Origin of the sequence: Puia sp. P3, from assembly GCF_050632245.1 — a bacterium.
In the GTDB taxonomy this organism is placed as follows: Bacteria; Bacteroidota; Bacteroidia; order Chitinophagales; family Chitinophagaceae; genus Puia.
In genome coordinates, this window is sequence record NZ_CP192583.1 from 2,181,110 (window position 1) to 2,238,780 (window position 57,671).

The window sequence follows — 57,671 nt, forward strand, 5'->3', positions numbered from 1 at the left end:
CGAGCCGCCGGCTGCCCGACGGAACGGAGGTAATGATGGACGCCAACAGCAGGATCCACTACAAGGGAGACTGGTCGGAAGGAAGGGACCGCGAGGTATGGATGGACGGCGAGGCGTTCTTCCACGTAAGCAAAACGCCCGAACACAGCCGGTTTATCGTACACCTCGCGCATATGGACGTGATCGTCACCGGCACGCAGTTCAATGTCATCAACCGTCACGGCGCAGAATCGGTTCTGTTACAGGAAGGACGTGTCATTCTCCGCAATGAAAAGGGAGAACAGCTGCCGCTGACCCCCGGAGAGTTCGTCACCTTCCGTGATGACCTGTGGCAGAAGAAGACGGTAGAGCCTGACAGCCTCATGGCGTGGAAAGACCAGAAGCTGGTCTTCAACGGTACGCCGATGCGCGACCTTGTAAACATCGTCAATGACCATTATGGCGTGCATTTGCAGCTGGCCGACAGCAGCATTGCCGACTCAACAGTAAACGGAATGCTCCCCAATAATAATCTGGACGTACTCTTACAATCGCTGGAAGCCACGGCTGATTATAAGATTTCCAGAAATGGCGATCAGATTATGATCAGCGCCAGCCGGGGAAAGCGCTGACCGGATGAATGCATACCAAAACTGCTGTAAGATGAGAAAAACAAGCCTTTTCGGACGATTGCTTGTCTTTTTTCTGCCCGTGTTGCTGCCCTTGTCTGCTCATCTGCAGACGCCTCCGCCGGCCGCCACCCAGCGGCCCCTCATCGAAGTGCTCGTCGAGCTCAACAAGGTCAGGGGCGTGTATTTTCTTTTCTCCCGCCAGCCCCTCGGTCAAACACTGGTAACCCTGCCGGCACCTTCGCTGCCCCTGGCTACCGAAAAATTACTCACGCAACTCCTGAAGAATACCGGTCTGTATTATAAAAAGGTGGATGACCGGACCTTTGTCATCCTCGAAAGACGTCCTGCCGCGCCCGGCCCCCTTCCCGACAGCACGACTACGACACAGATAAACGACCCGCTGGCGGTGGCGCCGGTCATCGCTCCCCCCAACCGCGTATCGGGCAGGGTATTTACAGGTGAGGGGAAGAACCTGCAGGGGGTCAGCGTAACGCTGCTGCATAAACGAAACGGAACGACTACCGACTATTCCGGGACCTTCCAGCTGGAGGCGCAGAAAGAAGACACGCTCGTGTTCTCCTTCGTCGGCTATCAGCTGAAAAAGCTGCCCGTCGGCCGGCTTAGCGGCTACGGCGTTCGGCTCGATCCTTCCGATGAGCCGCTGACAGAGGTGCTGGTCACCGCACTGGGGATCCAGAAACAACGCAAATCGCTGGGCTTTTCCGCCGAGGAGCTGGATGGATCGGTATTCACGCAGTCGAGGGAGACCAATCTCGGCAACGCCCTTGTCGGTCAGGTGGCCGGCGTCAGCGTCGCCCAGAATGCCACGGGCCCTTATGGCAGCAGCAGGGTCATCATCCGTGGTAACGCCTCGCTCACCGGAAATAATCAGCCGCTGTACGTAGTGGACGGAATTCCCTATGACAATACGACGACCGATAATGCAGGCCAGTTCGGAGGCCTCGATCTCGGGGACGGTCTTTCCAACATCAACCCCGATAATATCGAGTCGATCCTCATCCTGAAAAGTGTGGCGGCTTCGGCGCTATATGGCTACAGAGGGGGCAATGGAGCCATCCTTATCCGGACAAAATCCGGTTCGAAGACGCGGGGCTTCGGCGTTCAGGTCAACAATAATCTCACCCTCAATTCGGTCGTCGACCAGCGCGACTATCAGTATGTCTATGGTCAGGGGCTTTCGGGAAAAAAGCCTTTCAATAAGAATATGGCGCTTGCCGCCCCCTATTACAGCTGGGGGGCAAGGCTCGACGGCGGCGATGCGATCAACTATCTCGGCGACCACTACTCCTATAGCCCCGTAAAGGACAACTACCAGCGGTTCTTCCGCACCGGCGTCACCAATCAGAGCGCCGTTGCGCTGACGGGCGCCAACAGCAGGGGCCATTTCCGGCTGGGCCTCTCCGACCTGCACCTGGGGACCATCGTGCCCAACTCTTCGATGAAACAACAGGGCTTCAACCTTAACTCCACCTATTATGTGACGAACCGGCTGCAGATGGAACTGACGGCGGACTATGTCTTCGAACAGGTCGACAACAGGGCCAGCCTTTCAGACGACCCGGGAAATGTGTTCGCGCCGCCGCTGTACCTCGCCAATAGCATGGACATCCGCTGGATGAAGAACCGAACGGTAAAGCCGGACGGTACCGAATGGCTGCCCGGTACGGATCCCTATTTCGAGAACCCCTATTATATTGCCTGGAACTATAGCAATACCACCGACCGCAACCGTATCACCGGCGGGCTTACGCTCAAATACAATCTGCTCGACTGGCTGTATCTGCAGGGACAGATCAGCCGTGACGGGTATCAGCTGGACGTGACGAATATCGTTCCGTCCGGCGTGGTCTACACCCGATTTGACGGCGTACACGGAGGCAATCTTACGCAGTACGAGGTCAACTACCACGAGCTGAACGCCAATTTTATGGTCGGCGTGCATCGGCGGCTGGGAAGGGACATCAGCGTGGACGCCAATATCGGTACCAACCGTCAGGACAACAGCAGGGGGACACAGGGCATCGGAGCGGTGCCTGGATCCTTCAACCGCGCCGCGGGTCCTTTTCTCGCCGCGGACAACTACAATGCCAGCAATATCATCAACAAACCCTACAGCTCATTCCTCCAGCGGTATCGGGTCAACTCGATCTACGGCAACGCGGACGTCGCCTATAGGGACTGGCTCTTTCTAAACCTGACGGCCCGGGACGACTGGTTTTCGACGCTCAATATCAACACCGATCGTTATCTCTATCCTTCAGTCTCGGCAAGCTTCGTCTTCTCCGGGGCGTGGCGGCTGCCTTCCTGGGTCAGCCTGGGCAAACTGCGGGCGTCCTATGCCGGCTCTTCCAATGGTACGGAACCCTATCAGAACGTGCTGAACTACGGGATACGCAACTATTCGATCAACGGACAGCCGCTGGGCTTTATCGCTTCCGGCGACCTGCCGCTGATCCCCAATGCCAGCCTGAGACCCATCAGCATCGCCGAGAAGGAGATAGGTCTTGTCGGACAGTTCCTGAAGGACAGGATCGGTTTCGATATCACGTACTACAACAAGGAGACGACCAATGATATCGTCAAGGTGACGATCAGTCCGACCTCGGGCTATTACCAGTATATCGCCAATATTGGTAAGATCCGCAACCGGGGCGTGGAGCTGCTGCTCACCGGTACGCCTGTGAGGACTAAGAATTTCAACTGGAAGTCGACCTTTAACCTCGCCGTCAACGACAACGAGGTCATGTCCATCGGAGGACTGCCCAGCATTGCTATCAGCAACGCCTATCCGCGATGGGGCAGCGAGGTAAGCATCAGTAATATGGTAGGATTGCCCTATGGCCAGATAATGGGCTACGCCTATCGCCGCGACCCGAAGGGGCGTATCATCTACAGCGACGGAATTTCGAATCCGGCTCCCGCCGGCGAGCCGGAACCGAGCAAAGGAGTGGTGCCGCTGGGATCGACCGTCTATAAGCAGACGGGCGGGCTGACCAACGAACTGCGCTACCGGGACTGGACCTTCACCACGCTGATCGATTTCAAGTTCGGGGCGAAGATCTACTCGGGCACCAACCTGCTGCTTTACTATTATGGTCTTCACAAGAATACACTGCAGGGCAGGGAAGGGGGATATATAGGAAAGGGGTGCTCGACAACGGTCATCCCAATACGCTGGTGGTCCCGGCCCAGCAGTACTTTCAGGACATCTCGGCGGGCGGCAGCGACCATATCGCCGAAGAATTCGTCTACGACGCGAGTTTTATCAAATGGCGTTCGGCCTCGCTAACGTATACGGTACCTGCATCAATGCTGAAAAAGAAATTCATCACGGGTCTCAGCCTGTCGCTGGTTGGGCGTAATCTGGCGACCCTGATGAAACGGACTCCCAATATAGATCCCGAGTCGAGTATCAACAATACCAACGGGCAGGGACTGGAGCTGTCAGGATATCCCCTCGTCAGGAAGCTGGGGACTTAATGTGAACTTCAAATTTTAACGATCGACATGAGAGCAAGCCATATCCTCCTGCTAATCGTCCTGCTATCGGCCGGCGCCGCCTGCCGGAAGGGCTTTGTCGGGATCAATACCGACCCCAATCTGATAACGGGCTCGCAGATCAATTTCAACTATCTTTTTACCAATGCCGAGCTGATCACGTCGGGCAATTCGGAAGGTAACGGCTATGAAGACTGGAGGAACAACCTGATCTATTCCTCCTGTATGATCCAGCACCTCTCTTCGACAGTGTCATACTGGGACGGGGACAAATACCTGTTCAACGGCACCTATAACTCGGCCTACTGGGACGAGAACTATCCCAACAGCGTCGCCTATATTACGGAGGTCATGCACCACGCGCAGGGAGATAGCACGCTGTCGAATCTTTATCAGGAGTGCCGCATATTCAGGGCCTTCATGTTCCAGCGGATGACGGATATGTACGGAGACTGTCCCTACAGTCAGGCCGGGCTGGGTTATATCTCGGGGATCAAGGCGCCGCGCTATGACCGGCAGCAGGACATCTATATGGATATCCTGCACGAGCTGGAAGGGGCGGCCGAAGCGCTCGACCCTGCAAAGGCCAACACCATTGGCGCGGCCGATCTGTTATACAACGGAACACCACAGGCCTGGCGGAAATTTGCCTATTCGGAGATGCTGCGTATAGCAATGAGGATGAGCAAGGTGGACCCAACGGCCGCGGCGCAGTGGACGCAGACGGCGGTCAGCGGCGGCGTATTCCTGGACAACAGCGACAACGCCGTGCTCGGGCACCAGAACCTGGCCACTACGCCGGTGGTCAATGGCTCGGGGCTTATCCTGCTGGGCAACGACCCCAACGGCTACCGCCTCAATATGACCTTTGTCAACTATCTGCGCAGTACGCAAGACCCGCGGTTGCCCTATCTGGCTACGGTATGCGCAAATCCGGCGCTTGCCGCGGACAAGGGCGACACCGTCGCCGTGCACCAGCTGGGACAGCCCGGAGGCTATGACCCTCCGGACAATGGCGGCGCCTATGACCTTACGTTTGCGCCGAACTGGCCCGGCGACCAGAACAAATATTCTGTCGTCAACCGGTATACCTATGCCCGTCTGGACGCGCCCACATTTTTTCTGACGGCGGGAGAGACGGGACTTCTATTGGCCGAGGCGGCGCAGCGCGGGTGGATCAGCGGTGATCCGGCGGCGTACTACAGGGCGGCGGTACAGCAGGCTATGTCGCAGCTGTCGGAGCAGACAGGAGCCGGCCCCACGGACGCCGTCATCAACGCCTGGCTGGCAGACCATCCCTATGACCCGGCCAAAGGCCTGCAGCAAATCAATGAACAATACTGGATAGCCGCGTTCATGGATGAGAACGAGTGTTTCGCCAACTGGAGGCGTAGCGGCTATCCCACACTGATACCCGTCAACTACCCCGGCAATGTGACGGGTGGGACGATCCCCCGCCGGTTCACCTATCCCCAGAGCGAGGCTTCCTCGAACCCCGCCAATTATAATGAAGCCGTCGGCCGCCTCCCGGGAGGCGACAAAATGACCTCGAGGGTCTGGTGGGACGTCCGCTGACCCGCGGCCCGCTTTTGCCGCTGAATTCCCCCGCTGCTAAAAAAAAATTAACCAAAAGACATTACACGGAAATTCTCCCGGGCACTTATAATCCGGAGAGATTTCGCTTATGTCAAAAACTACGTAGGAGTAGAAGACCTTTTAACGGATGAAAGTTTCCTGGCCTGGTATTTCCGGACTGACACGCGGTGTATCAGGCAGTGGGAAGAATGGATAGCGGCAGACCCTGCCATCCGCGCCCGTGCCGACCAGGCCGTAGATTTTTTGAGGACCCTGCCCCTGGAACAGGGACTGCTGGACGAAGGCCGGATCTCCATCGCGGAAAGCCGGCTCCTGCAGACAATCCGCGATGCGGAGACGAAGAAAGTCAGATCGATCGGCGGCTATCGCCGGTGGATAGTTGCTGCGGCGGTGATGGCGGTCCTGGCGGGCATCTATCTTCTGAGGCCGATGCTGATCCATTCAACTCCCGAACTGCATACGGCCTATGGCGAGGTGAGGGAGAGCCGTCTTCCGGATGGCTCCAGCGTAGTCGTCAATGCCGACAGCAAGCTGGTCTTTTCACAGGGCTGGGAAGACGGGAAAGACCGGGAGGTCTGGCTCACGGGCGAGGCATTCTTTCATGTGGCTAAGACCCCCTGAAAAGCCGTTTCATCGTTCACGTCAACCATTTCGATATCATCGTCACCGGCACTCAGTTCAACGTCGTCAATCGGCAGGACAAGGCGAACGTAATGCTGAAAGAAGGCAGCGTCGTCCTGCATACAGAAGAAGGAAGGGAATTGAAAATGGTTCCGGGCGATTTTGTGGAGTACAGGAGCAGTCTTGAAAAGAAGGTCGTCCGCAACGACAGCGTGCTCGCCTGGAAGGAACACAAGCTCGTACTGGACGGCACCCCGCTGCGGGACCTGATTACGATCATACGGGAAAATTATGGCGTCGCCGTCACCACTTCCGGTGAAGGGCTGGAAGATAAAAAGCTCTATGGGATCATGCCCAATGACAATTTGGACGTGCTCTTGCTGGCATTGCAAAGCACGGGCGATTTCGAGATCATACACGAAGGAAAACAGATTCTGATTAAGGCACATCCGTAAGAATTATTATTATTTACTGTCGTCTTTTCATTCATCAAACGCTGCAAAAAAAATGAGAAATTTGAATTGCAATTGGCGTATGGTCAGCTGCGTGCTGGGCATACAGCTCCTCTGTGTTCTCGCGGTACATTCTCAGAGCACCTACGCCTGGTCGGGCAAGGGTGTCCGGGCCGTACAGCAATCAGGCGGAGAGAACAAGTCAGAAGAAAGTACTCAGAAAGAGGCCCTCTTCAAAGTGTTGAAAGAACTCAACCGGACAAGAGGGGTCTATTTCCTGTTTTCCGAGCAGTCTCTCGGTAGCAGGCAGGTCAACAATCTGCCGAACAGCCAGGACAGCATCGAAAAGATCCTTGGCGAAGTGCTGAAGAACACCGGTCTCAAATTCAAGAAGGTGAACGAGCGCACCTTTGTGATCCTCACCGCCGGCGGCAGCGGTACATCCGCAGACGTTCGCCCGGTGGATTTCACGCAGGCATTTTCGCTTGCTCCGATGACGGACAACGTCATCGCCGTCAATCCGCAGGAAGCCATCACGGGTAAGGTAACCGCCGCAGACGGCTCTCCAATTGCCGGCGTCAGCGTGACGGTGAAAGGTTCCAAACGAGGGACGTCTACCAATGCCGGCGGCGTATTTACCATCGAAGCAAAGAGGGGAGACGTACTGATCCTGTCGTATATCGGCTACCAGACGAGGGAAGTCACCGTCGCTGACGACAACCTCCAGATAACACTTCAGGCAGGCAACCAGCAGCTGAATGAAGTAGTCGTCACGGCGCTGGGTATCCAGCACAAGACAAAAGACCTGACGTATTCCACGCAACGGCTGACGAACGCGGACCTCACGACCGTAAAGGACGCGAACTTCGTAAACAGCCTCTCGGGTAAGGTCGCAGGGGTGACCATCAACAGAAGCGCTTCGGGCCTCGGCGGCTCCGCCCGCGTCATTCTTCGCGGTAACAAGTCTACCCGCGAGAACCAGCCTTTATACGTTATTGACGGTATTCCTTTACCCAACTTCAGCCCGGCTCAACCCAATGACGTCTGGGGCCGGCCGCCAGCACCGCCAACCCCGCGGCTCAGTCATCCGGTTCGGGCGGCCGTGACGGCGGTGACGGTATTTCCAATCTCAACCCCGACGATATCGAAAGTATCACCATCCTTAAGGGCGCCTCTGGCGCTGCTCTCTACGGTAGCGCGGCGGCCAACGGCGCAATTGTTATCACCACAAAAAGCGGAAAGGCCGGCAGGACCCGCATTGCGGTCAGCAGCGACCTGACCTTCGAATCGGCGATGTCCCGACCGGAACTGCAGTTCAAATACGGGCAGACGGGTAAAGGGACCGCTACTTATGACTCTACGGCAGAAAGTTCCTGGGGGCCTGTCGTCAACGCGCCCGACAATACGAAAGATTTCTACAAGACGGGAGTCACGTCCGTCAGCTCGGTAAGCATGGCGGGTGGCACGGAGAAGGCGCAAACCTATTTCTCCTACGGCTATACGAATAACAAGGGCATTCTGGAACTCTCTTCCTTCAAGAAACACAATTTCAATTTCCGGGAAACGGCAAAGTTCCTTAATGACCGCCTGACTGCCGACGCGAATCTGTCCTTCCTTACCCAGGAAGCTTTCGACAGACCAAACTCGGGTCTCTATGCGAACCCGCTGACGGGGCTCTATATTTTCCCCAGAGGGCTGAACTTCGACTACTACCGGAACAACTACCAATACCTTTCTCCCACAAGGAATACCTATTTGCAAAACTGGTTCGACCTCAACCCCGACAAAGGACTGGCGGGTCAGGACCACGAGCAGAACCCATACTGGCTGCTTCATATGGCGCCACGCACTGACAAGAGGGACCGCGGCTATGGCAGCCTGACGCTGAAGTACAAATTCACAGACTGGCTTACACTGCAGGCGAGGGGTAATTTCGACAAGAGTATAGATACCTATGACTCCCGTATGTATGCAGGCACCCAGTCGGTACAGGCGGCAGCCAACGGCAGGTATACCTATGACCGGGCAATCAATACACAGCTCTATGGCGACGTGATCCTTTCGGCCAACAAGCAGCTGAACACGGATCTCCATCTGCAGGCTAACGTTGGCTCGAGCATTACGGATACTAAGCTGAACGACCAGTTCTTCGACACCGATCCCAACGACGCCAACGGGGGGCTTTCCTACGCCAACAAATTCGGTCTTTCCTATATTAACGCCAGCGCCCTGCAGGTCGTGCCGACCGACTGGCACAAGCAGCAGCAGGCGGTATTCGGCAGCGCGGAACTCGGATACAAGGACTTCCTCTTCGTCGACCTGACGGGCCGTAACGACTGGTCATCCAACTTTGCCTTTACTCCGACGGCAGGAAAGGGTTATTTCTACTATTCCGCCGGTCTTAACCTCGTATTGTCCGATGCGCTGGCCATGCCCGCACCGGTGAGCTTTGCAAAGGTTCGCGTTTCCTACGCACGGGTTGGTAACGACGTTCCGCCTTACAGCACCAACGCCCCGCAGTTCAACTATGACAACCGCCAGGGCGCCCAGTACAATACGAAGGTTCCCTACCCCGGTACTTATCTCCGGCCTGAAGACAACCGTTCGCTGGAGGCTGGTACGGAATGGCGCTTCTTCAACGATCGCGCGGGTTTCGACGTGACCTACTATAAGAACAACAACTACAGGCAATATATGGAGATCAACGTTCCGGAAGGAACGGGCTTCTCTACCTACTACCTCAACTTAGGGAACATTCAGAACACCGGCATTGAAGCCACGGCGTTCGTGGTCCCTGTCTCGATGAAGGGATTCAAGTGGACAACGACCATCAATCTTGCAGCCAACAAGAACAGGGTAATCAAACTCTCCGACGCCAATATTCCCGGAGCCGTCCCCGGCAATTTCCTCGTGATCACCGGAGCCGGTGTGAATATGTACCAGTCCGAGATCAAGGAAGGCGGGCAGTGGGGTGATATCTACGGATATACCTTCCAGCGCAGCACCAAGGATGGCTCGATCCTGGTCGACGCAACGGGGGCGCCGCAGAAGAGCTCGACGCTTTCTCTTGTCGGCAATCCCAATCCCAAATTCAGCCTTGGCTGGAACAACAGCTTTGAAATCGCCAACTGGACGGTCAACTTCCTTTTCGACGGCCGGTTTGGAGGCAAGGTGATGAGCGTCACTCAGGCTGTTCTTGACGGTTTCGGAGACAGCAAGGTCACGGCGGATGCGCGTGATGCGGGCGGTGTCAATATCAAAGCGACCGATGTCACTTCCGGGCAGGCCTTTAGCGGCAAACTTCCGGCTCAGACCTTCTTTGCGGGTGTAGGCGGACGCGCCGGGATCAGCGAGTACTACATGTATGACGCAACGGCTGTAAGACTGCGCGAGCTGGCTATCGGCTATAAAATACCCGTCAAGGTGAAAGGGATCACCGACATGCGTTTCTCTCTTATCGGCAGAAACCTGTTCTTTATCAGCAAAAAGGCGCCCTTCGACCCCGAGCTGTCCATGGCTACCAACAATGGTCTGCAGGGTATCGAAACTTTTGCCATCCCGACGACCCGCAGCATCGGCGCAAGTCTGAAATTAGGTTTCTAATCATCAAAAATTATCAATATGAACTATATCGCACGTAAAAGAAAATGGCTGCCCCTGTTCGCAGTAGTAGCGTCTCTTTTATTGGGCAGTTGTACAAAGAAGTTCGAACAGTACAATACCAATCCGAATGCTTTATATACCAAGGACCTGATCCCGGATTTCCATTTCCTCGGTGACCCGTTGAAACAGGCGCAGCTCAATATCTATGTCGCTACGCCCGCCTGGAATACGCAGCTGCAGCAAAATCTGATGGGCGACGTCTATTCCGGTTATATGAGTTCCCCGACGCCGTTCGCCAATAATATCAACAACCTGACCTATTCCCTGGTAGACGGCTGGAACACCTATCCCTGGGACGACGGCTACAATTCGGTGATGTCGCCGCTGAACTATCTGTTCAAGAACGCGTCGGCTACGGCCTACCCCGGATTCTTTGCCGTTGCGAAGATCGTCCGGGTAGAAGCGATGCACCGCGTCAGCGATATCTATGGTCCTATCATTTACAAGAAATACGGCATCATCAATGCGGACGGCACGGTTTCCTATGACTCGCAGAAAGACGACTACTATGCTTTCTTCGACGACCTGGACTCCGCGATCCGCATACTTACGCCGTTTGCGCAGGCGCATCTTACTAGCGACACGCTGAAGACCTTCGACCTCGCCTATGGCGGGTCGTATACTGCATGGCTCAAAATGGCCAATACCCTGAAGCTGCGTCTGGCGCTGCGCATAGTCAACGTTGACCCCACCAAGGCACAGGCGGAGGGAGAGGCAGCGCTGGCCAATCCCGTCGGGCTGATGACGGCCAACACCGACAACTTCAATATCAATATTGGTACGACGACACACCCGCTGAACGTCATGAACAACTCCCCGGGGCGACTGCCGGTCGGGCGCTCCGCTGGGTTCCTATCTCACGGGGTATAGTGACCCGAGGGCTCCCAAATATATGGTTCCCGCCATCGATCCCGCGGTGGCCGGCCAGTATGAGGGCATCCGTTCGGGGATCAATATCGACGCCAAGGCCCGCTATGGCAACTACGCCCAGCCGGTTACCTTCCCGAATTCGCTGCAGCTGATGGTGGCTGCCGAAGCCTGGTTCCTAAAGGCCGAAGCGGCACTCCGCGGCTGGGCCGGGGCAGGGACTGCACAGACAGATTATGAGACCGGGATCAGCACCTCTTTTGCCCAGTATGGTCTCAGCGCAAGTTCGTATATTACGAATACGGCGAATACGGCGGCCCCCTATGTCGATCCAAAGGCGATAACACCGGGTCAGAATGATATTCCGGCCGGCTCGCCCTGCTCAGCACGATAAAGATCGCGTGGAGCACGTCCTCGACTATGGCGGGACACCTGGAGCAGATCATCACCCAGAAATGGCTGGCCCTGTATCCGGACGGTCAGGAGGCCTGGACGGAATTCCGCCGCACCGGTTATCCGAAACTGTTCCCCGTGGTCGTCAATAACAGCGGGGGAACGATCTCTACAACCGGCTTTATCCGTCGTATCAATTTCGCCCAAACCGAGAAGAATACCAACAGCGGAGCCGTCGATGCCGCAGTACAACTGCTTGGCGGACCCGATAACGGAGGTACCCGTCTCTGGTGGGATCATCCATAAGCAATGTTCCTCGACCATTCTATACTAACAAGGGGCAGGATGTATATCCTGCCCTTCCTTGCACTCGTCCTTCTCGCCTGCGGCGAGGACAGGTCGCGGTTGTTTACGCGGCTGTCTGCGTCCCACACGGGCATCGACTTCCGCAATATGCTGAAAGAGACAGACCCGGACTTCAACATCATGCAGTATCCCTATTTCTACAACGGGGGCGGGGTGGCGGTTGGGGATATCAACAACGACGGCCTTCCCGATATCTGCTTTACCGGAAATATGGTCCGTAACAGGCTATTCCTCAACAAGGGCAATTTTCAGTTTGAAGACATTACGGACCGGGCCGGCATAGCGCTGAAACAGGGCTGGTGTACGGGTATCACCATGGCCGACGTCAACGGCGACGGGCTGCTGGATATCTATATCTGCCGGTCGGGCCTGCCGTCCGTCGACTATCGCCGCAATCTGCTATTTATCAACAAAGGCAACCTGACCTTTTCGGAAGAGGCGGCTGCCTACGGCCTCGACGATCCGGGCTATTCCACACAGGCCTCCTTCTTCGACTACGACAGGGACGGCGACCTGGATATGGTCCTCATCAACCAGTCCGAACCCAAATACTCGATGGGGCTGCAGGAGCAGTCGCGTTTGCGGGGACAGCCCGCCGACCCCATGTATGGCAACAAGCTCTACCGCAACGACGGCGGCCATTTTACCGACGCGACCACCTCTTCCGGGATCCGGTCCAACGTCCTCACCTATAGTCTCGGGCTCAGTACCGCCGACATCGATATGGACGGCTGGCCCGATATCTATATCGCCAACGACTTCAACGAACAGGACTACTGTTATATCAATAATCACGACGGCAGTTTTTCCGAGCGGCTTCGGGACAAGTTCGATCACGTATCACAGTATTCTATGGGCTGTGACGTAGCGGACTATAACAACGACGGTCTGCCCGATGTCTGTGTGCTCGATATGCTGCCGGAAAACAACCACGACCAGAAGATGCATATCGGCGCGGACAACTTCGACAAGTATCAGCTGTTGTTCCGGCAGGGGCTCTACTATCAGTATATGAAGAACAGCCTGCAGAAGAACAACGGCGACGGTACGTTCAGCGAGATAGGCCAGCTGGCGGGTGTTGCGGCCACAGACTGGAGCTGGTCGCCGCTGTTTGCAGACCTTGACAACGACGGGCGCCGCGACCTTTTTATCTCCAATGGTTACAAACGCGATAATACCAACCTGCAGTTCATCAAATACTCGATGGACGAGGCCCGCAGGATGAGCCAGTGGCGGGCCTGCCGTTACGGTTGAGGACTATGTCTCCCGAATGTCGGGTATAACGATCGCCCCATATCTGTACCGGAATATGGGGAATGACCGCTTTGAGAAGAAAAATGCCGACTGGGGGATCGACGATCCGGGCTTTGCGAATGGGGCCGTCTATGCGGACCTCGACAACGACGGCGACCTCGATCTGGTTACGAACATGCTGGATGAAGAAGCGGGGGTCTATCGTAACAATGGGGAAACTTTGTTAAAGAATCATTTTTTGCGGGTGCAGCTGATCGGGGAGGGGTTCAATCGTTTTGGCTATGGCGCGAAAGTTTTTGCGTATGGCGGCGGTCAGGTCTGGTATACCGAGCAGAATCCTGTACGTGGCTATCAGTCGAGCGTAGACCCTGTGTTGCATATCGGCCTGGGGACGATTGCCCGCATCGATTCGCTGCGGATCGTCTGGCCGGATGCCAGGTCGCAGGTAATTATGAGGGTGGCGGTTGACCGGTTGGTTCAGCTGACGCAGGCCGCGGCCTCCTTTCTGCCCGCGCCGACGCCACAGGCAGTGGCCCCACTATTGTCTCCCGCTGCTGACGTAATTTCCTATACCCACCGGCAGGCGCCCGTCAACGACTTCAACCAGCAGCATATGCTGACGCATTTCTATTCGCATACCGGTCCCTGCATGGCGAAGGGGGACGTCAACGGCGACGGGCTGGAGGATATTTTTGCGGGAGATGCACTGTTTGTCCAGACCCGCGATCTCCGCTGGGTTCGCACACCGCTGGATCTCGACAGTTCGCGCGAAGCGGCCGATGCCCTGTTCTTCGACGCTGACAAAGACGGGGACCTGGATCTATATATCACCTACGGCAACTACTCGGCTTCGGAGAGCCCCGACCGCCTTTATCTCAACGATGGCAGGGGGCATTTCAAACTACAGCCGAAAGCTCTTCCGGCCAGCGCAGCCGGCAGCATGCTGCGTCCGCGCGGTCGATATCGACGGGGACGGCGACCCTGATCTGTTTGTAGGAGGTCGCGAGATTCCCGGGAAATATCCGCTGTATAGTCCCAGCCATATCTATATCAACGATGGTTCGGGTCATTTTACCGACGCGACGGCTGCCTGGTCGGGGGAGCTCGCGCACCTCGGCATCGTCACCGATGCCGCGTGGGTGGACGTAAATGGAGATGGGACGCCCGACCTCGTCGTAGCGGGGGAATGGATGCCGGTAAAGGTCTTTCTCAACGATCGCCATCGGTTGACAGACGCCAGTTCGTCATGGGTTGGCTTTCCTTCTTCCGGTTGGTGGAACCGAATGCTGGTCTCCGACCTCAACGGCGACGGTCGTCCCGACCTCGTCCTGGGCAACTATGGATGGAATTCACCGCTGAAAACCTCTGCTGCCGAGCCCATTCGGTTGTATGCCGCCGACTTCGACGGCAACGGGATCATCGACCCTATCCTTACCTGTTATAATAATCATGTCGACTATCCTTTTATGCCGATGGACGATATGCTCCGGCAGGTGCCGTCGCTGAAGAAGAAGTTTTATGCGTATGAGACTTACGCGGGCGCGAAGGTTTCCGACGTCATCGCCGCGGACAAGCCTGTTACGCCCCTCTCGGCTACCACCTTTTCCACCTGCTGGCTGGAGAACACCGGCAAGGGCTTTGTCTATCACGAACTGCCGGTAGAGGCGCAGTATGCTCCGGTCTATGCACTGGCTGCCGCCGATCTCAACGGGGACGGGCACACCGATCTGGTGCTGTGCGGGAATCAGGAGAACAATTTGATCCGTCTCGGCCGGGATGATGCCAATCATGGAGTGGTATTGCTGGGGGATGGAAAAGGTGGATTCCGGTATGCGCCGCCGGCGGTGACGGGTCTGTCACTCAGGGGAGAAGTTCGCGGCCTGGTGACAGTTGGGGATTTTTTGTTTGTAGGGATTAATGGACAATCGATTAGGGCCTATCGGCGGGAACCGTCCAGATAGCTGGATATACCGTGACCTGTCAACAGCAGGCGGCGGACTAGCCGATCTTGAACGCTACTGCGTGCTCGCCGACAGTCTTGCCCTGCAGCGCCTTCGGCACAAGTATCACCATCTTCTTTCCGTCCATTTTCCATTTGAACTTTTGGTTGGAACCCAGCATTGTCAGCTTGCTGCCGGCTGCCGGAGTGAACCGGTCGATCGTGATCTCGGCGGGGAGCACAACCTCGCGGCCGGAAGAAAGGAAGAAAGCATATACAGCCGAACTATCCTTTGACTGGGTCAGATAAACGCTCTCCGACGAATACGGACGGATGGGGTGGCTGCCGTAGATGCCTTCGCCGTTGGTCTTTATCCAGGCGCCGATCTCCTTCAGGCGCAGATAGGCCGTGTCGGAGAAATCACCTTCGGGGAGGGCCCGATATTGAGCAGGAAGTTTCCGCCGCGGGATACGATCTTCACCGAGCAGCTGCACCAGCTGGGTCGTGGATTTGTAGTGGTCGTTAGGAACGTAGGACCAGGAATTGCCCATCGTCATACAGGTCTCCCAGGGATCGTCCATGGGATGCTCGGGGACCTGCTGTTCGGGCGTAGTATAGTTCTCGTATTCACCGGGGACGCTGCGGTCGACGACGATCAGGCCCGGCTGTTTGCTGCGGGCCATGGCGGCGATCTTCGGCATGTCGACGTCCTGGTCATAGCGGATGCCGCGCTGCCAGTCGATGGAGGGGTTGACGGTCGACAGCGGCCGGACCCATCCTCCGTCAAGCCAGAGCACGTCCATACGGCCGTAACCTGTCATCAGCTCTTCTATCTGCTTGTAGGTGTAGTCCTTGAAGGCCTGCCAGCGTTGCGGATAACGGGCGGGGTCATAGTCGACGTTGCGGTCTTTCGGAGGGAAATAGGACCACCAGTAGTCGTTGCTATGCCAGTCGGGCTTGGAAAAATAGGCGCCGATCATAAAGCCCTGCTGACGGAAGGTATCAAAAACTTGCTTCGCCACATTGCTTCGCGGGTTGGAAGAGAACGGACAGGCCGCAGACGTGATCTTGTAGTCCGTCTGTTTCGTATCGAACATACAGAAGCCGTCGTGGTGCTTCGTCGTGAATACCACATACTTCATCCCCGCGTCTTTTGCCGCCGCCGCCCACTTGGAGGGGTCGAAGCGGACGGGGTTGAAGGTCTTTTGCAGGTCGGTATAGTGCTGCACATAGTTGTTATAGCTGTCCGCATAGGGACCGCGGCGCTGTGTCCAGCCTTCGTCTTCGGGGCAGATGCTCCAGCTTTCCACTACCCCCACTGGCTGTAGGTACCCCAGTGCATCATGAGCCCGAACTTGTAGTCCTGCCACTGACCCAGCTTCTGCTGAACGGCCGCGTCGGCGGGCTGGAACCAGATCTGGTAAGAATTGGCGTGCCACAGCGCATAGCGCTTATACTGCGTCGCCATGCGGTGCTGGAAGCCCTTCCAGTCGCGCGCTCCCTTCGGGCTCCACAACACTTCGGACAGCGCGCTGAGACGGGGGAACAGCATGTATTCTACCTTTGCGGGGTTGCTCATATACTCCGACCACAGATTGGCCTGCGCTCCGAGGATGTATTTCGCTTCTTCGTCGTTGAGCCCCGCGGGGATGGGCTCATATTTGTACACCTTGTCCAGCGGCAGATAGCCGCCGATGGTCAGCGAGTCGTCGTTGCGGGTCTGCGAATGATCGAAGTAGACGTATTCACCGGGAGTCATGATCACATTGTGATGCTGTTTGGCCGCTTCGACGCCGCCTTTTTCGCCGCGCCAGCTCATGATCGTGGCGTTGGGCGCGACACCACCTTCGAGGATCTCGTCCCAGCCGATGATCTGTTTGCCCTTTGAGTTGATGTATTTTTCGATGCGGGCGATAAAATAACTTTGAAGTTCCTCCTCATTCCTTAATCCAAGGGTCTTCATCCGGGCCTGACATTTGGGGCAGGCCTTCCAGCTATCCTTCGGACATTCGTCACCGCCGATATGAATATATTTCGAAGGGAAGAGTGGCATCACTTCGTCGAGCACATCCTGCAGGAAACTGAAAACACTGTCATTGCCCGCACAGAACACCTCCTTATGGACGCCGAAATTGTGTGGCACCGAATATGGACCGCCCGTGCAGCCGAGACTGGGATAGGAAGCCAGGGCAGCGATAGCATGCCCGGGCATCTCGATCTCGGGTATGATGGTGATATATCGGTCGGCCGCATATTGCACTACTTCTCTTATCTGATCCTGAGTATAATAGCCGCCATGCCGGGTGCTGTCATCGCCGGTGCCGGGGTGATGGCCGATAATGGTGCCGCTTCGCCACGCGCCGATCTCGGTGAGACGCGGGTATTTCTTTATCTCGACGCGCCAGCCCTGGTCTTCCGTCAGATGCCAGTGGAAATAGTTGAGCTTGTGCAGGGCCATGTAGTCGATATATCTTTTCACAAAGTCGACCGGGAAGAAATGCCTGCCTACGTCGAGGTGGAGGCCGCGGTATTTAAAACGGGGGAAGTCATATATAGTGACCGCGGGAATCGTCATTCCGCCAGCATCCGGATGGATGACCAGGCCGTTGGTCGATGCCGTAAAAGGGGCCACTGGCAACAGCTGTATCAGGGTTTGCATGCCGTAGAAGTTGCCTTCGTGGCTGCCCGCAGTGATCGTAATATTGTCGTCGGAAACGTGCAGGCTGTATTCGCCGGGTTCGCCGTCACTGGCCGAGATCGTTGAAAAGTGGATGGCCCGGGCGGACGACGCAGACTGCACCCGCAGGTGGAATCCGTAGAAACGTTGCAGGTAGGAATTGAAGAAGTCGACGGACGGCCTGTCAGCGGTGTCGGCGACGATGACCGTATTGGCGGTGATGACAAAGCTGCCGTTACCCCATTTGGTATTCAGCGGCATGGGAATGATTGCGGGATGTTCCTGTGCAAAGACGCCTGCCGTGACCAAAACCAGCAAGGCGAAAAGACGTAGGTATTTGCTCATGCCCCGAATATACGACTATTGTAGCACCGGCAGCACGATGCCCGAAGGATGCGCCGCGTCATGGTAGATGCGGATCGTCGCCTTCTTAAAGTCCGATGCGTCACAGGTCGGGATGTTTACAAATGTCTGCGGATTCCTGTCGACAAGCGGGAACCAGCTGCTCTGCACCTGGACCATGATCCGGTGTCCTTTCTTAAACGTATGCGCGATCTCGTTGATGTCATAAGCGATCTCGGCCACCTTCCCCGGCACTAGCGGCTCGGGCTTTTCGAAGCTATTTCTGAATTTACACCGGAAAACTTCGGCCCTCACCAGTTGCTGTAAGGAGTCCGGAAATACGTCGATGAGTTTTACAACAAGGTCGGCGTCGGTGCCCGTGGATGCTAAAAGATATCGGCTTTTAGCCGGCCGGTAACGGTAAGGGGAGCGTCCAATACGGGTGTCTGCCAGCTCAGGACGTCCGGACGCCGTGAAGCAAATCGCTGGTCGTTGACGATGTACTGGTTGTCGCGTCCGCCGTGGACGCCGTCGACATAGGGTACCGGATTCGCCGGGTCGCTGACGTATTCGTCAAAGCCGGCTCCGCCACCAGCCGTGCCCATACCGCCGGACGCTGCAAGTCCGCCGTTCGGCTGTAGCAGCCATTTCACAGGCCTTGCTTCCGCCGGCGGCCAGCTCGTATATTCCTTCCACTGATTGGTGCCAGTCTCGAATACCGTGGCTTCTGCCAGTGGCGCAGCGGCGGAGTCTTTTAAATAGTGATTGAAGAAGCCCGATTCAATTTCGTGATAGCGTTCGTTGACATTGACGCCGAAGTCCAGCGGGCCAAATCGGTTCCAGGTCCTCCCTCTCCAGGCCCCATGCGTCCAGGGGCCCATGATCAGATGGTTGTCGTTGCCGGACGTCTGCTTCTCGATAGCCTCGTAGGTACGAAGGGCGCCAAACATATCCTCCGCGTCGAACCAGCCGCCGACGACCAGCACCGCCGGCCGGATGTTCCTCAGGTGCGTCCGGATATTCCGCGCCTGCCAGTAGCTGTCGTAGGTGGAATGGCCGACGTATTCGTCCCAGATCTTTCCCTTGTGGTTGAAGTATTCCGGGTTATTTGTATTCTTAACCGGACCCAGGTCCAGAAAGAACTTATAGGCGTCGGAGATATCGGCCCGGAAAAGATTGTGGTCGTATTGCTTAACGGGCTTAGGCCGCGGCACGTCGAAGAAATTGTCGAAATCAAAATTGTCCAGCAGGAAAAATGCGCCGTTGTGGTTGACGTCGTCGCCGACGAACTCGTCGGTCACGGGCGCCTGCGGAGAAACGGCTTTTATCGCGGGATGCGCATCGGGCAGAGAAGCCGAGGCATAAAATCCGGGGTAGGAAATTCCGTAGATGCCTACCCGCCCGTTGTTGCCCTGCACGTTCTTCAGCAACCAGTCGATAGTATCCCATGTATCCGAGCTTTCGTCGGTCTGCGCGCCTTTTTCTTATTGATTGCCGGCGTCATCTCCTGAAAATCGCCTTCGCTCATGAACCGGCCGCGTACGTCCTGGTAGACGAATATGAACCTGCCCTCCATCAGCCTGCGGCTCGGGCCGAGCGATCCGGGATAGAGCGTATCGCCGTAAGGCCCCGAGGAGTAAGGCGTCCTTTCCATCAGAAAAGGCCAGCGCTGGCTGTGGTCCTTTGGGATATAGATCGCGGTATAGAGGCGTTTCCCGTCGCGCATGGGAATATAGGCCTCCCGCTTCTCATAGTTGTCCTTTACGTAATTGGACGTCTGGCCGCAGGACCATAGTGGCATCAGCGCGGCAAACAAGAACAGGATTTTCATGACCGATTTATTTTAATACCGGCAGGACGATCTTCGAAGGGTGCTCACTGTCGTGGTAGACGCGGATCGTCTCCTTCTGAAAATCGTCGTCATTGGCCGTATAGATGTCTACGAATTTCTGAGGGTTGCGGTCGACCAGCGGGAACCAGGAGCTCTGGATCTGGATCATCAGCCGGTGTCCTTTTTTGAAGGTATGCGCCAGGTCTGCAACTCTAAAGCTGACCGTCTCGACCTTTCCGGGTTTGAATGGCGTCGGTTTTTCAAAACTTTCCCTGAAACGGCCGCGCATGACCTCGCCGTGTACCAGCATCTGATAACCTCCCATCGGATAGGTCTGGGGCAGGTCGTGGCCCCGGACGGGACCGGGCGTGACGGCGTCATAGCTGAAATCGTCGGGAAATACGTCGATGACCTTGACGACAAAATCGGCGTCTGTGCTGCTAAGACTGACCTGCAGGTCGGCCGTGACAACGCCGGCAAGGGTGAGGTCTTCTGTTAGCGCGGGTGTCTGGAAAGATAACACGTCGGGTCTCCGGGATGCAAACCGCTGGTCGTCGGTCATGTATTCGCGCGTGCGGTAGAAGTGAACGTCTTCGGTGTAGGGGACGGGATGCGCCGGATCGCTGATGTATTCGGTATAGTCGCCTTTTTTACCGGTGCATTCCAGTCCAGCCCGCCGCCTGATTTGAGATAAATAGCCTGATCGTGGGCGTCAGCAGGCGGCCACTGCTGGAATTGCCGCCATTCATCAGCACCGCTGAAGAAGACGGTCGCCGTCGGCAGCCGGGGTTCGGCACCCTTGCCTTTCAAATAGTAGTTGAAGAAGGGGATCTCGATATTGCTCTGATACCAGAAGGAGGTATTGGAGCCCCAACGGACATTGCCCAGGTGCGTGCCGTCGTTGCTGGCCCACTGGCCGTGGTACCGGGGACCCATCACGAGATGGCTGTTGGTCGAGGGGCTCTGCGAACGGATGGCCTTGAACAGATTCCAGGCGCCGTAGTTGTCTTCGGCGTCGAAATTACCGCCTACGACCAGGATGGCCGGTTTGATGTCATACATGGCGACGCGGGCGTTGCGGGCCTTCCACCAGGCGTCGAGGTTGGGATGCTCGTACAGGTCCTTCCAGAAGGCAATGGAGTCGCCGGTCAGCTTCATGATGTTTTTTAGTGCGCCGGTTTCCAGATACCATTTGTAGTTGTCCTTAGTATTGTAGTCGAAGCCGGAAGGGCCGATGGTCGTGGGTTTGGGGCGGGGTTTGCCGAAGGATGCATAGAAGGCCCAGCCGTCCATCTGGAAGAAGGCCCCGTTGTGGTGGAAATCGTCGCCCATGAACCAGTCCGTCACCGGCGCCTGCGGGCTCACGGCCTTGAGGGCAGGGTGGGCGCTCGCCGCCGCCATCGTGGAATAAAATCCGGGATAGGATATGCCGAACACGCCAACCTTGCCGTTGTTGTGCGGGATTTGCTTGACCATCCAGTCGATGGCGTCATAGGTATCGCTGGCTTCGTCGACGTCGGCCGATGTCTTTTTGTCTTTTATAAAGGGGCGGATGTCGACGAACTGGCCCTCGCTCATCCAGCGGCCGCGGACGTCCTGGGTGACGATAATATAGCCTTCTCTCATATAATAACGGAGATACCCAGCCGAGAAGTTTTTCCACTTATCCGTACCGTAGGGCGCACAGGAATACGGTGTACGGGTCATCAGGATGGGATGCTGTTCTGTCGTATCTTTAGGAATATAGATGGAGGTAAACAGCCGGATACCGTCCCGCATGGGGACGTACTGTTCGATCTTATAATAGTTATCTCTGATCCATGCGCTGTCCTGGGGGGTGCCCTGGCTAAAGCAGGCCAGGCTGCTGGCTGAAAAAAGCAGCGAAAAAAGAAGTTTTCTCATATTATCCGTTAATTTTATTATTCTGCTGTCCAATTTAAACCAAAACTTGTATTCGACATGTCCACTCGTAGAAAATTCCTGCATTCTGCCACCCTTGGATCGTTTGGGTTGGTTCTGGCTAAAAAATTAGCTGCGGCGCCGGCGCAAGTAGCCGTTACCGGTCGTCCGGTCGTCATTTCTACCTGGGATACCGGGCTGGCGGCCAATAAAGGCGCCTGGGAAGTGCTCAGCCGCAATGGCAGCGCACTGGATGCGGTAGAGGCGGGGTGCGCGTCACCGAGTCTACTATCAACTGCTGCGTAGGTCTGGGCGCAAACCCCGACCGGGATGGGCACGTAACCCTCGACGCCAGTATCATGGATCATCAGTGGAACTGTGGCAGTGTGGCCTTTCTCGAGCGGATCAAGCATCCGATATCGGTCGCACGCCGGGTGATGGAGAAAACGCCGCACGTGATGCTGGTAGGAGAGGGAGCGCAACAATTTGCTGTAGCTGAAGGCTTCCCGCTGGAACCGGCGGGGCTTTCCGACGACGCGAAGAAGTCCTACGAAGAGTGGCTGAAGAAATCGGAATATAAACCGGTTATCAATATAGAGAATACGAAAAGCAGCAACCAGGGGCACGGACCGTCGGCGCCGCAAAGGCTCCCCAACGGCGAATGGAATCACGATACGATCGGGATGGTGGCGATGGATGCCTCCGGCAACCTCAGCGGCAGCTGTACGACCAGCGGCATGGGTTTCAAGATGCGGGGCCGGCTGGGCGACTCTCCCATCATCGGGGCGGGGCTGTTCGTAGACAACGAGGTCGGAGCCGTCACGGCCACGGGTCAGGGCGAGGACGTCATCCGTATCTGCGGCTCGCACAGCGTGGTGGAGTATATGCGGCAGGGGCTTTCTCCCGAAGCAGCCTGCAAGGCGGCGGTAGAAAAGATCGCCCGTATCAAAAAAGAGAAGGCGAAAGAAATACAGGTGGCGTTCATTGCGATCAATAAGAAAGGTGAAGTAGGCGCATATGCCCTGCAGAAAGGATTTAGTTATGCGATCCGGAACAATTCCGAAGAGAAAATGGTTGATGTAAAAGCTATCTCCCATGACCAACTACACGCTTGAAATATGTGCTTTCAATCTGAGTTCGGCCCTGATCGCCCAGCAGTCCGGCGCCGATCGGATCGAGCTCTGCGCCAGCCCTGAAGAAGGCGGCACCACCCCCTCGCCCGGACTGGTAACAACGGCCCGGGAGATGCTGCGTATTCAGTTGTATCCCATTATCCGGCCCAGAGGAGGAGACTTTCTGTATTCCGATGAAGAGTATCGCACGATGCTGCGCGACGTCGAGTACTGCAAACAGGCGGGTTGTAACGGAGTTGTCATCGGTATGCTGCTGCGGGATGGCGCGGTAGACAAACAGCGCTGCGCGCGACTGGTAGAAGCGGCCTATCCGATGGGCGTTACTTTTCACAGGGCCTTTGACTGGGCGGCCAACCCTTCGAGGCGATGGAAGATATCATCAATATCGGGTGCGAGCGAATTCTTACTTCCGGACAGCGGCCTACCGCCATGGAAGGGGCTGAACTGATCGATCAGCTGATCAGGGAGGCCGACGAGCGGATCATCATCATGCCCGGCTCGGGGGTGAGGGCTTCCAATATCACCGCCCTGGCGGAGGCTACGGGCGCCTCGGAGTTTCACACTTCCGCGCGTCTGAAACAGGCCAGCGCCATGGACTATGTCAACGCCGGCATGAAAGAAGAGCAGTCCTTTACGGAAGCAAGTGAAGAAGAGATCAAAAAATAAAAGAGGCACTCACCGGGTTTACCAGCTGATGCCTCTTTCCGTCAGCTGGCGCCAGCGGCGCCGGCCGAAATCATTTATTGAAGCTTGGTGATCTTCAGCATATTCGTGGGCAGGTGCTCCTCGATGGGCAGGCTGCCTGTATTCACCACAACGTCACCTTGTTTGATAAATCCTCTTTCCTTTAAGATAGCGTGCTGGTCGTGGATGATGCCGTCTACGCTCTCTTCTTCCGCGTAGTAGAAGGCGCGAACCCCCAGCTAAGGCTCAGTTGGTTGATCAGGCTTTTCTCCTTGGAGAAGATATACAAAGGCGATTTGGGACGATAGCTGGAGAGGATGAAGGCCGTATATCCGCTCTGCGTCATCCTGACCAGTGCGTCCGCGTTGGCGTCTTTGGCCAGTTTGCACGCGTTATAGCAGATGGCGTCGCTAAGATACGACGGGGAGTGCGGCTGGGGGACCAGATCTTCCTCCCTGTTGTAGCGATATTCGGTGCGTTCTACTTCCAGAATGATCTTCCGCATGGTCTCGACGACGAGGGCGGGGTGCTGACCGGTAGCTGTTTCGGCGCTGAGCATCACTGCGTCGGCTCCTTCCAGCACGGCGTTGGCCACGTCGGTGATCTCGCTGCGGTTCGGCTTGACCCGGTCGATCATGCTTTCCATCATTTGGGTAGCGACGATGACGGGCTTGGCGCGGTGGATACACTTGCGGATGATATCGCGCTGAGCCATCGGGACTTTCTCCACCGGCAGTTCGACGCCGAGATCACCTCGGGCAACCATTACGCCGTCGGATTCGAGTACGATATTGCGCAGGTCGTCCAGTGCGGACGGCATTTCGATCTTGGCGATCACCTTGGACAGGCTTTTCTTTTCCGCCAGCCGGCGCTTGAGGTCGATGATATCTTCCACTTTGCGAACAAAGGAAAGGGCGACCCAGTCGCACTGCTGTTCGATGATGAACTCGAGGTCCACGAGGTCCTTTTCGGTCAGCGCGGGCAGGGAGATCTTCGTATCGGGGAGGTTGACGCCTTTTTTGGGAAGCAGCACGCCGCCATAAGTAACAGCAACCTTTACGTCGCCGTCGGGAGAGACGTTGACGACGACCACTTCCAGTTTGCCATCGTCGATCAGGATCTTATTGCCTACTACCACGTCGTGGTGCAGGTTGGGATAGGAGACATAGATCTTTTCCTTTGTACCGACCACTTTCTCTTTAGAGGTGAAGGTCAGGATGTCGCCAGGGGCGATGGGCAGACCGCCGTCCTTGATATCGCCGACGCGCAGCTTCGGTCCCTGAAGGTCGGCGAGAATGGAGATATTATAGGGTTCGGTAACGTTGATGTTCCGGATATGCTGGATGATCTTTGCTTTTCCCTCGTGGTCCCCGTGGGAGAAATTCAGCCGAAAGACGTTGACACCGGCCTTTACCAGCTCGAGTAATTTATCGTACGTGTCGCAGGCGGGTCCTACAGTAGCGACGATCTTGGTCTTGTGAAACGTGTGCTGGATACCTGCTTCCTTGTCCATATTCTGATACAGGTATTTCGATAAATTCTTTGACATGTGTCGGTGGATTTTTTAGGATGTTATTTTTTGACGATCGACTCTTAGGATGCAAGTATTTTTACGATCTTCAGCCAGTCTTCACTGATCCGCTGTTTGGCTTTTACGGCTTTTTCCAGCGGAGTATAGTGCATCTTGTTGTTGACGATGCCGATCATCACGTTGTGACGTCCTTCGATGAGGCACTCTACGGCAGAATACCCCATGCGGCTGGCAATGAGCCTGTCCATACAGGTCGGCGCACCTCCGCGCTGGATATGTCCAAGTACACAGACCCTGGTATCGGCGGTAGGCACCCGCTCCTTGATGACCTTTGCCACGTCTTCCGCACCCCTGTCGCCTTCCGCTACGACGATGATATTGACCAGTTTCTTACGTCTTTTCCTTTTCGAGAAGTCCGTTGACGAGTTCTTCGATATCCGTCTTGCGTTCAGGGATGAGGATATTTTCCGCACCGGTGGCGATACCGCTGTGAAGTGCGATATATCCTGCATCCCGGCCCATGACCTCGATGATGAACAGACGGTCGTGGGCGTCAGCTGTATCCCTGATCTTGTCGATCGCTTCCACGGCCGTATTGACGGCGGTGTCAAATCCGATGGTGAAGTCGGTACCGGCGATATCCTTGTCGATGGTGCCGGGGAGACCGATACACGGGATATCGAACTCTCCGCTGAGTTTGTGGGCTCCGCGGAAGCTTCCGTCTCCGCCGATGATCACCAGTCCGTTGATACCGAGTTTCTTCAGATTGTTGTATGCTTTTTTGCGTCCCTCGTGCTCGAAGAACTCCTTGCAGCGCGCCGTCTTGAGGATAGTTCCACCCCGCTGAATAATGTTTGCTACGCTCCTCGAATGCATGGGGACAATATCGTTCTCGATCATTCCACTATAGCCGCGCATGATACCGAATACCTCCATTCCATTATAAATACCGGTACGGACCACTGCACGTATGGCGGCATTCATTCCCGGAGCATCGCCGCCGGAAGTGAGTACGCCAATTTTAGTGACTTTATTTTCCATCTGGGGTTCTGTTCTAAAGATTTGAAGTTTAAAAAGCTTTAACTTTTAGCAAGTTTCTTTGGAAATTTTCTAAGTTAAACCAATCGAAGTCCCAAAAGTAAGGAATTTGCGTGTAAACTATACGCAAATTGCATAAGCTTGTTGTTTTAATCATAAAAGGCAGGTTCGAAACGATATATTATGGAATTTGGTAAACTAGCGGACATTGAAGCCGTCGATTTTTCGCTGCCCGCGGACGATCCCGCAAATGAATTGCTATGGCAACGACTGCAGGCTCAGCAGGAGCCAGGCCGCCTCTTCGTAGGCTGTACGCAATGGGGACGTGCGGACTGGGTAGGCAAGCTATACCCAAAGGGGACAAAACAAAAGGATTTTTTGGCTTCTTACGTCAGTCAGTTCAACTGCATCGAGCTTAATACGCTTTTTTATAGTCTGCAGCCCAGGCCGGTCATCGAGCGCTGGGCTTTGCATGCCGGAGAAGGTTTCCGGTTTTGTCCCAAAATGTCGGAGTCGATCAGTCATGCAGTGCAGCGATTTAATGAAGTGTGCGGGTTGGCGCTGAAACCTCCGAAGCGCATTGCAGAGCCGCCGGCGCCGCTGACCTTGTTCTAGGCGCGCGGCCCGAGATGGATCTCCGCCATCATGCATCTGGCGCTGCCGCCGCCATTGGTCTCGATAATCGTCAGCGGCGAATGAAGGATGCGATTGAAGCCGGCAAGACGGCTGACCTGTTCAGGGTCCAGCGAGGCAAAAGCCTGTGATGACATCACGAGCAGCCGTTCTCCTTTGTTATTGTGTACCTGGAGCATATTGCCGGCGAACTGATTCATCTGGGCGAGGCTGATCGTCACCAGTTCCTTCCCGCTATGGCTGATGGTGCAAACAAAATTCTTTTGCTCCACCGGGTCGGGTATGGCGTCCGTGCAGGCCACGACATAACGGTCGGCGACGCACATCATGACGTTGGTATGATAGATAGCCTGACCTTTACCGTCCACGGCCGTGAATATCTCCGGAGTATATCCCATCTTTTCGCAGAAGTCTACGAGGACGGCCCTGTTCGTTCTTGGGGAGAGACACGCATAGGCTATCTTCTCGTCCCGGTCTAGCACCATGCTGCCGGTGCCTTCCAGAAACAGCCCCCGTTCTTCGTATCCGCTGAAGTCGAAGGTAGCGCGGATGTCGAAATTCCGGGACAGCTGCTCCAGTACTTCCGGTTTTCGTTCGAGCCGGCGGTTGGGGGCATACATGGGGTAGAGGCATACCGTCCCCTCTTCGTGAAAGGAGATCCAGTTATTGGGAAAAATGGAATCGGGTGTATACGGAGAGTGCGTGTCATCGATAACGGTGACGTCTACGCCATTTTCCCGCAGAAGGGCTACGAACGCCTCAAATTCCTGCAGCGCCTGCTGCTGTGCGTTGTCCGTGGCGGCTGCCTGAAAGGCGTTGCTCCCGGCCGTCTCTGCATTAAAGCTGAAGTTGACGGGCCGGATCATCAGGAGATGCGAAGTCGTTTGCATGATTTTGGCGGTTTATAGCTCGTCCCTGTGCAGCGGCATGCTCATGCAGTGAAATCCGCCCCTTGCGCGGGACAGTTCCGCGGAGGGCATCAGGACAAGTGTATATTCAAGTGTGCCCGGATCGACGCGTCCTTCTTCCATTTCGCGGATCAGGTCTTCGGCGTGTACGACGGCAAATCCGTTCTCTTTGAATGCTTCGACGGTCTTGTCGTTGCGGTCATAGCTGAGTACGACGCCTTCTTTCAGGGCCAGCAGATTGCAGGAGTCCGTCCACTGTTCTCTTGCGTCGAAGGGGAATTCGTTATTCCCGGAATAGATGAATTTCACTTTCTCGGTGCACTCGAGGTCGTTCTTACTGATATCGGAGAGCAGGTCTTCGAGGTTGTCGAAATATTCCGGATTGCCGGGGTCTTTTTCCGGAACTGGATGATCTTGAGTTTGTCTTCCTTCTTGCTGTCCCCGAGGATCCGCTGTACCTCGTCGTCGTCTTCGTGTTTCATGGCCTTTTTGGAAAAAGTCCCCAGCAGGATCCAGACGTTGCGGCGTATCTGTGTGAAGATGGTATCGATGTGCATATAATCCCTCTTCTTCGGAATACGGATGATCGTGATCTTCTTGACCACATTCCTGTCGAAGAGGACCTTGATGGCACTGGTAGGCCGCCTCGGTAGACGTCCTTTCGCTGACGCCGATAAGCAGGTGGTCTTTGCTGACGACCATCACGTCCCCGCCTTCCAGTGTCACTTTTCGGTCGTCGCCTTCCCTGGGCAAAAGGAAATGGTGGTGGGTATCCGCGAGCTCGATGATCCTGTCCTGGTATTCGGCGAACAGCGGGTGGTTGAAAAAGATATATTTTGCCAGCAGGGCCTCCCTCGTACGCGCCTTCTTGGCGGGCTTGTTCAGCAGGACATGGTTGTTGATGACGATTCCAATGTCCCTGGTAAAAATGAAGTTCGGGATCGGGGCGAAGAGCATCTGGTCTTCGGTCAGAGAGCCGCTGATAAAGGTTTTGGCGAGCTGGACGGAGTCCAGCTGCTGCAGCTGCTGCTGGGTTTCGTAGGAGCAGGCTTCGATAGCACAGACCGACGCCACCAGTTTCATCTTGATGGATTCGTCGGTTAGGATATCGCTGAGCAGCCACTGCAGCTCGACGACCTTTTCGGACCGGAAAAACTTTCGTCTCCCGGCTTGTAAAATGCCCTCTTGTTCTTTTCGTCGTCGATCTCGGCGAGACGGCCTTTTATGATCTCCGGGTCAAGAAAATACAGGAGTATCTTGGTATAGAAATCATACTCTTTCCTCCGGATAGTATCCAGATGAACAATGTCTTCGAAGAGCCAGTCCTGCGCCTTGGACGGGACCAGCTTTGCCCAGCCCACTGTCGGGACTGTGCACCGGGACCCGCCGGAGACGGCCTACTTCGGAGGATACGGAAATGGAATTCTTCGTCCTGTTCGAGTAAGTTCTTGACATATAATTGCAAGTTATGTTGTTTTGCCCACATGCACATTTTAATGTAGGTTTGAAAGAAAATTGCGGATGATACAAATTACCGATCAGGTGATCGACCTCATAAACGACCGGATCCAGCGCATGGACGAAGGACAGATCAGCAAGGTCTGGGATGCTTTCGCCAAAGACCAGCCGGCCGTGGTCGGGTATGTGCTGGGTGAGAGCCGCGAGCTGCAGGAACCCGACGCAAGAGAGGACGTTGCCTATGTCCTGACCATTATCCTGCTTAGCTTCAGAGAGCTGAGCCCTGGCATCCCCGCCATCACGGAACCAGAATTCGAAAAGGCGTTCAACGAGGAATTCGACGAAATGGAAGAAGTCTTCAACGACGGCTTCGACGAATCCGACGCCATGGCCATCATGGACGCTTTCTGCCAGCCCGATCTCCTGCAGTTCGCTGCCGCTACTATCTACAGCGAAGACGGTGACGACGGCGAGGGCAGCAATTTCACCGAAGAGGAAGCCGGGCTTTTTATCGTTATTTTCAAAACGGTAATCGGACTCCTCCATAATAAAGCAAGCGCCCTTCCGATATAAACCTCTGCGCCCGGACGGAGGCCGGGTCATTTCACCTATAAGCACCACTTCCCTCTACGCACCTCCGCAAAAAGACACTCCAGGTACGGGCTTGCACAAAAATACTAACAAATGTTAGTTTGTAATATGACTTTCTATTATTTTTGGGCAACAATAAAATAGATTGTCCATATGCATTTCCAGTTGTCCGAAGAACACCTGATGATCCAGAAGGCCGCCCGGGATTTTGCCCGCAGCGAATGCCTGCCGGGAGTAATAGAAAGAGATGAGCACCAGAAGTTTCCAAAGGAGCAGGTACTCAGGCTGGCCGAGCTCGGTTTTTTGGGCATGATGGTCGACCCGGCTTACGGCGGATCGGGGATGGATACGGTCAGCTACGTGCTCGCCATGGAAGAGATCAGCAAGATCGACGCCAGTGTCAGCGTCTGTATGAGTGTCAACAACAGCCTGGTGTGCTGGGGACTGGAGGCTTTTGGCAACGAAGAGCAAAAACAAAAATACCTCACCCCGCTGGCCCGGGGACGCAAGGACGGGGAACTGTACATCGGGGCCTTCCTCCTCAGCGAACCCGAAGCCGGGAGCGACGCCACATCGCAGCGAACAACAGCAGAGGACAAGGGTGATCACTATTTGCTGAACGGCACCAAGAACTGGATCACCAACGGCAACTCTGCCTCGGTCTATCTGGTCATCGCCCAGACCGATATAGCCAAAGGGCACAAAGGCATCAACGTCTTTATCGTAGAGAAGAATTCTCCGGGTGTCGCCGTCGGCGCCAAGGAGAATAAACTTGGCATCCGGGGCAGCGATACCCACAGCATCCTGTTCAACGACGTGAAGGTTCCCAAAGAGAACCGCATCGGCGACGACGGATTTGGATTTACTTTCGCGATGAAGGTGCTTTCCGGCGGCCGTATAGGCATCGCTTCCCAGGCGCTGGGCATCGCCAGCGGCGCGTATGAGCTCTCGCTCAACTATTCCAAAGAGCGCAAGGCGTTCGGAAAAGAGATCATGAACCACCAGGCCATACAGTTCAAGTTAGCGGATATGGCTACCCGAATCGAGGCCGCCAGGCTGCTTTGTTTCCGCGCCGCCTGGGAAAAGGACCAGCATAAGGACTATGCCCTCAGCTCTTCGATGGCCAAGGTCTTCTCGTCCGAGACGGCGATGTGGACCGCAACGGAGGCCGTACAGATACACGGCGGCTATGGCTATGTTAAAGAATACCACGTAGAAAGGCTGATGCGCGACGCCAAGATCACCCAGATCTATGAGGGCACCAGCGAGGTGCAGCGCATCGTGATCAGCCGGTCCATACTGAAAGGGTAGGGCTGCATTCGCTAGCCGTTGTTCTCGGTATTCGCCTTGTGCCGCTGACCGTCGAGCTCCTTTCCAAAGCTATACGTGAAATTGATCTTGAACACCCGGGTCTCCGGTTTTGTAATGGACTCCTGAAAGAACAAACCCTGCGAATACGTATCGACACGGGTCTGCTGCGTATTGAAGACGTCCGAGAGACTCAGCACCAGCGTCGCCGCATTGTTCTTCATCAGGTCGCGTTTGATCGCAATATCAAGACCGCCCGAAGCCAGGACCTTGCCCTGCGCCACTATATTCGCCGCATTATAATTGCCGGTGACCTGCAACGTATACAGCTTCAGCAGCCGCATGTCGGAATTCAGCTTGGCAAACCCGCTGAATCCGGAATTGGACAGTCCCTGCGGGAGATTGTTGGCGTTGATGTCCGTCCCGAACACGTTGAGATTGCTCGTAGCATTCCACCATTTCGTGACGGGCAACCGGAAGATCAGCTCGGCGCCATACGTGTTGATGCTGTTGCCGTTCTCGAATGTGCTCAGCAGAGTGTCCCTCGACAGGGGTTTATTATAAGCCATGATGGGATTCAGCGTATTTTTCACGTAGATCGTGCTGTTGAACGTCAGGACGCCAAACTTGTCATTGTACGCGAGCTCGAACAGGTTCGTGTTCTCCGGCCGGATATCGGGATTGCCGGACTGGGGGTTCTGCGGATTGGAATAGTTGGTCTCCGGGGTGATCTGCCACCACTGCGGCCGGTTGACCCGCCGTGAATAGTTGAGGTGTACGTCTCCCTGCTCTCCGACCTTTTCGGTCAGATACAGGCTCGGGTAAAGCCCGGTTTGATGGAATCCAAACCCGCTGTTGACGTCCAGCAACTTCCCCGTATAATCGTATTTTTCCAGCCTCAACCCTGCCATATAGCTGAACTTTTTCCCGACCTGGTCGCTGTAGCTGGCATAAGCAGCATAAGTGTTATCGTTGTACCGGTAGTTATAGCTGGCTGCCGGATCCTTTATCCAGTTGGGACCGGCCGCATTCTGGAAATCGTTATAGCTGTGATTGCCGTGAAGGATCGCCTTGAGCCCGGTCTCGAACCGCGCCCTGCCGTCTATCAGCGGATCGGTATAGTCGGTCTGAAAGGTCAGGTTGCGCGCGTCTCCGAGGCCGTCAAACAATTGCTGGTGCGGCGTACCCGTGAGCGTCCCGCCTTTGTCGGTGTATTGCATGTTATACCGCCCGCCATCGGTGCCGTGGTAGGTCTCTGCGGCGGCGCTGACAGTCAACTTCTCTCCAGATTTGTCAAACGAGTGCGCATAGTCGAAGTTGGAGTGCGTGAAAACGAAGCGATCGCTGTTCGACGAGGTCCGCAACCCGGTGGAATCCGTGAGGTCCGATGCATTGCGATAGTCCGTGGTCTGCGTGCCGGTGGTCGGATGGTGGCCAAAGCCGATATTTCCGGATATACTGAAGGTATTGTGCGGGTCCATGAAATAGTCGGCTCCCGCCTTGAACATATTGAATGGTCCTGTCGTTTCGGAATAGCCGCGCTGGATCGTCGTCGTGCGGGTCGCAACGTCGCTGAGGGCAGTGGTGGTATTGGCGACGCTCCGGTGGCGATGCCCCATATAATTGAACGTCACGTTCCACTTCTTCTTATAGGCGTTGAGATTCAGGAACTCGTAGGTCTCGCGCAGCGTGCTTACTACGCCCGTAACAGAACCGTTGAAGCCGGGCTGCCTGTTCTTTTTCAGTACGATATTGACGATGCCGTGATTTCCCTGGGCGTCGAATTTCGCCGACGGATTGGGCATGACCTCGATGCTCTGGATCTGGTCCGAAGGTATCTGGTCGAGGGTCAGTTGGGTACGCTTGCCATCCAGCAGAATGATCGGTGAGCCGTTGCGAAGGCTGACGTTTCCGGAGGCGTCGACGCTGAGAGCAGGCACCTGACGCAGCGCGTCCGACGCCGTTCCGCCTTTGCTGGCGAGGCTGCCCGATACGTTGAACACCCGCCGGTCGATCTCGGTACGCAGCGGATTTCTCGAAGCAACTACGGTAACCGTTTGCATTTGCGCCTGGGCCGTCTTCAGCCGGATCGTACCGATATTGAAGGTGGCTCCTGCCGCGCGCTGCCCCGCCGGAATAGCCTGCACGAAGGACTGATATCCCACCATGCTCACCCGTACCGACACGGCCGACGCCGGAGCGCTGCCAAGGGTGAACGTTCCGTCGGGACGGCTGATCACCTGCCCCGCAGCGGTAGAATCCCTCTGCAACAGCGTTACTGTAGCGGCGTGAATGGGTTGTCGGGTCTGCGCGTCGACGATCTTTCCGGTGAGCGCGCCGCTACTCTGTGCGAGACCGAACAGCGGGAAAAAAGGATGAGAACAAGCGTCTTCTTCATGTATGAAAGGTCCGTGGGTGAAAAGTCCGCAAAATTAACCCAATTTGCTCTGCTAAACCTGCTCAACGATACCGCTGGTGTAGGTATCTTCGCACTAAACCCATTTAATATGCCGATAAACAGGGAAGCTTATCTCGGTGTAAAGCAGGAGATCGGTGAAAAAGCAGTACTGGTGGCCGTTTCGAAGACTAAACCAGCTGAAGATATTTTAGCACTTTATAGCGAAGGGCAGCGCGACTTTGGCGAGAACTATGTCCAGGAGCTGACCGAAAAGCAGGCGCAGCTGCCGGCAGACATCCGCTGGCATTTTATCGGTCATCTCCAATCCAACAAGGTCAAGTATATTATTCCATTTGTTTATTTGATCCACGGCGTGGACAGTCTCCGTCTGCTCAGGGAGATCGACAGGCAGGCCGCGAAAGCGGGCCGGATAGCCGACGTTCTTTTACAGGTGCATATAGCGGAGGAAGAGACAAAGTTCGGTCTGGACGCGGCCGAGCTGGACGATCTGCTGATGACCGTGCGGTCCAACCCCGCGGAATGGACGAATGTCCGCATCAAAGGGCTGATGGGTATGGCCTCGTTTTCGGACGACACAGCCGCCGTACGGGCGGAATTCCATACGCTGAAGCAGTTGTTCGACGTCCATTTTACTGCCCTGACGGGGCCGGGTTCCGGCATTCTGTCGATGGGGATGAGCGGAGACTATCAACTGGCTGTGGCAGAAGGGAGTACGATGGTACGTATCGGCAGCCTGCTGTTTGGGAAAAGGGGGTGACGGGCTTTGGCCGTCATCCGGGGATTCATTAAATTCGCAGGTTCAAGAAGTACTTATGACGGAGATCAAAAAAGAAGAAGAAAAGTCCCTGAATTTTCTGGAAGAGATCGTAGAGGAGGATATGTCTGCGGGCAGGTACAAATCGATCCTGACCCGTTTCCCCCGGAGCCGAATGGATATCTCCATATCGGTCACTCCAAGTCTATCGTCCTCAACTTCGGGCTGGCACAGAAATACGGCGGTAAGACCAACCTTCGGTTTGACGACACCAATCCCGTAACGGAAGACACCGAATACGTGGAAAGCATCAAGGAGGATATCCGCTGGCTCGGTTTTGAGTGGGCGAACGAGCTCTATGCTTCCGACTATTTCGAACAGCTATATCAGTTTGCCGAAGACCTTATCGGCAAGGGGCTCGCCTATGTGGATGACAGCACGTCCGAAGAGATCGCGCGGCTCAAGGGTACGCCTACCAGTGTCGGTCAGGACAGTCCCTATCGAAGCCGCAGCGTAGAGGAAAATCTGCAGCTGTTCAGAGATATGCGCGCCGGAAAATACAAGGACGGAGATAAGGTATTGCGGGCGAAGGTCGACATGAGCTCGCCCAATATGCTGCTGCGCGACCCCATTATGTACCGGATCAAGCACGCCCATCACCACCGCACCGGCGACAAATGGTGTATCTATCCGCTATACGATTTTGCCCATGGCCAGAGCGATTCCATCGAGAAGATCACGCATTCGATCTGTACTTTGGAGTTTGTTCCGCATCGTCCCCTGTACGAGTGGTTTATTGACAAGCTGGAGATCTTCCCTTCGCACCAGTATGAGTTTGCACGTCTCAATATGACCTACACGGTGATGAGCAAGCGCAAGCTCCTGCAATTGGTCAACGAGGGCTTTGTCACCGGCTGGGACGACCCCCGCATGCCGACGATCTCCGGTCTTCGCCGCCGCGGCTACACGCCCGAGAGCATCCGCCATTTTGCCGAGAGGATCGGCGTGGCCAAACGGGACAACCTGATCGACGTCTCCCTTCTCGAATTCTGCGTGAGAGACCATCTCAACAAGATCGCCCACCGGCGGATGGTGGTTTTTGATCCGCTCAAGGTCGTGATCACCAACTACGGGCAGGAAGAAGAATGGCTGAGCAGCGAGAACAACCCGGAAGACCCGGAGACGACCCATCGTCAGCTGCCTTTCAGCCGCGAGCTCTATATCGAAAATGAGGATTTCATGGAGAATCCGCCGAAGAAATTCTTCCGGTTGTCGCCGGGCCAGAAGGTGAGGCTGAAAAGCGCTTATATCATCCAGTGTGACGAAGTCGTAAAGGACGCTTCGGGGAAGATCACCGAGCTGCGCTGTTCGTATATCCCCGAGACGAAGACCGGCGAGGCTCAGGCTAATATGAAGGTGCAGGCGACGATCCACTGGGTCAGCGTCAGGCATGCGATCACGGCGGAAGTGCGGCTCTATGACCGGCTGTTCCGTGTGGAAGACCCGGCAAATGAAGAAGGAGACTTTAAGGAGTATATCAACCCGGATTCGCTGCAGGTACTTCCCGCAGCTTATGCGGAGACCTGGATTGAAGGATGCGAAGTTCAGCGATCACTACCAGTTCCTGAGAAAGGGATATTTCTACCTTGACAAGGACAGTTCTGAGGAAAAGCTGGTCTTCAACAGGACGACCACGCTGAGAGACAACTGGGCGAAAGAACAGAAGAAATCATGATAAAAAAAGGAGGCCGTCGGCCTCCTTTTTCTTTTATTAGTTGCCCCCACCGCCACGCTGTGGCCGGTTAGCTTGTTGCCAATCCTGGTATTTTTTGAACAGATCGGCCCCGAGAACGGCTTCCACCCTTTTGTCGGAGGCTTCGCGCATCGGCTGGATCTTGGCCATCTTGTCTTCGCGACTCATGGACTGGTCCATGAAGATATCCCGCATCTTACCCTGCATATCCGTCTGGATGACTCTCATGGAATCTACCTGCACGGGTGTAAGTTTCAGGTCGTCTTTCATTTTTTGAAGCCGGGCTTCCATGCGCTGACGCATAGCAGCTGTATCCATCATACGACCGCCCTGGGCGAAAGTAGATGTGGCGGAAAAGAGCGCGATCAGGAGCGCGGCGCAAGCGATAAAATTTTTTCTGGCATTCATGGTTGAAAAGTTTTATAATGATTGTCCTTCGGCCCTTGCGGGCCTTCATGATGGAGCACCAAATTTGTGCTAAAATCCCGTGCCAGATACCGGATTTACGTAGGCGGCAAGCAGCCATTCGGGTCGTCGGTCAATCCTGGCTTTTTTGGCGTGAATATTGTATTTTCTCAACCGCTTTCACCCTGCCGCAGAACCAGCCGGAAATATATTTCATTACACAATTATCTGTCTTTCAATATCGAGAGCATTTCTACCTAAAACGCTCATCATGCATTTGCTCCTGGTTAACCTATATGAGTTCGGGCTATTCCTTCGCATACTTTTATGGATATCCGTACCACTGATCGTCGTGGCCCTGCTGCTCACTACATGGCTGCACTATCGCAGTCGTCGCAGGGGTGTGGACGAGATAAGGCTTTCCATGGAGGGGATGGAGCTTTCGGCCAGTGCCGGAAGAATTGCTTGCGGCTATTCAGGGGAGGCGTATGACGGCCGGGATTGATGAAGGCATGGCCGGGGTTGATAAAGGCTCGGCTGGGGTCGAGGGGGTGAAGGTGTTGCAGGGGTGGAGGGTGCCGCCGGGACCGAACGTTCTGCCGGGGTGGAGGGCCATGTTACGACGGCTGATGCTGCAGATGGGGTGCCCCGGGGGCTGGAGCCCGGCCGGCGGCGAGGAAAGCCTCAGCGAGCGGGAGCGGAACAGGATGTATAAGGGTATATTGTGGATGAAGGAGAAATATGAACAGTACCGGGACCTCGCCGACAGGCGGATCGAACAGCTAAAGGACGAATTGGTCAGGTCGGAGCAACGGTACCGGGACCTGTTGGACCAGCGGGTGGAAGGACGGGCGCCAGGCGTGCCGCCACCGCCCGGGTCGGTTAGCGGGGAAGAGGCCGCGCCAGCTGATGCGCAAGCAGGGACGCCATTGGCCGTGGAGGCGCTCGCTCCGTCGCCGGTGGACCCAATTTCGCCCGGCCCTGGCGGAAGAACTGGGGAGACAGTTAGAGGAAAAGGGGCGGCAAATAGCCGAAAAAGACCGGGAACTTCAGGGCAAAGATCAGCTCCTTAGAGATAAAGACCATCGCCTCGGAAAGCCAGGATCGCCAGATCGAAGAACTCCAGGGCCAGCTGCAAACACAGTGGCAAAAAACCGATGAACTGGTCACCAAGCTCCAGAACAGCAGTCAACTGCTGCTCAAAATATCCCGGGAGATCGACGGATCACTGCCGCCGGCAAACCAGTATCAAGCTCAGCCTGATACACCGAGCGAGGTCGGTATTCAGCCATCCTAATTATCTGATTTCAAAGACTTGGCCCGTTTTTAATCCACTTTAGGCGAAATACAATAGGTTGCACTTTGTGGGCTCCTGCGCAATTCCATATTTCCTGAATTGGAAAACTTTCCGCCGATGGGAAAAAAGTTCAGGGCCAACGGCAGCTAATAGGTTGATTCCAACAATGTTGTGAAAGAGGCAAACCAATTGCAACTGTTACGGCACAACCTGTATGTATGAAATCGACCGTTACCCTTGCAGTTCTCCTGATAACCACCGGCGCCAACGCTCAGACGGCCGCTTCCTGGGGTTTCAATAGTACGCTGTCCGGTTCACCCGGCTCCAACATATCGGCAACGGCCGCCTCGCTGGGCTCGTCGATCGTCAGCAATGCCTTCAACGGCTCCACCGAATTCTATGGTCAGGACGGCTGGCCTACCGGTGCGGTCGACCTCAATGCTTACCTGCAGTTCTCGGTCAGCCCGTCTTCCGGGTATACACTGGTCCTCAACAACGTGGCCATGACGATCCGCAGAAGCAATACGGGCAGTCCTTCGGGGGCCGGTCCCAACAACTGGACGCTGCGTTCGAGCCTCGACGGCTATACCGCCGACCTCGCCACGAACAGCATGACATTCAACTACGCCACTTTTACGGTGAGCCTCCCCGCGGCATTTCAGAACCTGACGGGCGCCGTTAGTTTCCGGCTGTATGGCTTCAATACGACCATCAATTCAGGCGGCAACAGCCGTCTTGTCTTCGACAATATCAGCATCACAGGACAGGCGGTCTCCGGCGTTCTCGCGGAGCAGTCCATCACCCTGACTGCGAGACCAACAACGGGCGCGGTGAATCTCAGGTGGCAGTCGCTGGGAATTTCCGCCGGTGCTGACTATACGCTCCAACGCTCATTCGACGGAACGAATTTTTCGGCTATCGATCGCCAGCCCGCCACAGACGCTTCGAACTATCAGTACAGCGATATTTCTCTGCCGGCTTCGGGGAAGGTCTTTTACCGGGTGCTGGCCGAACAGCAGGCTGGGGTCAGCGTGATCTCTTCGACTTCGGTAGTGAATATCGGCCAACAGGCAGCGGCGACGGCCATACGCAGTGTGGCGGCTTCGGCCGGCGCGATACGAACCCTTCTCCATCTGGCCGAAGGCGGTACTTATCGAGCTGAGCGTCTGGTCTACCGATGGCAGGCCCGTCTACCGTCAGACGATCAGCGCGCAGGCCGGTGACCAGGTCACGGACCTCGCCGCCGGCGGGTACCCGCATGGGATGTATGTGCTGAGTCTGTCGAAGGATGGGGTGGCAAGCAGCAAACAGTTCATTTATTAAATATATCTAGTGGCTATATTTCAACAAAATAATTTGAGAGGGCATCGACAACTTACCACAGGCCCATCCATGTTTTTCGTCTACGAAATTCAGACTTTCCATCGAGAGGGACGCCGATCCGTATACTGGGGTGAAGCTGGCACCACCATTCGTCGTCTTCAGTACCTTCGCCGACGCCATAAGATAGCCGGTCTGGCTGTTGATCATCTTTAGGTCCACAAAATATTGAAGGGACGAATCCTGTGCGGAGATGACGCTTTTCCAACTATTTCCCGCGTCGCTGCTTGCATACAGATTGTATCCGTCCATCAGCCAATAGTGCTGGGCATCTGTCGCCTGGAGCGTTGCATACACGAGATCGCTGAACCTGTGTGGCTTCAGCGGCGCCGAAAGAGGCGTCCAATGCTGCCCCCCGTCTGTAGTCCGATAGAGGCTATCCGGGTCCGCGTAGATCATCCCGTTAAGCACATCAGTAAAATAAATTGCAAGAGACGGCTTGCTGTTCACCTGTTTCCAGCTCGTGCCGGTGTCAGTCGTCAGATAAGTGCCCGAGATTGGAAACTAAATACCCTGTAGAAGGGCTGAAGAACTGAGCCGTCATCCAGCCGCCAGAAGTCAAATTGAGGTTGTTGGGTTTTACCTTCCAGGTATGACCACCGTCCATCGTAACCGCCACATCCGTGCGTCCTATCGAATAACCCTGCTGGCTGTTCAAAAAGAAAAAGCTGGAAAATTCGCGATAACTCTGCACACCCGGCACCTGGTTCCAGGTAAGGCCCCCGTCGCTGGTACTATAAATTCCTTGGCCTGCATTCGCATATCCATGCAGCGTATCGACAAAATGAATATCCGTAAAGAAAGGTAATGCGTTGAATCCGATCAAATGCCAGCCTGTGCTGTCAGTCGGCACAACATAAGGCGGTGAACTAGCCGGTCTCCCAGAAGTATCTGCCGGACGGGGTGGGGGATCGGGCGCCGGAGTATCGGGTTTGCTGCAAGCGGCGAAAATCAGGAGGCCGGAGAACACAAGGTAAAGCTTACGCATTCGGTCGGTCATTGGGGTTATGCCGGCAAGTTAGGATTTATTTATATTCCCCAAACACTTCGCGGAGCGTATCGGCGATCTCGCCGAGCGTACAGCGGTTCTCCACGGCCTCGACCACCACGGGCATGATATTTTCGCCGGAGGAAGCCTTGTCGTTGAGGTCCTGCAGGATCCTGTCGACTCTGGCCGGGTCTCTTCTTTTTTCAGGGAATCGAGTTTTGCCGTCTGCACCTGCCGGATGCTGTCGTCGATGCGGAATACGGGGATAGATCCGGCCTCCGCGGTCTGATAGCTGTTGACGCCGACGATGATCTGCTCTTTTTCTCGACCCGCTGCTGGTACTGGTAGGCGCTGCGGGCGATCTCTTCCTGGATAAAGCCCTGCTCGATGGCGCTGACGCTGCCGCCCATATCGTCGATATGACGGATCAACTGCCAGGCGGCTTCCTCCACTTCCTGCGTGAGCGCTTCCACATAGTAACTGCCGGCGAGGGGGTCGACCGTATCCGCGGCACCGCTTTCGAAGGCGACGATCTGCTGTGTGCGCAGTGCGATGCGGGCGGCTTCTTCGGTCGGCAGGCTGAGGGCTTCGTCGTAGCCGTTGGTGTGCAGCGACTGTGTGCCGCCCGAGGACGGCCGCCAGGGTCTGGACGGTCACCCGGCTGATATTGTTGTGGGGCTGCTGCGCCGTCAGCGTACTGCCGCCTGTCTGCGTATGGAAGCGCAGCATCATAGCTTTGGGATCGGTGGCCCCCAGGTCTTTCATCATCTTCGCCCACATCCGCCGCGCGGCCCTGAATTTGGCGACCTCTTCGAACAGGTTGTTGTGGGCGTTGAAGAAGAAGGATAGCCTTTTGCCGAATACGTCGATGTCGAGTCCTTTTTCCATGGCCGCCTTCACGTAAGCCTTGCCGTTGCTGAGGGTAAAGGCGATCTCCTGTACCGCGGTGCTTCCCGCCTCCCGGATATGATAGCCCGAAATGGAGATCGTGTTCCATTTCGGCAATTCGCGGCTGCACCACTCGAAAATGTCCGTGATGATGCGCATCGAAGGTTTGGGCGGATAGATATAGGTTCCACGCGCCGCATATTCTTTCAGGATATCGTTCTGTATGGTGCCGCTGATCTTCTTCAGGTCGGCGCCCTGCGATCGGGCCAGGGCGGTATAAAAGGCGAGGAGGATATAGCCAGTGGCGTTGATGGTCATGGATGTGGAGACGTCTTCGAGCCGGATGCCTTTGAAGAGCAATTCCATATCCTCTATCGAGTCGATGGCTACTCCCGTCTTTCCGACCTCGCCTTCGGCGAGGGGGTGATCGCTGTCGTAGCCTATCTGGGTTGGAAGGTCAAAGGCGACGCTGAGTCCCATGACGCCCTGCTTCAGCAGGTAGTGGTAGCGGGCGTTGCTTTCTTCCGCCGTGCTGAAACCGGCATACTGCCGCATGGTCCATAGCTTTCCACGATACATATCGGACTGTACGCCGCGGGTATAGGGAAACTCACCAGGCAGCTCTTCGCGCGAGCCGGGCGGAGGCGCGTCGGCTGTGGTATATACTTCCTTTACTTCGATACCGCTGTCGGTGACGATTTTTTCTCTGGCATAGCAAACGAAGCTACATCAATTTCTTCGCTTCGAAGCTAAGCGCTTCGGAAACGATATTCTGCAGGGAAGCCTTGGGGTTTTCCACCAGCAGGTCGAGGATGTGCTTGTTGAGATCGCCGCCGGTGGCGTCCGGAGGGAGGAAGGAGCCTATCTGATTAACGATCAGCATATTTTGGTCCTTGAAATTCCGGACCGCGTCCCAGGCTTCGGGGCTTACGTACATCTGCTGTGTAACGTTATGCTCGAATTCCTGGCGGATGCTCTGTACCAGCAGCAGCTGCATGTCGCGGGCGCTTAATCCCGGCGTATTGACGCGCTGGATAAGGTTGGGCAGGGAAACGCGGTCGGTGAGCAGCAGCAGCCTTTCGTAGGCCTGCAGCTGTAGCTGCCGGGATGCGGCGCCGCCGTCCGTGGGTTGGTTTTGCTGGGCCAGCTTCAGCTCTTTTCGCTGTTTTAAGAACAAAAAGACGAGGACGCCCGCCACCAGCAGGGCAAAAATAACGGCAATAAAAAGCAGGTTCGAGTCCATAGATCAAATGTAATGAAATTAAAAACGCGGCCTGGGCCGCGTTTATTTTGTTTAGGACCTATCATCTGTTCGCTGGTGCAGCGTATCCACCTTTCGGTAGGCCATAAAGAACAGCACGGGGAAGATCAGCAGCGAGAAGATCGTCGCGCAGGTAAGCCCGCCGATGACTACCCGCGCCAGCGGTCTCGAGCTCTCCGAACCGATGCCGGTGGAGATCGCCGCGGGCAGCAGCCCGATGGTGGCCATCAGCGCCGTCATCATAACAGGTCTGATCAGCTCGTTTACCCCCAGCCGGATAGAAGTATACAGGGGGCTTTCGCTATGCCTGATCTTTTCCAGGTTGTGCTTGAACGCCGTGATCAGCAGCACGCCCTCCAGAATACAGATCCCGAAGAGCGCGATGAAGCCGATGCCAGCGGAAATACTGAAATTGGTGCCCGTGATCAGCAGGGCGAGGATGCCTCCCACGACGGCCGTCGGGACATTCAAAAACACAAGACCAGCGTCCTTCAGGTTGCCGAACATCACGAATAGCAGTAAGAATATCAGCAACAGGCTGATCGGAACGACCTGCGTCAATCTTTTCGAAGCACGCTGCTGGTTCTCGAAATCACCCTGCCAGACCATGCTGTAGCCTTTCTTCAGATGGACGATCTGGTCGACCTTCTCCTGCGCCTCGGCGATGGTGCTGCCCATGTCACGACCGCGTACAGAGAACTTTACGGCAGAATACCGCCGGTTGTCGTCGTGGAAGATCAGACAGGGACCGGTCTTTTGCGTGATCGTGGCGATCTCGCGGATCGGCACCTTGGAACTCCGTCTGGGTCGGCACCAGCAGGTTGCCGATATCGTCCTCTGTCGCGCGGTATTGCTCGGGGAAGCGGATCCGGATATCAAATTTGCGTATTCCTTCGTACAGCTGCGTCACCGCCTTACCGCCGATGGCCATCTCGATAACGGCGTTGGCGTCCGCCGTCTGCACGCCATAGAGCCCCATTTTTTGCTGATTGAGGTCTATGTCCAGCTCGGGCTGGCCGATATTCCGGATGACACCCAGGTCTTCGATACCCTGGATTTTCTTCAATATCTGGTCGACCTTGTCGGCCTGCTCTTCCATATAGTCGAGAGAATCGCCGTATATTTTGACACAGATAGACCCTTTCACGCCGGATACCGCTTCTTCCACGTTGTCGGTGATCGGCTGGGAAAAGTTGAGGTCGGCTCCCGGTATGATCGAAAGCGCCCTGGTCATGGTGTCGATGAGCTCCTCTTTCGTGATCTTCGGGTTCCATTCTTCCTGGGGATACAGCTGTACGCCAAACTCGTTGTTATAGAAGCCGGCCACGTCGGTACCATCGTCGGGACGTCCCGTCTGCGACATGACCCTCCGCACCTGAGGGAATTTGATCATGATGTTCCGCATCTGCTCTGCTTTGGATACGGAAGTATCCAGCGAGATGCTGTAGGGCAGGGTAGCGCGTACCCAGATAGAACCCTCGTTCAACTCGGGTAAGAACTCGGAACCCAAAAACTTAAAACAGTAGAAGCCGGCCGCGATCCCGATCGTGCTCGTGATCAGCGCGATCTTTCTGTGTTTGAAGGTGTATCGGAAGGCGGCCATGACGCTGCGCGTAATAAAATGGACTACCGGGTTGTGTTTTTCCCTGACGTTCTTCCGGAGCAGGACATTCACCATCACCGGCACGAGGGTCAGCGTGAAGATAAGGGCGCCCAATAAGGCAAAGCCCAGCGTGTATGCCAGAGGCGAGAACAGCTTGCCCTCCACCTTCTGGAAGGAGAAGATCGGCAGCAGCGCCGTGATGATGATCAGTTTGGTAAAGAAAATGGCCTTGCCCAGCTCGGCCCCGCGCTTGCGGATAATGCCCAGCTTGGACAGCCGGTTGAACCGCTCCATCCCCATCTCGTGCGCCTTTTTGTCCAGCAGGACGAAAAGCCCTTCGACCATGACCACGGCGCCGTCGATGATGATCCCGAAGTCGATCGCCCCGAGGGAAAGCAGGTTGGCAGACATGCCCATGAAGTCGAGACAGATAAAGGCGAACAGCAGCGACAGCGGAATGATGATGGAGACGATCAGGGTCGTTCTCCAGTTGAACATGAACAGCGAGACGATCAGGGTTACCAGCAGAATGCCCTCCACGAGGTTGTGCAGAACGGTGTGCGTGGCATATTTGATCAGGTCTTCCCGGTTGTAGAAAGGTTTGATCCTTGTATCGGCGGGAAGGATATGGTCGTTGAGGTTCGCTACCGCCACTTTCAAACCCTGAATGACGTGGTCAGGGTTTTCCCCTTTCGCATCAGCACGAGTCCCTCCACCGCATCCGGGTTGTTGTGGTACTCCCTTGCCTTGCCCGCAGAGTCGATGGCGTCGGTGCGGCCGACTTCGCCGAGACGGGGCAGGTTCGAGATCTTGACCTCGGCGACGTCCTTGACCAGGACGGGAATGCCGTTGTTGTCCTCCACGATGATATTCCTGATCTCGTTGATATCGTTCAGCAGGCCGATACCCCGGACGACATAGGCCTGGGAATTCTTCTTGATGACGTCGCCGCCGATATTGATATTGCTTTTGCCTACGGCATTGAAAACGTCGAGGGGGTGATGCCGAGGTTGTTGAGCACCTGGGGATTGACCTGGATCTCATAGGTCTTGACCTCGCCGCCAAAACTGACGACGTCGGCTACGCCTGGTACGCTGCGCAGCTGGCGGTCGACGACCCAGTCCTCGGAGTGTCTTGAGTTCGCGGGTCTCGCGGAAGTCACTCTCCAATGTATACCGGAATACCTCACCGGTGGGGCCGGTAGGCGGCTGGACGTCGGGGTCGACATTATCGGGCAGGTCCGCGTTGTGCAGCAGGTTGTTCACCTGCTGGCGCGCATAGGTATCCTGTACGCCGTCCTCGAAGATCAGCTTGACGACGGACAATCCGAAGATCGTAGTGCTGCGAAGGCTGGTCTTCTTTTGCACGGGGTTCATCGCCAGTTCGACCGGAATGGTGACAAATTTTTCGACTTCTTCCGCACTGCGACCAGGCCACTGGGTGATGATGGTTATCTCGGTATTGGTGACGTCAGGAAAGGCCTCGATAGGCATATTCTTGAAGGTGATGATCCCATAAACTACCAACAGGGCCGTCGCGAAAAAGATGAAATATTTGTTCTTAAGAGAAAAAGCGAGAATTCCTTTGAGCACTTTGTTCATCCGATAAAATTATGGTCGGCAAGTTAACGAAAAGTTAAGCGGTAGTTAACTGAAATGGCTGATTAACAAATTAATAGTAAAATAAATGGAATTTCATCCCTTCCACTTCATTCCATTCCAGCGCGGGCGCCGGGGTCTTGATTGTGCGGTTGATTTTCAACAGGGTAGAAGAGAGGGGCGAGAGACCGTCGATGCGGTACAGATCGGTGTCAAAAGAAAGATAAAACTGGCGGTAGCGTCGGAATTCGGGGATCGGTTTGCCGTTGATCTCGGTTGGATTTTTCACGGCACCGATCATGCCTTCGGCTCCATAACCCGCCGAGAGGTTCAGCCACTGGGGAAACCCGCTGGAGGCAGGTAAAAAAGAGGCGATGTTGAACGATAGCCAGTAGCTCTGGCCATTGTAGTCCTTCAGCATCCGCTGGGGCAGGTTGCCGCCCAGCTCGGCGGGATGATAAGAAGGGAAAATGGTCCCGTGATAAGAATATTTCAGGCTGATGCGCTGCTGTCCCCACATCAGATACTGACCCTCGAATAAAAGACAACCCGCGAGATTGGCCAGCATATCTCCTTTGGAAAATCCCCATTTGTCGGAGTGTCCGTCCAGGATCTCGATCATGGACATGAAAGCGAGCGCCGTCCCCGTGCCGATCAGGGCGGCAGTGCCAGACTTGACCCCGCCCCAGTGCAGGACGTCGCTCTGGATGGCCGCGATATTATAAGCGGTAGTTGCATGGCCCACCTTGTCGACGCTGAGCCATTCATTGTTGTCGTTGAAATAGTGAAATTTGCTATGGGCGAATTTTTTATACCAGAGATAGTTGAGCCCGATAGTAATGGCCGTGCCGATGGCGGATTCAACGATGATCGTACCATTGACACGGCCGGGGTTATAAGTTGGTGACGGTTTAAAAAGTTCTGCGCCGTCAGTGAAAAGCACAGGAAGAACAGGACGAACGCAAGGCAATATTTTTTCAATTGCATGCCGAAAGATAGGCAAAATATCTATTCGACGGCCGCCTGATGCTTCCGGTCCACGTTGCGGTAGGCCCACGCAAAGATGAGTGGGAATACCAGCAGCGAGAAGATCATCGCACACAGTATCCCGCCGATGACCACGCGCGCCAGTGGCCGGCTGCTTTCCGAACCGATGCCGTGGGAGATGGCCGCAGGCAGTAGGCCAATGGCTGCCATCAGGGCCGTCATCATCACCGGTCTTATCCTGGAATTGACCCCCAGTTTGATAGCCGTATACAGGGTATTGCTCTCGTTGCGCAGGTGCTCCAGGTTGTGTTTAAACACTGTGATCAGCAACACTCCGTCCTGTATACAGATGCCGAACAGCGCGATGAAGCCGATGCCGGCGGAAATGCTGAAGTTCGTCCCGGTCAGGTGAAGAGCGATCACGCCCCCGACGATCGCGAACGGCACGTTCAAAAACACAAGACCAGCGTCCTTCAGGTTGCCGAACATCACGAACAGGAGAATAAAGATCAGCAGCAGACTGATGGGCACGACCTGCTCGAGCCGAAGAGTGGCGCGCTGCTGGTTCTCGAAATCGCCCTGCCAGACCATCGTATAACCCTTCTTCAGCTGGACGATCTTGTCCACTTCTCCTGCGCCTCCGCGATGGTACTGCCCATGTCACGGCCACGGACGGAGAACTTGAGAGCCGAGTACCGCTCGTTGTCATCCCGGAAGATCAGACAGGGCCCCGTCTTCTGAAGGATGGTTGCGATCTCCCGCACCGGCACCTTCGAGCCGTTCTGGGTAGGCACGAGCAGGTTGCCGATATCGTCTACAGTAGCCCGGTAGGCTTCAGGATAGCGGAGGCGGATATCGAATTGTTTGATGCCTTCGTACAGCGAAGAGGCGGCCTTGCCGCCAATGGCCATCTGGATGACGGCGTTGGCATCGGCCGTGGCGACCCCGTACAGGGCCATTCTCTTCTGGTCGAGATCGATGTCCAGCTCGGGCTGGCCGATGTTCCTGATGACGCCCAGGTCGTCGATCCCCCGAACGCGTTTCAGCACGTCGTAAACTTCGGCCACCTTCCCCTCCATATATTCCAGACTGTCTCCGAAGACCTTGACGCAGATAGAGCCTTTTACGCCGGATACGGCTTCTTCGATATTGTCGCTGATCGGCTGGGAGAAGTTGAGGTCCACGCCAGGAAGACCCGATAGCTTCCGGTGCATCTGTTCGACCAGCTCGTCCTTGGTGATGCGGGGCTTCCATTCGTCTTCGGGATACAGGATGATATCGAATTCGTTGTTGTAGAATCCGGTCACGTCGGTTCCGTCGTCGGGACGTCCGGTCTGCGATGCGACGGTCTTCACCTGCGGGAAGCCCATGAGGATGCTCCGCACCTGTCTGGCGGTCTGCACGCTCTCGTCCAGCGAGGCGCTGTAGGGCAGCTGCGCCCTCAGCCATATCGCACCTTCGTCCAGTTCGGGCAGAAATTCCGACCCGAGGAGGGTAAAGGCATAAAAACCGCCGACGATGATAAGGAGGCTGACCGCAATGGTCGTCTTCTTGTGCTTCCAGTGGAACATAAAGCCTTTTACCATCATCCCGGTAAGGAAATGGACGAAAGGGTTGTGTTTTTCGTGGACGTTTTTCCGCAGCAGTGCATTGATGAGCACCGGCACGAGGGTAAGCGTCGTGATCAGCGCACCGAGCAGGGCGAATCCGAGAGTATAGGCGAGGGGCGAGAACAGTTTGCCTTCGACCTTCTGGAAGGCGAAGATCGGCAGCAGTCCCGTGATGATGATCAGTTTGGCGAAGAAGATGGCCTTGCCCAGCTGCGTCCCGTGTTTTCGGATCAGCCCCATTTTGGCCATTTTGTTAAAACGTTCCATGCCCACTTCGTGCGCCTGGTGGTCGAGTATGACGAAGAGGCCTTCGACCATGACCACGGCGCCGTCGATGATGATCCCGAAGTCTACGGCCCCCAGCGACAGCAGGTTTGCCGACATACCCATCAGGTGAAGACAGATAAAGGCGAACAGCAGGGCCAGCGGGATGATGATGGATACGATCAGCGTGGTCCTCCAGTTGAACATGAACAGCGAGACCAGCAGCGTCACCAGCAGGATGCCCTCCACGAGGTTGTGCAGGACGGTATGTGTCGCGTAGTGGATGAGGTTTTCCCGGTCGTAGTACGGAACGATCTTTGTGTCCTTCGGGAGGACCAGGTCGTTGAGCTTGTCGATCTTCTTCTTCACGGCCTTTACGACTTCCGTTGGGTTCATGCCCTTGCGCATGATGATGATGGCTTCGACAACGTCGTCCTGGTCTTCTATCGTGGTATGCCCGGCTGAATCCACATGATCGGCCCGGCCGACATGGCCCAGGCGGGGCAGGTTGGATATCTCGACATCGGCGACGTCCTTGACCAGCACGGGCACCTCGTTGATATTGGTGATGATAATATTGCGGATTTCGTGAATATCGTTCAGCAGGCCGATGCCGCGCACCACATAGGCCTGGTTGTTACGGACGATAAAGTCCCCGCCGATATTGATATTGCTTTTCTGAACGGCGGAGAATACGTCCAGCGGGGTGATGCCGAGGTTGGAGAGCTTGCCCGGGTCGACCTTGATCTCGTAGGTCTTGACCCGGCCGCCGAAACTGACGATATCGGCGACGCCAGGTACGGCCCGCAACTGGCGGTCGATCACCCAGTCCTGCATGGTCTTCAGTTCGCGCTCGTCGCGAATGCTGCTCTTCAGCGTATAGCGGAATATTTCTCCCGTCGGGCCGGTCGGCGGCTGCACCTGGGGCTGGATCCCGTCAGGCAGGGTGACATTGGCCAGCAGGGAATTGACCTGCAGACGCGCGTCTTTGTCCACGACCCCGTCCTCGAAGATCAGCTTCACATAGGAAAGGCCGAAGATGCTGGTCGACCGGAGTGAGATCTTCTGCTGCACGGGGTTCATCGCGATCTCGACGGGGATGGTGATGAACTTCTCGATCTCCTCAGCGCTGCGGCCCGGCCACTGCGTGATGATGCTGATCTCCGTATTGGTGACGTCAGGGAAGGCCTCGATGGGCATGCTCCGGAAAGTGAGGATCCCGGATATCAGCAGCAGGAGGGTGCAGAAAAATATGAAGTATCGGTTCTTTAAAGAGAACCCAATAATAGCCCTAAGAAGCTTATTCATCTTCCTTTAGTTTAAAGATTTGTATAAAAGATGCAACCCCGTCCGGAGGGACGGTTTCGTTAGATTAGCAGGCTTCTTAAGTCAGTCGGAGTGTGGGAGTATATTAGCTGTTTAGAGCGTTATAAATAAGAATTGCCTGCGAAGAGATGACCTGTTGTCCGTCAGTCACTCCGGAAGCAAGAAAAGTTCTTTCGCCAACGGTGTTGAGCACCTGAACAGGTGTGATCTTTACGTCCGTTTTGCTGGTGTATACGAGTACATAGTACTGACTGTGGTCGAAGATGAGGGCCTGGGACGGGACGCTCAGGCACTGTTTGTTCTCCTTGTCGGAGACGGTGATGCTCGCATACATCTCGGGTTTCAGCAGGTAGTCCGGGTTGGGCAGTACCACTCTCACTTTCATGACCTTGCTGGAAGGATCGAGGACGTTCATAACCTTGTCGATCTTACCCTTGAAGACCTTGCCGGGGTAGGCGAGGGTCGTAACGTCGACGTTCTCGCCCTGCTTGATCAGGGAGATATTCGACTCGTATACGTTGGCCTGGATCCAGACGTCCTTGAGGTCGGAGATCGTGAACAGAGACACGCTGTTGTCGCTCCGGATGGCCATATTGTTGATGGCCGACTTCTGGACGATGAAGCCGCTGATGGGAGCCTTCACCACGAATTCGCCCTGTGTACTGCCGCCATTGATCTTCAGGACCTGGTTGACACGGTTGAGCTCGGATTTGGCCTGCTGTACGGATACCTCGGCATTGAGCGAGTCGGTCATGGATGCGAGTCCGCTCTTGTAGAGGTCTTTGGTCTTTTGCAGATTGGTCTCCGCCACGCGTAGATTGGACTGGGCATTGATAAGGTCGTTGCCGTATCCGGCCATTTCAGCGCTGCGGATGGTGGCCAGTATCTGTCCTGCTTTCACATAATCGCCCAGCATTACTTTCACGTCCTGGATATTCCCCGTGACCAGCGCGTTCACAGGAATAACGTGGTCTTCGTCGCTGCCGACCTTGCCGGTCAGTGTGATGGCGTTGATCAGCTGGGTGGTCTTTACCGTATCGATCCGCAGGGTCTTCATCACGGTGTCGGGGATCGCAAACTTCTCTTTCTCGGCAACGGGCTTGTTGGCCTCGGAGCCGCAGGACTGGAGCAGAACGCTTCCGACGATAAGGAAGGCGAAGAGCGAACTGACCGAGCTATATTTTCTTTTCATAAATATCTTGTTGTCGTTTAACGGGTGTGGTTTTCGGGTTAGACTAGTTGAAGAAATTGGTTCCTGTATAGTAGTTGATGTCCTCGAACGCGCTGACGCGGTTGAACTGGATCGTGTTCATCTGCAGCGTATTTTGCTTGTAGGAATCATAAAAATCCAGGAACTCCAGCAGGCCGATATTTCTTTTTTGGTAGTTGCTGAGCACTTCGTGCAGCAGCCGCTGGAAATCCAGATAGAATTTCGGATCGATGGTCTGATACAGCTTTTGCTGGGCAAACGCCTTTTGCAGGGAGTTGGCTACGTTCTCCTCGACCGTCGCCTGCGTACTGCGCTGGGCTACTTCCGCGCCGGCGATCTGCGCTTTGGCGGATTTTATATTACCCTGATTGCGGTTGAAGAAGGGCAGGTCTATCGACGCTCCGACCCCATAGTAATTGGTCAGGAAGCTGCCTGCTTCGTCGTATCCCAGCGAAAGGGAAAGGTCGGGCACAGCCAGGGATTTCTGGTAGTTGTAATTCAGCTGGCTGATCTTTGTATTGGTCCGGGCGATCTGAAGGTCGGTGCGGTTATGGTAGGCCGAGTCCATCAGCGTGGTCAGCGGATACTGCGACGGATCCAGTTTGCCCATCCGGGCAGAGTCTACCTGAGGCTCGATAAAGAAATTCGGCTTCGTCTGCAGGACCAGGCGGAGTTCGCTTTCCGTGTCGTTGATCTGGTTGATCAGGTCGCTGTACTCGCTCTGGAAGCTGTAGAGCTGGGCCCTGACGCGGACGACCTCTTTTTCGGATATATATCCTTTCCCCTGCTGTTCGGAAAAGGCCTGAACCACCTGGGACAGGGCTTTTATCTCTTCGTCGTAGATCTTCGCCGACTGCTGCAGATAGTAGATCTGGTAGAAATCGGTCCGCAGAGTATACTTCAGCGTTCGGAGCAAATCGAAGAACTGGTATTCGTTGAGGTGAACGTTCTCCTGGGCCAGTTTGATCTGCTTGTTCCGTTTGCCAGCCAGCAGGATCAACTGGGAGAGACCCACCGTGGTCTCGTCATTGCGACCGGTAGGGAAGAACTTGTTGAGCTCGCCGGAATAGAGCGTATGACCGATGCTGAAATTGGGATTGGGCCAGAGACGGGCCTGGATGATCAGGGCCTTGCTGGCGTCGATACTGTATCGCTGAGCCAACAGCTGCAGATTGCTATCCAGGAACATCTTCTCTGCGGAGGCCAGCGGCAGGCGCAGGGTATCCTTCGGGGGTTGAGCCACGGCGATCATGCTGCTGCAACAGAATATAGCAAAGAAGAGAATCCACTTTTTCCGCATAGGTGTAGCTATTGAGTTTTTAGTGTGCAAATATCTTTTATTTAGATGTTAATCAGGGGTTAAGCCTTTATGAACGCTTTTTTGCGCAATTTATTAAATATAAATTTCTTCGCCTATATGATGTCCCCTGGACGGACATACCGTGGCAGCAGCAATACAATAAAAGCTTAACGAATTGTCTAAAGAAATATGATCTGGCGCGATCAGACGCGGGTGGGTGAAATTTCAGGTGGCGGGGAGAACGTCTCCCGCGGTTGCGGGGTGATCCGGATAACGGGTAACTCGGGGTGCTGACGGATGATCCTGGGTATCCAGGGGAGCTCCGCGGCCGTTTCCTGAAGATCTGTTTTCCAGTGCAGACCTTTGGTTGAGCTCTTGCTCGCATCCTCGTGCAGGGTATAGCTGAAACCCGGCTGCTGGCCATAGCTCAGTTCGACGATCCACTCCACTGCCGACTCCGTAGAGGTCATAGCCCTTGTTCCAGGTATAGGAATAGTCATAGTTCGCTCCGTCCCAGGAATCCGGGTTGCCGACACTGAGATTCAGTATCTGCAGGGCAAAAAGCCCCAGAAGCAATTTTTTGACCAGTTGCATCATTCCTGTGGTGTATTGAAGCGGAAACCAACGCCGTGGATGGTCTCCAGATTCACGTGCGGGTCCGCTTTGAAATATTTTCTCAGCTTGGTAATGAATACGTCCATGCTGCGTCCGAGAAAATAGTCGTCCTTGCCCCAGACGTTGAGCAGTACTTCCTCCCTTTTCAGAATGCGGTTGGAGTGTTCGCAGAGAAATTTCAACAGATCGGCTTCCTTCTGAGTAAGGTTGAAGGTTTCCGGGCCGATGGTCAGCTTGAGGTCGGTGTAGGAGAAGTTGAGCTGTCCGATAGTGAAGGTCTGGCTTTTTTCGGAGTGCATCTTCCTCGTCCTGCGGAGGAATACCTCCATCCGCATCAGCAGTTCCTGGATGCTGAAGGGTTTGGTGATATAGTCATCGGCGCCGCTCTGGAACCCCTTTATCTTGTCTTCTTCCATCGACCGGGCGGTGAGGAAGAGGATGGGTACCATATCGCTTTGCTGCCTGATCTTGCGGGCAACCGCAAAGCCGTCCTTATTCGGCATCATGACGTCCAGCAGACAGATGCCGAATTCATTCTTGTCGAATTTGTCGATGGCCGCCTGTCCGTCGGGGCAGAGCACGACCTCATAGCCCGCATCGATCAAATTGTCCTTGATGACATATCCCAGTGAGAGATCGTCTTCCGCCAGTAGCACTTTTGTTTTACCTGCTTGTTGCATAGACATTAGTTAAGGGGGATAAATAATCTAAATTCCGTACCGATGCCAGGAAGGCTGTTGACCTTGATCTTCCCGTTGTGGGCATCGATGATCCGTTTGACAAAATCGAGGCCCAGTCCGAACCCCTTTACGTTGTGAATATCCCCGGTTGGAACCCGATAAAATTTTTTAAAGATATTTTTGAGGTACTGCTTTTCTATGCCGACGCCGTTGTCCTTGACGGAGATGTAAAATTCGTCTTCCAGCTGTCCCGTCTCTACGACGATATGGGGTTCGACCGAATATTTCAGCGCATTCTCGAGCAGATTGACCACGGCCAGCTCGAGGTGGGCCTTGTCGGCGTGAACTCGTGCGTTGTTGTCTTCCACCCTGATGTCCACACGGGCTCTTTTCTGATCGATCAGCGGCTGCACCTTGCCGAGCGCCTGTTCGATCAGCTGGTGGGCGTCGATATCCTCCTTGCGGATGGGCAGGTCTTTGCTTTCGATGGAAGCGGTGCGCAGCAGGCGTTCGACCTGTCCCTGAAGGTGTTCCGTCTGGTTCTTGATGATATTCGCATAGCGCTGGAGCCGGTCCGGCTGCTGGCTGATATGGTCCTGACCGAGTACGTCGGCGGCGATCTTCATAACGGCCAACGGAGTCTTGAATTCGTGAGTGAAATTGTTGACAAAATCCTTCTGGATCTCCGACAGGAATTTCTGGCGGTAGAAATAGAACAGGCTCGCGGCCAGGCCGATAAGGGCCAGGAACAGGACAACCGTGCTGACGATCCAGAAGTCCATTTGTTCCAGAATATACTCGTGGCGATGGGGGAAATACAGCAGGATATGGTCGGATTCATCGTCGAATACGGGCATCTCCCCCGTGACCGGCTTGACCCCGGCGTACCGGGAGGCAGGGGCGGGAATGAACTCTTCATAGACGTATTGCTTTTTGGCGGCGTTATAAGCCCCCAGCTTGCAGTCCGTCAGAACTCCGAAATCGGCGAATTCGTCCTGGATATAATAAACCAGGCTGTCTTTTGATGGGATGGTATCTGCCTTGAAAAGGAAATAGTTGTCGTTGTTGTCGGGTTTGTTGATCAGCTGCTGGAGATTGGTACCGGGGGCGTCATTCATCTCCAGGTCCTCAAAAAGTCCCCTGATACTCTTTACTACGTTGAGATTGAATTGTCTCTGCTCAAAAGAATAGACTTTCTTCAGCCAGTACAGCTGGACTGTCACGACAATGGCAGCCAGGAAGGTGGCGGAAAGCACGATCCATTTTAAGGTAGATGAACGCATGGTTGCAAAATTGCTATGCTTTGGCCGTTGTACACCAGGAATATAGTTAAGTACTGGTTAAACATGGCCAGATATCCTTTATCTTTCTAATGTACAACTAGTTGTTAATACAGCAATAACAAAAGATATTTTGCGTTTTCCAAGCGTATTTGAGAAAATCATCGTAGATTTTATCCCCGAGACCCCGAAAGGGGCCTTTTAATTCACAAAAAAACACCCATTTTATGAAGAAGTTATTCATGATTGCCAGCCTGGTGCTCGCTTCCGTCGGTATTGGTTTTGCCCAGACAACTCCTGCGGCTCCCGCAAAAGCGAAAACCGAAAAGACGGCCAAGCCTGCCGCTGGTCCTACCAAGAAGGACGGAACTCCTGACATGCGCTACAAGGCGAACAAGGACGCTGGTGCAAAGGCCGCTCCTGCCGGACCGACGAAAAAAGACGGTACGCCGGATATGCGCTATAAGGCGAACAAGGATAGTAAGGCAAAGAAGAGCTAAGGCGGCATCTTATTTGCATAATGGCCACACAAACATCACATCATGAAAAAATTGGTTTCACTCGCGGTCGTTCTGCTTGCGCTGACGACGATGTCGATGGCTCAACCCCATCACCCCCAGAGTCATCAGACTCATCATAAGAAGAAACACGTCGTTCACCACAGGCACCACGTTGTTCATCACCACAAAAAAGCAGTACATCATTAAAACAAAAAACCCGAAGCATCGCTTCGGGTTTTTCTTTTATTGCACATCTGCGTGTTATTTCGATTGCGCGGGCGTCACTTTCGGCTTCACAGCGCTGGTCTTCGCAACTTCCTGCTCTTTGCCCAGCGGTTTGCCCTTGGCAAAGTCAACCAGGAAGGGAGCAGCTACAAAGATAGACGAGTACGTACCCGTGATCACCCCGATCAGCATCGCAAAAGCGAATCCACGGGTTACTTCACCGCCTACCAGGAAGAGGATGAGGATGGTGAGGAACACCGTCAGGGAGGTCATGATCGTACGGCTCAGCGTATCGTTGACCGACTTATTGATGATCTCGCCGTTGGAAGCACCCTTCATCAGGTGGCTGTTCTCACGGATACGGTCGAACACGATGACGGTATCGTTCATCGAGAAGCCGATCACGGTCAGCACGGCCGCGATGAAGTGCTGGTCGATCTCCAGCGTAAAGGGCACCAGGTCGCGCAGGAAAGAGAACACCGCCAGCGTGACGAATACGTCGTGCAGCAGGGCGATGATCGTACCCAGCGAATAGCGCCAGTCGCGAAAACGGATGAAGATATAGATAAAGATGATGAGGATCGCGAAGACAGTTGCTTTTACAGCGCCGGCCTTCAGGTCATCGGAGATGGTCGGTTCTACCTTCTTGGTCTGTCCGAGATATTTCGTCGTGACGAACTCCTTGTAGGAGGTGCCTTCGGGCAGGAAGCTCTTCACGCCTTCGAATGTGCTGGCGAGTACGGACGAGTCGGTATTGCTGCCCGGGCTCTTGATCAGGTAGTCGGTGGTTATTTCCAGCTGTTCGTTGCCGCCATAGGTCTTGATCTGGGGAGTAGTACCCGGCTGAACCTTTTCGAGCGACGAGCGGATGGCCTCGACCTGATCGTTCACCGGCTTGTGGAAGTTGACCACATAGCTGCGGCCTCCGCTGAACTCTACCCCTTCCTTAAAGCCATGCACCAGTGCACCGACACCCAACACCAATACGACGACTGAAATGGCGTAGGCCACCTTCCGGTATTCGATGAACTTGAATGCAGCATGCTTGAAGATGCGGCGGGAGAGGGGAGTGAAGTAGTTGAAATGGCGGTTCTTGTTGGTATAGAAGTCCGTAACCAGGCGGGATACGAGGATACCGCAGAACAGGGACAGCAGGATACCGAGGATCTGTGTGGTAGCGAAACCGAGGACGGGACCCAGACCGAAATAGAAGAGGATGATGGCCGTCAGCATCGTAGTCACGTGCGCGTCCAGCACGGGAGCGAGCGAACGCCTGTAGCCGTCCTTTATCGCCAGAGGGTAGGTCTTACCCCGGCTGAGCTCTTCTTTTATACGTTCGAAAATAATTACGTTGGTGTCCACCGCCATACCGACCGTCAGTACCAGACCGGCGATACCCGGCGCAGTCAGCGTGGCATGAAGTGCGCTAAGGACGCCGATGGTGAATAGCAGGTTGAGGACGAGGGCGATATTGGCTACCCATCCGCCCGTGTTATAGTAGACCAGCATCAGGACGAAGATCACCAGGAAGGAGATCAGGAAGGCCATGGCGCCGCCGTGTACGGCTGCACCGCCGATGCTCGGGCCGACGGTATAGTCGGCAACGATCTTGGCAGGCGCGTCCAGCTTGCCCGACTTCAGAATATTGGCCAAATCCTGCGCTTCCGTAATGCTCTGCTGCGAATTGCGGCCCCTGCCCATCGTGATACGGGACTGTCCGCCCGTGATAGGTTCGTTGACGAACGGCGCCGAATAGACGATGTCGTCCAGTACGATAGCGATGGGCTTGCCGGTATTCTTGGTGGTCATGTCAGCCCAGGCCTTGGCGCCCTGCTTGTTCATGCTCATTTCGACGATCACCTCACTGGTGTTGGGGTCGAAGTCCTGACCCGCATTCTCGATGGACTCGCCTTCGATCCTTGCCTTGTCCGTTCCGGGAATGGTGCGGATGGCGTAAAGGTCGAGGAAGGGGAGGGGCTTGCCGTCGTCGTCGAAGTTCTGTTTACCCCAGAGG

General features: G+C 55.2%; 52 protein-coding genes and 7 pseudogenes (2 of these 59 running past the window's edge). 26 read left to right on the forward strand and 33 right to left on the reverse strand.

Features of this window, described 5'->3' with window-relative positions; translation table 11 throughout:
- From ACQ86N_RS13055 to ACQ86N_RS13120, 14 genes and pseudogenes are all read left to right on the forward strand, one after another.
- Positions 1-611: the 3' portion of a FecR family protein gene (locus ACQ86N_RS13055; RefSeq protein WP_431215530.1), read on the forward strand. 382 nt of this gene lie to the left of the window's left edge; 611 of the gene's 993 nt are visible here — the last part of the coding sequence; its start codon lies off the left edge, out of view; it ends in the stop codon at positions 609-611.
- 31 nt (positions 612-642) lie between these two features.
- Positions 643-3,921: a SusC/RagA family TonB-linked outer membrane protein gene (locus tag ACQ86N_RS13060; protein WP_431215531.1), complete on the forward strand. Its 3,279-nt coding sequence runs from the start codon at positions 643-645 to the stop codon at positions 3,919-3,921.
- A gap of 20 nt (positions 3,922-3,941) precedes the next feature.
- Positions 3,942-4,112, forward strand: coding sequence for a hypothetical protein (locus ACQ86N_RS13065; protein ID WP_431215532.1), 171 nt, complete (start codon positions 3,942-3,944; stop codon positions 4,110-4,112).
- Positions 4,113-4,139: 27 nt separating this feature from the next.
- Entirely contained in the window at positions 4,140-5,705 is a 1,566-nt protein-coding gene (locus tag ACQ86N_RS13070) for a SusD/RagB family nutrient-binding outer membrane lipoprotein (protein ID WP_431215533.1), read from the forward strand.
- A gap of 264 nt (positions 5,706-5,969) precedes the next feature.
- Complete coding sequence (locus ACQ86N_RS13075; RefSeq protein ID WP_431215534.1) at positions 5,970-6,347, forward strand: hypothetical protein; 378 nt, start codon at positions 5,970-5,972, stop codon at positions 6,345-6,347.
- A gap of 92 nt (positions 6,348-6,439) precedes the next feature.
- Positions 6,440-6,802 carry a FecR domain-containing protein gene (locus tag ACQ86N_RS13080; RefSeq protein ID WP_431215535.1) on the forward strand — a complete coding sequence of 121 codons (363 nt, stop codon included), beginning with the start codon at positions 6,440-6,442 and terminating at the stop codon, positions 6,800-6,802.
- Positions 6,803-7,292: 490 nt separating this feature from the next.
- Positions 7,293-7,559, forward strand: a pseudogene (locus tag ACQ86N_RS13085) (carboxypeptidase-like regulatory domain-containing protein); the annotation flags it as partial.
- Positions 7,560-7,951: 392 nt separating this feature from the next.
- Complete coding sequence (locus ACQ86N_RS13090; RefSeq protein WP_431217389.1) at positions 7,952-10,402, forward strand: SusC/RagA family TonB-linked outer membrane protein; 2,451 nt, start codon at positions 7,952-7,954, stop codon at positions 10,400-10,402.
- Positions 10,403-10,420: 18 nt separating this feature from the next.
- Positions 10,421-11,332: a SusD/RagB family nutrient-binding outer membrane lipoprotein gene (locus tag ACQ86N_RS13095; protein WP_431215536.1), complete on the forward strand. Its 912-nt coding sequence runs from the start codon at positions 10,421-10,423 to the stop codon at positions 11,330-11,332.
- Positions 11,307-11,723: a SusD/RagB family nutrient-binding outer membrane lipoprotein gene (locus tag ACQ86N_RS13100; RefSeq protein ID WP_431217390.1), complete on the forward strand. Its 417-nt coding sequence runs from the start codon at positions 11,307-11,309 to the stop codon at positions 11,721-11,723. The genes ACQ86N_RS13095 and ACQ86N_RS13100 overlap by 26 nt, the downstream gene beginning before the upstream one ends.
- Before the next feature lie 26 nt (positions 11,724-11,749).
- Positions 11,750-12,028 carry a SusD/RagB family nutrient-binding outer membrane lipoprotein gene (locus ACQ86N_RS13105; RefSeq protein ID WP_431215537.1) on the forward strand — a complete coding sequence of 93 codons (279 nt, stop codon included), beginning with the start codon at positions 11,750-11,752 and terminating at the stop codon, positions 12,026-12,028.
- Between the two features lie 39 nt (positions 12,029-12,067).
- Positions 12,068-13,342: an FG-GAP repeat domain-containing protein gene (locus tag ACQ86N_RS13110; RefSeq protein ID WP_431215538.1), complete on the forward strand. Its 1,275-nt coding sequence runs from the start codon at positions 12,068-12,070 to the stop codon at positions 13,340-13,342.
- A gap of 16 nt (positions 13,343-13,358) precedes the next feature.
- Positions 13,359-14,327, forward strand: coding sequence for an ASPIC/UnbV domain-containing protein (locus ACQ86N_RS13115; RefSeq protein ID WP_431215539.1), 969 nt, complete (start codon positions 13,359-13,361; stop codon positions 14,325-14,327).
- Entirely contained in the window at positions 14,224-15,303 is a 1,080-nt protein-coding gene (locus tag ACQ86N_RS13120) for an FG-GAP repeat domain-containing protein (RefSeq protein WP_431215540.1), read from the forward strand. The genes ACQ86N_RS13115 and ACQ86N_RS13120 overlap by 104 nt, the downstream gene beginning before the upstream one ends.
- A gap of 37 nt (positions 15,304-15,340) precedes the next feature.
- On the opposite strand, the gene ACQ86N_RS13125 is transcribed toward ACQ86N_RS13120, so the two are convergent.
- From ACQ86N_RS13125 to ACQ86N_RS13150, 6 genes and pseudogenes are all read right to left on the reverse strand, one after another.
- Entirely contained in the window at positions 15,341-16,600 is a 1,260-nt protein-coding gene (locus ACQ86N_RS13125; protein WP_431215541.1) for an alpha-L-fucosidase, read from the reverse strand.
- Positions 16,591-18,303, reverse strand: coding sequence for a family 20 glycosylhydrolase (locus tag ACQ86N_RS13130; RefSeq protein ID WP_431215542.1), 1,713 nt, complete (start codon positions 18,301-18,303; stop codon positions 16,591-16,593). Before ACQ86N_RS13130 ends, ACQ86N_RS13125 begins: the two co-directional genes overlap by 10 nt.
- Before the next feature lie 15 nt (positions 18,304-18,318).
- Positions 18,319-19,718 (reverse strand): annotated as a pseudogene (locus tag ACQ86N_RS13135) (CocE/NonD family hydrolase).
- A 5-nt stretch (positions 19,719-19,723) separates the two neighbouring features.
- Positions 19,724-20,131 (reverse strand): CocE/NonD family hydrolase, encoded by a 408-nt coding sequence (locus ACQ86N_RS13140; RefSeq protein WP_431215543.1) that lies wholly within the window; start codon positions 20,129-20,131, stop codon positions 19,724-19,726.
- 7 nt (positions 20,132-20,138) lie between these two features.
- A complete protein-coding gene (locus ACQ86N_RS13145; RefSeq protein ID WP_431217391.1) occupies positions 20,139-20,798 on the reverse strand; it encodes a CocE/NonD family hydrolase in 660 nt (219 codons plus the stop codon).
- Positions 20,690-22,033: a CocE/NonD family hydrolase gene (locus tag ACQ86N_RS13150; RefSeq protein WP_431215544.1), complete on the reverse strand. Its 1,344-nt coding sequence runs from the start codon at positions 22,031-22,033 to the stop codon at positions 20,690-20,692. The genes ACQ86N_RS13145 and ACQ86N_RS13150 overlap by 109 nt, the downstream gene beginning before the upstream one ends.
- A gap of 57 nt (positions 22,034-22,090) precedes the next feature.
- Between ACQ86N_RS13150 and ACQ86N_RS13155 the strand changes: the two genes are divergently transcribed.
- From ACQ86N_RS13155 to ACQ86N_RS13165, 3 genes and pseudogenes are all read left to right on the forward strand, one after another.
- Complete coding sequence (locus ACQ86N_RS13155) at positions 22,091-22,336, forward strand: hypothetical protein (protein ID WP_431215545.1); 246 nt, start codon at positions 22,091-22,093, stop codon at positions 22,334-22,336.
- Positions 22,300-23,145 carry an isoaspartyl peptidase/L-asparaginase family protein gene (locus tag ACQ86N_RS13160; RefSeq protein ID WP_431215546.1) on the forward strand — a complete coding sequence of 282 codons (846 nt, stop codon included), beginning with the start codon at positions 22,300-22,302 and terminating at the stop codon, positions 23,143-23,145. Before ACQ86N_RS13155 ends, ACQ86N_RS13160 begins: the two co-directional genes overlap by 37 nt.
- Positions 23,126-23,829: pseudogene (locus ACQ86N_RS13165) on the forward strand (copper homeostasis protein CutC). Before ACQ86N_RS13160 ends, ACQ86N_RS13165 begins: the two are co-directional and overlap by 20 nt.
- 74 nt (positions 23,830-23,903) lie before the next feature.
- On the opposite strand, the pseudogene pyk reads toward ACQ86N_RS13165, so the two are convergent.
- The 3 genes and pseudogenes from pyk to ACQ86N_RS13180 all read right to left on the reverse strand — a co-directional run bounded on the left by pyk (position 23,904) and on the right by ACQ86N_RS13180 (position 26,419).
- Positions 23,904-25,396, reverse strand: a pseudogene (gene pyk, locus ACQ86N_RS13170) (pyruvate kinase).
- A gap of 44 nt (positions 25,397-25,440) precedes the next feature.
- Positions 25,441-25,851 (reverse strand): 6-phosphofructokinase, encoded by a 411-nt coding sequence (locus ACQ86N_RS13175; RefSeq protein WP_431215547.1) that lies wholly within the window; start codon positions 25,849-25,851, stop codon positions 25,441-25,443.
- Positions 25,769-26,419, reverse strand: a complete 651-nt coding sequence (locus tag ACQ86N_RS13180) for an ATP-dependent 6-phosphofructokinase (protein ID WP_431215548.1) — start codon at positions 26,417-26,419, stop codon at positions 25,769-25,771. The genes ACQ86N_RS13175 and ACQ86N_RS13180 overlap by 83 nt, the downstream gene beginning before the upstream one ends.
- A 180-nt stretch (positions 26,420-26,599) precedes the next feature.
- Here ACQ86N_RS13180 and ACQ86N_RS13185 point away from each other — a divergent pair, with 180 nt between their 5' ends.
- Positions 26,600-27,031, forward strand: a complete 432-nt coding sequence (locus ACQ86N_RS13185) for a DUF72 domain-containing protein (RefSeq protein ID WP_431215549.1) — start codon at positions 26,600-26,602, stop codon at positions 27,029-27,031.
- Here the strand turns inward: ACQ86N_RS13185 and ctlX are convergent.
- Genes ctlX through ACQ86N_RS13200 form a run of 3 tightly spaced genes read right to left on the reverse strand, consistent with a single transcriptional unit; the run spans position 27,028 to position 29,318 of the window.
- Positions 27,028-27,939, reverse strand: a complete 912-nt coding sequence (gene ctlX, locus ACQ86N_RS13190) for a citrulline utilization hydrolase CtlX (protein ID WP_431215550.1) — start codon at positions 27,937-27,939, stop codon at positions 27,028-27,030. The two genes, ACQ86N_RS13185 and ctlX, sit on opposite strands and share 4 nt — an antisense overlap.
- A gap of 12 nt (positions 27,940-27,951) precedes the next feature.
- Positions 27,952-29,040, reverse strand: a complete 1,089-nt coding sequence (locus tag ACQ86N_RS13195; RefSeq protein ID WP_431215551.1) for an arginine deiminase family protein — start codon at positions 29,038-29,040, stop codon at positions 27,952-27,954.
- A gap of 17 nt (positions 29,041-29,057) precedes the next feature.
- Complete coding sequence (locus tag ACQ86N_RS13200; RefSeq protein ID WP_431215552.1) at positions 29,058-29,318, reverse strand: hypothetical protein; 261 nt, start codon at positions 29,316-29,318, stop codon at positions 29,058-29,060.
- 160 nt (positions 29,319-29,478) lie between these two features.
- Between ACQ86N_RS13200 and ACQ86N_RS13205 the strand changes: the two genes are divergently transcribed.
- Together ACQ86N_RS13205 and ACQ86N_RS13210 are read left to right on the forward strand one after the other, a co-directional pair.
- Positions 29,479-29,988 carry a hypothetical protein gene (locus ACQ86N_RS13205; protein ID WP_431215553.1) on the forward strand — a complete coding sequence of 170 codons (510 nt, stop codon included), beginning with the start codon at positions 29,479-29,481 and terminating at the stop codon, positions 29,986-29,988.
- 171 nt (positions 29,989-30,159) lie between these two features.
- Positions 30,160-31,317, forward strand: coding sequence for an acyl-CoA dehydrogenase (locus ACQ86N_RS13210; RefSeq protein WP_431215554.1), 1,158 nt, complete (start codon positions 30,160-30,162; stop codon positions 31,315-31,317).
- Positions 31,318-31,328: 11 nt separating this feature from the next.
- On the opposite strand, the gene ACQ86N_RS13215 is transcribed toward ACQ86N_RS13210, so the two are convergent.
- Positions 31,329-33,716 (reverse strand): TonB-dependent receptor domain-containing protein, encoded by a 2,388-nt coding sequence (locus tag ACQ86N_RS13215; protein ID WP_431217392.1) that lies wholly within the window; start codon positions 33,714-33,716, stop codon positions 31,329-31,331.
- Between ACQ86N_RS13215 and ACQ86N_RS13220 the strand changes: the two genes are divergently transcribed.
- A complete protein-coding gene (locus ACQ86N_RS13220) occupies positions 33,603-34,490 on the forward strand; it encodes a YggS family pyridoxal phosphate-dependent enzyme (RefSeq protein WP_431215555.1) in 888 nt (295 codons plus the stop codon). The genes ACQ86N_RS13215 and ACQ86N_RS13220 overlap by 114 nt on opposite strands.
- Before the next feature lie 6 nt (positions 34,491-34,496).
- A complete protein-coding gene (locus ACQ86N_RS13225) occupies positions 34,497-36,137 on the forward strand; it encodes a glutamine--tRNA ligase/YqeY domain fusion protein (RefSeq protein WP_431215556.1) in 1,641 nt (546 codons plus the stop codon).
- Positions 36,138-36,258: 121 nt separating this feature from the next.
- On the opposite strand, the gene ACQ86N_RS13230 is transcribed toward ACQ86N_RS13225, so the two are convergent.
- Positions 36,259-36,648, reverse strand: coding sequence for a hypothetical protein (locus ACQ86N_RS13230; RefSeq protein ID WP_431215557.1), 390 nt, complete (start codon positions 36,646-36,648; stop codon positions 36,259-36,261).
- 268 nt (positions 36,649-36,916) lie between these two features.
- On the opposite strand from ACQ86N_RS13230, the gene ACQ86N_RS13235 reads away from it, so the two are divergent.
- The 3 genes from ACQ86N_RS13235 to ACQ86N_RS13245 all read left to right on the forward strand — a co-directional run bounded on the left by ACQ86N_RS13235 (position 36,917) and on the right by ACQ86N_RS13245 (position 39,165).
- A complete protein-coding gene (locus tag ACQ86N_RS13235; protein ID WP_431215558.1) occupies positions 36,917-37,150 on the forward strand; it encodes a hypothetical protein in 234 nt (77 codons plus the stop codon).
- Positions 37,134-37,718, forward strand: coding sequence for a hypothetical protein (locus ACQ86N_RS13240; RefSeq protein WP_431215559.1), 585 nt, complete (start codon positions 37,134-37,136; stop codon positions 37,716-37,718). The genes ACQ86N_RS13235 and ACQ86N_RS13240 overlap by 17 nt, the downstream gene beginning before the upstream one ends.
- A gap of 442 nt (positions 37,719-38,160) precedes the next feature.
- Entirely contained in the window at positions 38,161-39,165 is a 1,005-nt protein-coding gene (locus ACQ86N_RS13245) for a hypothetical protein (RefSeq protein WP_431215560.1), read from the forward strand.
- 106 nt (positions 39,166-39,271) lie between these two features.
- Here the strand turns inward: ACQ86N_RS13245 and ACQ86N_RS13250 are convergent, their stop codons facing one another.
- The 16 genes and pseudogenes from ACQ86N_RS13250 to ACQ86N_RS13325 form a co-directional block, all read right to left on the reverse strand.
- The gene (locus ACQ86N_RS13250; RefSeq protein ID WP_431215561.1) at positions 39,272-39,721 is read right to left on the reverse strand and encodes a WD40/YVTN/BNR-like repeat-containing protein; all 450 of its coding nucleotides are present in this window, start codon (positions 39,719-39,721) and stop codon (positions 39,272-39,274) included.
- Positions 39,722-39,794: 73 nt separating this feature from the next.
- The gene (locus ACQ86N_RS13255; RefSeq protein ID WP_431215562.1) at positions 39,795-40,310 is read right to left on the reverse strand and encodes a WD40/YVTN/BNR-like repeat-containing protein; all 516 of its coding nucleotides are present in this window, start codon (positions 40,308-40,310) and stop codon (positions 39,795-39,797) included.
- 203 nt (positions 40,311-40,513) lie between these two features.
- Positions 40,514-40,921: a methylmalonyl-CoA mutase family protein gene (locus ACQ86N_RS13260; RefSeq protein WP_431217393.1), complete on the reverse strand. Its 408-nt coding sequence runs from the start codon at positions 40,919-40,921 to the stop codon at positions 40,514-40,516.
- A gap of 70 nt (positions 40,922-40,991) precedes the next feature.
- Positions 40,992-41,897, reverse strand: a pseudogene (locus tag ACQ86N_RS13265) (methylmalonyl-CoA mutase family protein); the annotation flags it as partial.
- A gap of 25 nt (positions 41,898-41,922) precedes the next feature.
- Positions 41,923-42,441 (reverse strand): hypothetical protein, encoded by a 519-nt coding sequence (locus ACQ86N_RS13270; protein ID WP_431215563.1) that lies wholly within the window; start codon positions 42,439-42,441, stop codon positions 41,923-41,925.
- A gap of 51 nt (positions 42,442-42,492) precedes the next feature.
- Positions 42,493-43,248 carry an efflux RND transporter permease subunit gene (locus ACQ86N_RS13275; protein ID WP_431215564.1) on the reverse strand — a complete coding sequence of 252 codons (756 nt, stop codon included), beginning with the start codon at positions 43,246-43,248 and terminating at the stop codon, positions 42,493-42,495.
- On the reverse strand, positions 43,139-44,716 hold the full coding sequence (locus ACQ86N_RS13280; RefSeq protein ID WP_431217394.1) for an efflux RND transporter permease subunit: 1,578 nt from the start codon (positions 44,714-44,716) through the stop codon (positions 43,139-43,141). The genes ACQ86N_RS13275 and ACQ86N_RS13280 overlap by 110 nt, the downstream gene beginning before the upstream one ends.
- A 2-nt stretch (positions 44,717-44,718) precedes the next feature.
- Positions 44,719-45,164, reverse strand: a pseudogene (locus ACQ86N_RS13285) (efflux RND transporter permease subunit).
- Positions 45,103-45,663, reverse strand: coding sequence for an efflux RND transporter permease subunit (locus ACQ86N_RS13290; RefSeq protein WP_431215565.1), 561 nt, complete (start codon positions 45,661-45,663; stop codon positions 45,103-45,105). The pseudogene ACQ86N_RS13285 and the gene ACQ86N_RS13290 overlap by 62 nt, the downstream one beginning before the upstream one ends.
- A 70-nt stretch (positions 45,664-45,733) precedes the next feature.
- Complete coding sequence (locus ACQ86N_RS13295; protein ID WP_431215566.1) at positions 45,734-46,603, reverse strand: DUF2279 domain-containing protein; 870 nt, start codon at positions 46,601-46,603, stop codon at positions 45,734-45,736.
- Between the two features lie 65 nt (positions 46,604-46,668).
- Positions 46,669-49,829 (reverse strand): annotated as a pseudogene (locus ACQ86N_RS13300) (efflux RND transporter permease subunit).
- Between the two features lie 103 nt (positions 49,830-49,932).
- Positions 49,933-51,039 (reverse strand): efflux RND transporter periplasmic adaptor subunit, encoded by a 1,107-nt coding sequence (locus tag ACQ86N_RS13305; protein WP_431215567.1) that lies wholly within the window; start codon positions 51,037-51,039, stop codon positions 49,933-49,935.
- 43 nt (positions 51,040-51,082) lie between these two features.
- The gene (locus tag ACQ86N_RS13310; RefSeq protein ID WP_431215568.1) at positions 51,083-52,357 is read right to left on the reverse strand and encodes a TolC family protein; all 1,275 of its coding nucleotides are present in this window, start codon (positions 52,355-52,357) and stop codon (positions 51,083-51,085) included.
- Positions 52,358-52,560: 203 nt separating this feature from the next.
- Entirely contained in the window at positions 52,561-52,827 is a 267-nt protein-coding gene (locus ACQ86N_RS13315; RefSeq protein ID WP_431215569.1) for a hypothetical protein, read from the reverse strand.
- A gap of 123 nt (positions 52,828-52,950) precedes the next feature.
- Positions 52,951-53,652 (reverse strand): response regulator transcription factor, encoded by a 702-nt coding sequence (locus ACQ86N_RS13320; protein WP_431215570.1) that lies wholly within the window; start codon positions 53,650-53,652, stop codon positions 52,951-52,953.
- Between the two features lie 5 nt (positions 53,653-53,657).
- Entirely contained in the window at positions 53,658-54,935 is a 1,278-nt protein-coding gene (locus ACQ86N_RS13325) for a sensor histidine kinase (RefSeq protein WP_431215571.1), read from the reverse strand.
- Between the two features lie 224 nt (positions 54,936-55,159).
- Here ACQ86N_RS13325 and ACQ86N_RS13330 point away from each other — a divergent pair, with 224 nt between their 5' ends.
- Positions 55,160-55,432, forward strand: a complete 273-nt coding sequence (locus ACQ86N_RS13330) for a hypothetical protein (protein WP_431215572.1) — start codon at positions 55,160-55,162, stop codon at positions 55,430-55,432.
- A 57-nt stretch (positions 55,433-55,489) separates the two neighbouring features.
- Here ACQ86N_RS13330 and ACQ86N_RS13335 read toward each other — a convergent pair whose 3' ends face one another.
- The 3 genes in view from ACQ86N_RS13335 to ACQ86N_RS13345 are tightly spaced (at most 57 nt apart) and all read right to left on the reverse strand, a layout consistent with a single transcriptional unit that may run on beyond the window.
- Positions 55,490-55,636 carry a hypothetical protein gene (locus ACQ86N_RS13335; protein ID WP_431215573.1) on the reverse strand — a complete coding sequence of 49 codons (147 nt, stop codon included), beginning with the start codon at positions 55,634-55,636 and terminating at the stop codon, positions 55,490-55,492.
- Positions 55,637-55,693: 57 nt separating this feature from the next.
- Positions 55,694-57,607, reverse strand: a complete 1,914-nt coding sequence (gene secF / locus ACQ86N_RS13340) for a protein translocase subunit SecF (protein ID WP_431217395.1) — start codon at positions 57,605-57,607, stop codon at positions 55,694-55,696.
- A protein-coding gene (locus ACQ86N_RS13345; RefSeq protein ID WP_431215574.1) for a hypothetical protein crosses the window boundary here: on the reverse strand, positions 57,514-57,671 show its final stretch. 328 nt of this gene lie beyond the right edge of the window; 158 of the gene's 486 nt are visible here — the last part of the coding sequence; its start codon lies beyond the right edge, outside the window; the stop codon is at positions 57,514-57,516. The genes secF and ACQ86N_RS13345 overlap by 94 nt, the downstream gene beginning before the upstream one ends.

What these genes read in the sequence shown, in the direction of transcription:
- ACQ86N_RS13255 (WP_431215562.1), bottom strand. Translation starts at nt 40,310, where the DNA reads ATGCGTAAGCTTTACCTTGTGTTCTCCGGCCTCCTGATTTTCGCCGCT.
- ACQ86N_RS13080 (WP_431215535.1), top strand. Translation starts at nt 6,440, where the DNA reads ATGCTGAAAGAAGGCAGCGTCGTCCTGCATACAGAAGAAGGAAGGGAA.
- ACQ86N_RS13240 (WP_431215559.1), top strand. Translation starts at nt 37,134, where the DNA reads ATGACGGCCGGGATTGATGAAGGCATGGCCGGGGTTGATAAAGGCTCG.
- ACQ86N_RS13330 (WP_431215572.1), top strand. Translation starts at nt 55,160, where the DNA reads ATGAAGAAGTTATTCATGATTGCCAGCCTGGTGCTCGCTTCCGTCGGT.
- ACQ86N_RS13155 (WP_431215545.1), top strand. Translation starts at nt 22,091, where the DNA reads ATGTCCACTCGTAGAAAATTCCTGCATTCTGCCACCCTTGGATCGTTT.
- ACQ86N_RS13205 (WP_431215553.1), top strand. Translation starts at nt 29,479, where the DNA reads ATGATACAAATTACCGATCAGGTGATCGACCTCATAAACGACCGGATC.
- ACQ86N_RS13290 (WP_431215565.1), bottom strand. Translation starts at nt 45,663, where the DNA reads ATGAACAAAGTGCTCAAAGGAATTCTCGCTTTTTCTCTTAAGAACAAA.
- ACQ86N_RS13305 (WP_431215567.1), bottom strand. Translation starts at nt 51,039, where the DNA reads ATGAAAAGAAAATATAGCTCGGTCAGTTCGCTCTTCGCCTTCCTTATC.
- ACQ86N_RS13195 (WP_431215551.1), bottom strand. Translation starts at nt 29,040, where the DNA reads ATGAAACTGGTGGCGTCGGTCTGTGCTATCGAAGCCTGCTCCTACGAA.
- ACQ86N_RS13270 (WP_431215563.1), bottom strand. Translation starts at nt 42,441, where the DNA reads ATGGACTCGAACCTGCTTTTTATTGCCGTTATTTTTGCCCTGCTGGTG.
- ACQ86N_RS13095 (WP_431215536.1), top strand. Translation starts at nt 10,421, where the DNA reads ATGAACTATATCGCACGTAAAAGAAAATGGCTGCCCCTGTTCGCAGTA.
- ACQ86N_RS13130 (WP_431215542.1), bottom strand. Translation starts at nt 18,303, where the DNA reads ATGAGCAAATACCTACGTCTTTTCGCCTTGCTGGTTTTGGTCACGGCA.
- ACQ86N_RS13320 (WP_431215570.1), bottom strand. Translation starts at nt 53,652, where the DNA reads ATGCAACAAGCAGGTAAAACAAAAGTGCTACTGGCGGAAGACGATCTC.
- ACQ86N_RS13185 (WP_431215549.1), top strand. Translation starts at nt 26,600, where the DNA reads ATGGAATTTGGTAAACTAGCGGACATTGAAGCCGTCGATTTTTCGCTG.
- ACQ86N_RS13070 (WP_431215533.1), top strand. Translation starts at nt 4,140, where the DNA reads ATGAGAGCAAGCCATATCCTCCTGCTAATCGTCCTGCTATCGGCCGGC.
- ACQ86N_RS13140 (WP_431215543.1), bottom strand. Translation starts at nt 20,131, where the DNA reads ATGAAAATCCTGTTCTTGTTTGCCGCGCTGATGCCACTATGGTCCTGC.
- ACQ86N_RS13325 (WP_431215571.1), bottom strand. Translation starts at nt 54,935, where the DNA reads ATGCGTTCATCTACCTTAAAATGGATCGTGCTTTCCGCCACCTTCCTG.
- ACQ86N_RS13110 (WP_431215538.1), top strand. Translation starts at nt 12,068, where the DNA reads ATGTATATCCTGCCCTTCCTTGCACTCGTCCTTCTCGCCTGCGGCGAG.
- ACQ86N_RS13235 (WP_431215558.1), top strand. Translation starts at nt 36,917, where the DNA reads ATGCATTTGCTCCTGGTTAACCTATATGAGTTCGGGCTATTCCTTCGC.
- ACQ86N_RS13105 (WP_431215537.1), top strand. Translation starts at nt 11,750, where the DNA reads ATGGCGGGACACCTGGAGCAGATCATCACCCAGAAATGGCTGGCCCTG.
- ACQ86N_RS13060 (WP_431215531.1), top strand. Translation starts at nt 643, where the DNA reads ATGAGAAAAACAAGCCTTTTCGGACGATTGCTTGTCTTTTTTCTGCCC.
- ACQ86N_RS13210 (WP_431215554.1), top strand. Translation starts at nt 30,160, where the DNA reads ATGCATTTCCAGTTGTCCGAAGAACACCTGATGATCCAGAAGGCCGCC.
- ACQ86N_RS13150 (WP_431215544.1), bottom strand. Translation starts at nt 22,033, where the DNA reads ATGAGAAAACTTCTTTTTTCGCTGCTTTTTTCAGCCAGCAGCCTGGCC.
- ACQ86N_RS13310 (WP_431215568.1), bottom strand. Translation starts at nt 52,357, where the DNA reads ATGCGGAAAAAGTGGATTCTCTTCTTTGCTATATTCTGTTGCAGCAGC.
- ACQ86N_RS13065 (WP_431215532.1), top strand. Translation starts at nt 3,942, where the DNA reads ATGCTGAAAAAGAAATTCATCACGGGTCTCAGCCTGTCGCTGGTTGGG.
- ACQ86N_RS13315 (WP_431215569.1), bottom strand. Translation starts at nt 52,827, where the DNA reads ATGACCTCTACGGAGTCGGCAGTGGAGTGGATCGTCGAACTGAGCTAT.
- ACQ86N_RS13115 (WP_431215539.1), top strand. Translation starts at nt 13,359, where the DNA reads ATGTCGGGTATAACGATCGCCCCATATCTGTACCGGAATATGGGGAAT.
- ACQ86N_RS13245 (WP_431215560.1), top strand. Translation starts at nt 38,161, where the DNA reads ATGAAATCGACCGTTACCCTTGCAGTTCTCCTGATAACCACCGGCGCC.
- ACQ86N_RS13230 (WP_431215557.1), bottom strand. Translation starts at nt 36,648, where the DNA reads ATGAATGCCAGAAAAAATTTTATCGCTTGCGCCGCGCTCCTGATCGCG.
- ACQ86N_RS13335 (WP_431215573.1), bottom strand. Translation starts at nt 55,636, where the DNA reads ATGATGTACTGCTTTTTTGTGGTGATGAACAACGTGGTGCCTGTGGTG.
- ACQ86N_RS13250 (WP_431215561.1), bottom strand. Translation starts at nt 39,721, where the DNA reads ATGATCTACGCGGACCCGGATAGCCTCTATCGGACTACAGACGGGGGG.
- ACQ86N_RS13120 (WP_431215540.1), top strand. Translation starts at nt 14,224, where the DNA reads ATGGCAGGGGGCATTTCAAACTACAGCCGAAAGCTCTTCCGGCCAGCG.
- ctlX (WP_431215550.1), bottom strand. Translation starts at nt 27,939, where the DNA reads ATGCAAACGACTTCGCATCTCCTGATGATCCGGCCCGTCAACTTCAGC.
- ACQ86N_RS13180 (WP_431215548.1), bottom strand. Translation starts at nt 26,419, where the DNA reads ATGGAAAATAAAGTCACTAAAATTGGCGTACTCACTTCCGGCGGCGAT.